The 51071-nt window shown below is 74.0% G+C and carries 48 protein-coding genes and 1 pseudogene; 35 read left to right on the top strand and 14 right to left on the bottom strand.

Going from position 1 to position 51071, the window contains the following annotated elements:
• Window positions 1–98 precede the first annotated feature (98 nt).
• From FVA95_RS14495 to FVA95_RS14485, 3 genes are read left to right on the top strand one after another with little or no spacing between them, the layout of a single operon-like run.
• Window positions 99–1586 carry an FAD-binding oxidoreductase gene (locus FVA95_RS14495; protein ID WP_240051488.1) on the top strand — a complete coding sequence of 496 codons (1488 nt, stop codon included), beginning with the start codon at window positions 99–101 and terminating at the stop codon, window positions 1584–1586.
• A 59-nt stretch (window positions 1587–1645) separates the two neighbouring features.
• Entirely contained in the window at window positions 1646–3229 is a 1584-nt protein-coding gene (locus tag FVA95_RS14490; protein WP_149664699.1) for a CHAD domain-containing protein, read from the top strand.
• A 10-nt stretch (window positions 3230–3239) separates the two neighbouring features.
• Window positions 3240–4274, top strand: a complete 1035-nt coding sequence (locus FVA95_RS14485) for a PHP domain-containing protein (protein WP_149664698.1) — start codon at window positions 3240–3242, stop codon at window positions 4272–4274.
• 10 nt (window positions 4275–4284) lie between these two features.
• Here FVA95_RS14485 and FVA95_RS14480 read toward each other — a convergent pair whose 3' ends face one another.
• Window positions 4285–4686 (bottom strand): cupin domain-containing protein, encoded by a 402-nt coding sequence (locus tag FVA95_RS14480; protein WP_149664697.1) that lies wholly within the window; start codon window positions 4684–4686, stop codon window positions 4285–4287.
• A 293-nt stretch (window positions 4687–4979) separates the two neighbouring features.
• Between FVA95_RS14480 and FVA95_RS14475 the strand changes: the two genes are divergently transcribed.
• Complete coding sequence (locus tag FVA95_RS14475; RefSeq protein WP_240051490.1) at window positions 4980–5897, top strand: glycoside hydrolase family 16 protein; 918 nt, start codon at window positions 4980–4982, stop codon at window positions 5895–5897.
• Window positions 5898–5912: 15 nt separating this feature from the next.
• Here the strand turns inward: FVA95_RS14475 and FVA95_RS14470 are convergent, their stop codons facing one another.
• Entirely contained in the window at window positions 5913–6923 is a 1011-nt protein-coding gene (locus FVA95_RS14470) for a carbohydrate kinase (protein WP_240051487.1), read from the bottom strand.
• A 98-nt stretch (window positions 6924–7021) separates the two neighbouring features.
• Between FVA95_RS14470 and FVA95_RS14465 the strand changes: the two genes are divergently transcribed.
• A complete protein-coding gene (locus FVA95_RS14465; RefSeq protein ID WP_060711046.1) occupies window positions 7022–8023 on the top strand; it encodes a GTP-binding protein in 1002 nt (333 codons plus the stop codon).
• A 16-nt stretch (window positions 8024–8039) separates the two neighbouring features.
• On the opposite strand, the gene FVA95_RS14460 is transcribed toward FVA95_RS14465, so the two are convergent.
• The 4 genes from FVA95_RS14460 to FVA95_RS14445 form a co-directional block, all read right to left on the bottom strand.
• On the bottom strand, window positions 8040–8612 hold the full coding sequence (locus FVA95_RS14460; protein ID WP_149664695.1) for a hypothetical protein: 573 nt from the start codon (window positions 8610–8612) through the stop codon (window positions 8040–8042).
• 164 nt (window positions 8613–8776) lie between these two features.
• Window positions 8777–9784 (bottom strand): small ribosomal subunit Rsm22 family protein, encoded by a 1008-nt coding sequence (locus tag FVA95_RS14455; RefSeq protein WP_240051486.1) that lies wholly within the window; start codon window positions 9782–9784, stop codon window positions 8777–8779.
• 24 nt (window positions 9785–9808) lie between these two features.
• Window positions 9809–10348 (bottom strand): isopentenyl-diphosphate Delta-isomerase, encoded by a 540-nt coding sequence (gene idi / locus FVA95_RS14450; RefSeq protein ID WP_043281743.1) that lies wholly within the window; start codon window positions 10346–10348, stop codon window positions 9809–9811.
• A gap of 52 nt (window positions 10349–10400) precedes the next feature.
• Entirely contained in the window at window positions 10401–11567 is a 1167-nt protein-coding gene (locus tag FVA95_RS14445; RefSeq protein WP_149664694.1) for an NAD(P)/FAD-dependent oxidoreductase, read from the bottom strand.
• Window positions 11568–11731: 164 nt separating this feature from the next.
• Between FVA95_RS14445 and FVA95_RS14440 the strand changes: the two genes are divergently transcribed.
• Entirely contained in the window at window positions 11732–13183 is a 1452-nt protein-coding gene (locus FVA95_RS14440) for a DHA2 family efflux MFS transporter permease subunit (protein WP_149664693.1), read from the top strand.
• Between the two features lie 35 nt (window positions 13184–13218).
• Here the strand turns inward: FVA95_RS14440 and FVA95_RS14435 are convergent, their stop codons facing one another.
• Entirely contained in the window at window positions 13219–14550 is a 1332-nt protein-coding gene (locus tag FVA95_RS14435) for an MFS transporter (RefSeq protein WP_149664692.1), read from the bottom strand.
• Between the two features lie 85 nt (window positions 14551–14635).
• Between FVA95_RS14435 and FVA95_RS14430 the strand changes: the two genes are divergently transcribed.
• From FVA95_RS14430 to FVA95_RS14380, 11 genes are all read left to right on the top strand, one after another.
• Complete coding sequence (locus FVA95_RS14430) at window positions 14636–15115, top strand: MarR family winged helix-turn-helix transcriptional regulator (RefSeq protein WP_226353383.1); 480 nt, start codon at window positions 14636–14638, stop codon at window positions 15113–15115.
• Between the two features lie 57 nt (window positions 15116–15172).
• Window positions 15173–16681: a long-chain fatty acid--CoA ligase gene (locus FVA95_RS14425; RefSeq protein ID WP_149664691.1), complete on the top strand. Its 1509-nt coding sequence runs from the start codon at window positions 15173–15175 to the stop codon at window positions 16679–16681.
• Complete coding sequence (locus FVA95_RS14420; RefSeq protein WP_149664690.1) at window positions 16681–17454, top strand: crotonase/enoyl-CoA hydratase family protein; 774 nt, start codon at window positions 16681–16683, stop codon at window positions 17452–17454. Before FVA95_RS14425 ends, FVA95_RS14420 begins: the two co-directional genes overlap by 1 nt.
• The gene (locus tag FVA95_RS14415) at window positions 17451–19397 is read left to right on the top strand and encodes an acetoacetate--CoA ligase (RefSeq protein ID WP_149664689.1); all 1947 of its coding nucleotides are present in this window, start codon (window positions 17451–17453) and stop codon (window positions 19395–19397) included. The genes FVA95_RS14420 and FVA95_RS14415 overlap by 4 nt, the downstream gene beginning before the upstream one ends.
• The gene (locus FVA95_RS14410; protein ID WP_240051485.1) at window positions 19394–20383 is read left to right on the top strand and encodes a 3-hydroxyacyl-CoA dehydrogenase NAD-binding domain-containing protein; all 990 of its coding nucleotides are present in this window, start codon (window positions 19394–19396) and stop codon (window positions 20381–20383) included. Before FVA95_RS14415 ends, FVA95_RS14410 begins: the two co-directional genes overlap by 4 nt.
• Window positions 20384–20397: 14 nt before the next feature.
• Window positions 20398–21270, top strand: a complete 873-nt coding sequence (gene couO, locus FVA95_RS14405) for a 4-hydroxyphenyl-beta-ketoacyl-CoA hydrolase (RefSeq protein ID WP_164514865.1) — start codon at window positions 20398–20400, stop codon at window positions 21268–21270.
• A gap of 771 nt (window positions 21271–22041) precedes the next feature.
• Window positions 22042–22392 carry a hypothetical protein gene (locus tag FVA95_RS14400; protein WP_149664688.1) on the top strand — a complete coding sequence of 117 codons (351 nt, stop codon included), beginning with the start codon at window positions 22042–22044 and terminating at the stop codon, window positions 22390–22392.
• Window positions 22389–24221: a hypothetical protein gene (locus FVA95_RS14395; protein ID WP_149664687.1), complete on the top strand. Its 1833-nt coding sequence runs from the start codon at window positions 22389–22391 to the stop codon at window positions 24219–24221. Before FVA95_RS14400 ends, FVA95_RS14395 begins: the two co-directional genes overlap by 4 nt.
• Window positions 24221–26224: a hypothetical protein gene (locus tag FVA95_RS14390; RefSeq protein WP_149664686.1), complete on the top strand. Its 2004-nt coding sequence runs from the start codon at window positions 24221–24223 to the stop codon at window positions 26222–26224. Before FVA95_RS14395 ends, FVA95_RS14390 begins: the two co-directional genes overlap by 1 nt.
• A 23-nt stretch (window positions 26225–26247) precedes the next feature.
• On the top strand, window positions 26248–27543 hold the full coding sequence (locus FVA95_RS14385) for a YeeE/YedE family protein (RefSeq protein WP_240051484.1): 1296 nt from the start codon (window positions 26248–26250) through the stop codon (window positions 27541–27543).
• Window positions 27544–27581: 38 nt separating this feature from the next.
• The gene (locus FVA95_RS14380; RefSeq protein WP_149664685.1) at window positions 27582–27911 is read left to right on the top strand and encodes a hypothetical protein; all 330 of its coding nucleotides are present in this window, start codon (window positions 27582–27584) and stop codon (window positions 27909–27911) included.
• A gap of 106 nt (window positions 27912–28017) precedes the next feature.
• Here FVA95_RS14380 and FVA95_RS14375 read toward each other — a convergent pair whose 3' ends face one another.
• A complete protein-coding gene (locus FVA95_RS14375; RefSeq protein ID WP_149664684.1) occupies window positions 28018–28830 on the bottom strand; it encodes a YceI family protein in 813 nt (270 codons plus the stop codon).
• Window positions 28823–29584, bottom strand: a complete 762-nt coding sequence (locus tag FVA95_RS14370) for a collagen binding domain-containing protein (RefSeq protein WP_149664683.1) — start codon at window positions 29582–29584, stop codon at window positions 28823–28825. The genes FVA95_RS14375 and FVA95_RS14370 overlap by 8 nt, the downstream gene beginning before the upstream one ends.
• Window positions 29585–29834: 250 nt before the next feature.
• Between FVA95_RS14370 and FVA95_RS14365 the strand changes: the two genes are divergently transcribed.
• On the top strand, window positions 29835–30764 hold the full coding sequence (locus tag FVA95_RS14365; protein ID WP_020627538.1) for a diiron oxygenase: 930 nt from the start codon (window positions 29835–29837) through the stop codon (window positions 30762–30764).
• A 13-nt stretch (window positions 30765–30777) separates the two neighbouring features.
• Window positions 30778–32277 carry an FAD-dependent oxidoreductase gene (locus FVA95_RS14360; RefSeq protein ID WP_149664682.1) on the top strand — a complete coding sequence of 500 codons (1500 nt, stop codon included), beginning with the start codon at window positions 30778–30780 and terminating at the stop codon, window positions 32275–32277.
• A 135-nt stretch (window positions 32278–32412) separates the two neighbouring features.
• On the opposite strand, the gene FVA95_RS14355 is transcribed toward FVA95_RS14360, so the two are convergent.
• On the bottom strand, window positions 32413–33225 hold the full coding sequence (locus FVA95_RS14355; protein ID WP_149664681.1) for a hypothetical protein: 813 nt from the start codon (window positions 33223–33225) through the stop codon (window positions 32413–32415).
• A 354-nt stretch (window positions 33226–33579) separates the two neighbouring features.
• Here FVA95_RS14355 and FVA95_RS14350 point away from each other — a divergent pair, with 354 nt between their 5' ends.
• The 4 genes from FVA95_RS14350 (at window position 33580) to FVA95_RS33500 (ending at window position 36111) form a co-directional block, all read left to right on the top strand.
• Window positions 33580–34428, top strand: a complete 849-nt coding sequence (locus tag FVA95_RS14350) for a serine/threonine-protein kinase (RefSeq protein WP_161992305.1) — start codon at window positions 33580–33582, stop codon at window positions 34426–34428.
• Between the two features lie 9 nt (window positions 34429–34437).
• Window positions 34438–35010, top strand: a complete 573-nt coding sequence (locus FVA95_RS14345) for a hemerythrin domain-containing protein (protein WP_149664678.1) — start codon at window positions 34438–34440, stop codon at window positions 35008–35010.
• Between the two features lie 2 nt (window positions 35011–35012).
• Window positions 35013–35834 (top strand): family 1 encapsulin nanocompartment shell protein, encoded by an 822-nt coding sequence (locus FVA95_RS14340; RefSeq protein WP_060711063.1) that lies wholly within the window; start codon window positions 35013–35015, stop codon window positions 35832–35834.
• A 154-nt stretch (window positions 35835–35988) separates the two neighbouring features.
• The gene (locus FVA95_RS33500; protein ID WP_255474648.1) at window positions 35989–36111 is read left to right on the top strand and encodes a hypothetical protein; all 123 of its coding nucleotides are present in this window, start codon (window positions 35989–35991) and stop codon (window positions 36109–36111) included.
• Window positions 36112–36467: 356 nt separating this feature from the next.
• On the opposite strand, the gene FVA95_RS14335 is transcribed toward FVA95_RS33500, so the two are convergent.
• The 3 genes from FVA95_RS14335 to FVA95_RS14325 form a co-directional block, all read right to left on the bottom strand.
• Entirely contained in the window at window positions 36468–38618 is a 2151-nt protein-coding gene (locus tag FVA95_RS14335) for a cation-translocating P-type ATPase (RefSeq protein WP_149664676.1), read from the bottom strand.
• Entirely contained in the window at window positions 38611–38991 is a 381-nt protein-coding gene (locus FVA95_RS14330; protein ID WP_149664674.1) for a metalloregulator ArsR/SmtB family transcription factor, read from the bottom strand. Before FVA95_RS14330 ends, FVA95_RS14335 begins: the two co-directional genes overlap by 8 nt.
• A gap of 389 nt (window positions 38992–39380) precedes the next feature.
• On the bottom strand, window positions 39381–39905 hold the full coding sequence (locus FVA95_RS14325) for a L,D-transpeptidase (RefSeq protein WP_240051483.1): 525 nt from the start codon (window positions 39903–39905) through the stop codon (window positions 39381–39383).
• Between the two features lie 663 nt (window positions 39906–40568).
• Between FVA95_RS14325 and FVA95_RS14320 the strand changes: the two genes are divergently transcribed.
• The 4 genes from FVA95_RS14320 to FVA95_RS14310 all read left to right on the top strand — a co-directional run bounded on the left by FVA95_RS14320 (window position 40569) and on the right by FVA95_RS14310 (window position 43984).
• The gene (locus FVA95_RS14320; RefSeq protein ID WP_149664670.1) at window positions 40569–41345 is read left to right on the top strand and encodes a M23 family metallopeptidase; all 777 of its coding nucleotides are present in this window, start codon (window positions 40569–40571) and stop codon (window positions 41343–41345) included.
• Between the two features lie 171 nt (window positions 41346–41516).
• On the top strand, window positions 41517–41939 hold the full coding sequence (locus FVA95_RS30845; RefSeq protein WP_161992304.1) for a hypothetical protein: 423 nt from the start codon (window positions 41517–41519) through the stop codon (window positions 41937–41939).
• Window positions 41940–42069: 130 nt separating this feature from the next.
• The gene (locus FVA95_RS14315; protein WP_149664669.1) at window positions 42070–42774 is read left to right on the top strand and encodes a thioredoxin domain-containing protein; all 705 of its coding nucleotides are present in this window, start codon (window positions 42070–42072) and stop codon (window positions 42772–42774) included.
• A gap of 286 nt (window positions 42775–43060) precedes the next feature.
• The gene (locus tag FVA95_RS14310) at window positions 43061–43984 is read left to right on the top strand and encodes a phosphotransferase enzyme family protein (RefSeq protein WP_149664666.1); all 924 of its coding nucleotides are present in this window, start codon (window positions 43061–43063) and stop codon (window positions 43982–43984) included.
• On the opposite strand, the gene FVA95_RS14305 is transcribed toward FVA95_RS14310, so the two are convergent.
• Entirely contained in the window at window positions 43978–45369 is a 1392-nt protein-coding gene (locus tag FVA95_RS14305) for an XRE family transcriptional regulator (protein ID WP_149664664.1), read from the bottom strand. The two genes, FVA95_RS14310 and FVA95_RS14305, sit on opposite strands and share 7 nt — an antisense overlap.
• 133 nt (window positions 45370–45502) lie before the next feature.
• Between FVA95_RS14305 and FVA95_RS14300 the strand changes: the two genes are divergently transcribed.
• The 8 genes and pseudogenes from FVA95_RS14300 to FVA95_RS14265 all read left to right on the top strand — a co-directional run bounded on the left by FVA95_RS14300 (window position 45503) and on the right by FVA95_RS14265 (window position 50928).
• Window positions 45503–45808 carry a helix-turn-helix domain-containing protein gene (locus FVA95_RS14300; RefSeq protein ID WP_149664663.1) on the top strand — a complete coding sequence of 102 codons (306 nt, stop codon included), beginning with the start codon at window positions 45503–45505 and terminating at the stop codon, window positions 45806–45808.
• Window positions 45808–46041: a hypothetical protein gene (locus FVA95_RS14295; RefSeq protein WP_149664661.1), complete on the top strand. Its 234-nt coding sequence runs from the start codon at window positions 45808–45810 to the stop codon at window positions 46039–46041. The genes FVA95_RS14300 and FVA95_RS14295 overlap by 1 nt, the downstream gene beginning before the upstream one ends.
• A gap of 293 nt (window positions 46042–46334) precedes the next feature.
• On the top strand, window positions 46335–46637 hold the full coding sequence (locus FVA95_RS14290) for a hypothetical protein (RefSeq protein WP_149664659.1): 303 nt from the start codon (window positions 46335–46337) through the stop codon (window positions 46635–46637).
• Window positions 46634–47017, top strand: a complete 384-nt coding sequence (locus tag FVA95_RS14285; protein ID WP_149664657.1) for a hypothetical protein — start codon at window positions 46634–46636, stop codon at window positions 47015–47017. The genes FVA95_RS14290 and FVA95_RS14285 overlap by 4 nt, the downstream gene beginning before the upstream one ends.
• 137 nt (window positions 47018–47154) lie before the next feature.
• Window positions 47155–47397, top strand: a pseudogene (locus tag FVA95_RS32910) (WhiB family transcriptional regulator); the annotation flags it as partial.
• 188 nt (window positions 47398–47585) lie between these two features.
• Window positions 47586–48122, top strand: coding sequence for a hypothetical protein (locus tag FVA95_RS14275; RefSeq protein ID WP_149664656.1), 537 nt, complete (start codon window positions 47586–47588; stop codon window positions 48120–48122).
• Complete coding sequence (locus FVA95_RS14270) at window positions 48122–50053, top strand: type IV secretory system conjugative DNA transfer family protein (RefSeq protein ID WP_149664655.1); 1932 nt, start codon at window positions 48122–48124, stop codon at window positions 50051–50053. The genes FVA95_RS14275 and FVA95_RS14270 overlap by 1 nt, the downstream gene beginning before the upstream one ends.
• Window positions 50050–50928 (top strand): hypothetical protein, encoded by an 879-nt coding sequence (locus FVA95_RS14265; RefSeq protein WP_149664653.1) that lies wholly within the window; start codon window positions 50050–50052, stop codon window positions 50926–50928. Before FVA95_RS14270 ends, FVA95_RS14265 begins: the two co-directional genes overlap by 4 nt.
• Window positions 50929–51071 lie beyond the last annotated feature (143 nt).

The following is a 51071-nucleotide window of genomic DNA, read 5'->3' as shown; positions in this document are numbered from 1 at the left end:
GACGCGGCCAGCGCCTGCCGGCCCTCCGCCGCCCGGCCCCGCCGGGGAGGGCCGGCAGGCGCTGGCCGCGTCGGCGCCGGCGACCTACCGTCGTGGGCATGCCCGACCGCGTCACCGCCGCCGCCCCCGTCGTCGTCGCGCCGGAGGGGCGGCCCTTCGGCGGCTCCGCCGCGCCCGTGGAGCTGGACGCCTCCGGCCCGGACGCCGCGGGGCGCGCGGTGCTCGCCGAGCTGGCGGCCGCGCTCGACGCCGACCGGGTCCTGACCGACCCCGACGTCGTGCGTCCCTACGTGCACGACGAGGCGGAGTGGGCCGAGTACGGCACGCCGTTGTGCGTGGTGCGGGCGCGGACCACCGCCGACGTCGCCGCGACCGTGCGGGCCTGCGCCGCGCACCGGGTGCCGGTCGTCGCGCGGGGTGCGGGCACCGGGCTGTCCGGCGGGGCGAACGCCGTCGACGGCTGCGTGCTGGTCAGCCTGGAACGGATGGCCGCGATCCGGGAGATCTCGGCGGGGGAGCGGCTCGCCGTCGTCGAACCGGGGGTGGTCAACGACGACCTGCGCGCCGCCTGCGCGGAGCAGGGCCTCTGGTACCCGCCGGACCCGGCGTCGGCGCCCTGGTCGACGATCGGCGGCAATGTCGCGACCAACGCGGGCGGGCTGTGCTGCGTCAAGTACGGCGTCACCCGCGACTACGTGCTCGCCCTGGAGGTCGTCACCGCCACCGGTGAGGTCGTGCGGGTCGGGCGGCGCACCGCGAAGGGCGTCGTCGGCTACGACCTCACCGGGCTGATGGTCGGCTCGGAGGGGACGCTCGGGATCATCACCGAGATCACCGTGAAGCTGCGCCCGGCCCGCCCGGCCGCGCCGCGCACCGTCGTCGGGTTCTTCGACTCCCTCGCCGACTGCGGGGCCGCGGTCGCCGCCGTCACCGAGCAGGGGCTGCAGCCCGCGGTGTTCGAGCTGGTCGACCGGGAGTGCCTGGCCGCGGTCAACGCCTGGCGCAACGCCGGGCTGCCCGAGGGGGCCGCCGCGCTGCTGCTCGCCCAGACCGACCTGCCCGAGCCCGCCGCGACCGCCGAGGCCGACGCGATCCTCGCGGCCTTCGAGCAGCACGGCGCGACCGAGGCGATGGCCGCGACCGACGCGACCGAGTCCGAGGCGCTGTTCGCCGCCCGCCGGATGGCCTACCCCGCGCTGGAGCAGCTCGGGATGGGCATGCTGACCGAGGACGTCTGCGTCCCCCGCCCCCGGATGGCGGAGATGCTCGCCCGGATCGAGGACATCGGCCGTCGCCGCGGGGTCCGGATCGCGACCGTCGCGCACGCCGGCGACGGGAACCTGCACCCGCTGATGCTCACCCCGCACGACGACCCGGACGCCCGGGACCGCACCCGCGCCGCGTTCGACGAGATCATCGACGCGGCCGTCGAGCTGGGCGGGACGGTCACCGGGGAGCACGGCGTCGGCCTGCTCAAGCGCGACGGCATGGAACGCGAGCTGGGCCCCGGGGTGCTGGCCCTGCAGCGCTCGGTGAAGGCCGCGCTCGACCCGGACGGCATCCTGAACCCGGGCAAGGCGGTCTGAACCGCGCATGTCGCCCGGATGGCCGCGCGTGGTCGCCGGGGGAGCGGGAACACTCTCGGATGAGCACCACCGACCCGGCCCTCGTCCCCTCCGCCCTCGCGCTGACCTACCGCGGTCCGTCGCACGCCGGTGCGCCGCGCCTGACCGGCGTCGCCGGGGTCGCCGAGGTCGTGCCGGTGGTCGAGGCCGAGGTCCGAGAGGTGGAACGGGTCGACACCGCGGACCTGCGGCTGGTCGCCGCGGGCATCGAGCTCGTCGTCGAGCACACCGTGCCCGACCGCGCGTCGGCGGTGCCGCCGTCCACGACCTGGGTGCTGCGCCTGCCCGACGCCGACGAGCCGCTGCGCGTGCCGCTGCCCGCGAGCGAGGTCGAGGGCGTGACCGGCGAGCGCGCCGTCCCGGACGGTGTCGACGCCCTGGTCCGCGGGGTCCGCGGCGACGCACCACTCGTCCCGGTCGGTCGGGTGCACGTGACCCGCCAGGTCGACCGGCTGCGCGACGCGACCGGGACGGACCTCGCCACGCTGGCCCGCGAGCAGGTCGACGTCGCGCTGCTCGGGGAGGTCGCGACCGTCGAGAGCTGGACCGAGGCCGTCGTGGAGCCGGGGGCGGCCGACACCGCCGGGCTCCGGCAGCTGGACGAGGCGCTGCGCGACACCGGACTCGTGCGTGCCCCGCGCGGCGCGCACGCCCGGCTCGCCGCGCTGCTCGCCGCCGCCGCGCCCGCCGACCCGCCGCGCCGCACCGGCCGGAAGGGCAGCGCCGGGGCACTGCTCCTGCGCTACCTCGGCGACCAGGTCGACACCCTGGCCGCCCGCGAGGCCGACCTGCGCGCCGACCGGCCCGACGCCGTCCACCAGATGCGCATCGCCGCCCGCCGGCTCCGCAGCGCGCTGCGCACCTACGGCACGCTCCTGGAGGGGCCGCGGGTCGGGCACCTCGTCGGCGAGCTGCGCTGGCTCGGCCGGGCCCTGGCCGGGGAGCGCGACGCCGAGGTGCAGGAGGAGCGCCTGACCGCCCGGCTGGCCGCGCTGGAACCGGAGCTGCTGCTGGGCCCGGTGCAGGCCGCGGTCACCCGGCACTTCGCCCGCACCCGCGCCGAGACCGGAGCCGCCGTGCTGGAGGTCGTCGACGGCGAGCGCTACGCCGCGCTGCAGGGCGCCCTGCGCCGGCTGCTCGCCGACCCGCCGCTGTCGCGCCGGGCCCGCAGGCCCGCCGCGACGGTCGTCCCGGCGATGGTGGGACGCACCGCCCGCAAGCTGGAGCGGCGGATGGAGCGGGCGCTGGCCGACCTCGACGCCGGCCACGTCGCCCCCGAGTCGCTGCACGACGCCCGCAAGACCGGCAAGCAGCTCCGCTACGCCACCGAGGTCGCCCGGCCCAGCGTCGGGAAGGAGGCGCGGGCGTTCGCGAAGCGGCTCAAGAAGGTCTCCGACGTGCTCGGCGAGCACCAGGACGCCGTCGTCTCCCGCGAGACCCTGCGGACCCTCGGGGCCCGCGCCGGCGCGGAGCACGGCAACGGGTTCACCTTCGGTGTACTGCACGGCCGGGACACCGCGACCATGCTCGACCTCGAGCGCAGGCTGCCCACGGTGTGGGAGACGGCGTGGACGCGGCGCGCCCGCCGGTGGATGCGCCGCTAGCCTGCGCGGGGTGAGAGACGCCGTCGCCGCCCTGCGCCGGATCGCGTTCCTGCTCGAACGCGCCCAGGAGTCGACCTACCGGGTCCGCGCGTTCCGCACCGCGGCCGCCGCCCTGCGCGGCCGCAGCGCCGAGGAGCTGGCCCGGCTGCACGCCGCGGGCGGCCTGACCGACCTCAAGGGCGTGGGCGAGGTGACCGCGCGCTGCGTGGGGGAGTCGGTCGCCGGGGAGGAGCCGGTCTACCTGCGACGGCTGGAGGACGCCGTCGCCCGCGCCGACGCCACCGGGATCCCCCTGGCCGAGGCGGCGCTGCGGCTGCGCGAGTCCCTGCGCGGGGACTGCCACAGCCACACCGACGCCTCCGACGGCGGCTCCCCGCTCGCCGAGATGGCCGAGACCGCGATCGGGCTGGGCCACGACTACCTCGTGGTCACCGACCACTCGCCGCGGCTGACCGTCGCCAACGGGCTGTCGGCGGACCGGCTGCGCCGCCAGGTCGAGCAGATCGCGGAGCTCGACGAGCGGATCGCCGCGTCCGGGTCGGACTTCCGGGTGCTCACCGGCATCGAGGTGGACATCCTCGACGACGGCGCCCTCGACCAGTCCGAGGACCTGCTCGCCTCGCTCGACGTGGTGGTGGCCAGCGTGCACTCGAAGCTGCGGATGCCCCGCGACGAGATGACCGAGCGGATGCTCACCGCCGTCGCGAACCCGCACGTCGACGTCCTCGGGCACTGCACCGGGCGGATGGTCACCGGCCGCCGGAAGCGCCCGGAGTCGGAGTTCGACGCGCCCGCGGTGTTCGCCGTCTGCGCCGCGAACGGGGTCGCGGTCGAGATCAACTCCCGGCCGGAACGCCTGGACCCGCCGAAGCGGCTGCTGCGCCTGGCCGTCGAGGCGGGGTGCGAGTTCACGATCGACACCGACGCGCACGCCCCCGGGCAGCTCGACTGGCTCGACCACGGCTGCGCCCGCGCCGTCGCCTGCGGGGTGGACCCGGAGCGGATCCGCAACACCCGCGACCGGGCAGGCCTGCTGCGCCGCTGAGCCCGTCCCCTCAGCGCAGCTCGAAGTCGGCGACGTCGAAGCCCGGGGAGACGACGCAGCTGACCAGGACCGGGCCCGGCCCGACCGGCTCCGCCCGCTGCCACACCCCGGCCGGGACCTCCTGCTGCGGGCTTCCCGGCCCGAGCCGCAACCGGGCCGCGGGGACGGGGTCCGGCCCGTCGCCACCGAGGACCAGGTCGGCTTCCGGGCCCGAGTGCCGACACCACAGCTCGGTGGACCGGACGCGGTGCCAGCGGCCGGGGGCGTCGACGAGGTAGAGGATCGCCGTCGCCGAGGGGCGTGGACCGTACGGGGTCGCGACGACGACCGGCGAGGTCCAGGTCCGCCGGTACCAGCCACCCTCCGGGTGCGGGGCGAGGTCCAGCGCGACGGCGAGGTCGGGACGTGTCACGCCGCCACTCTGGCAGGCGGGCGCGCGGGGTCGCCGGCCCTGCCCTGCTCCGCTGCTCCCGCGGTCCCCTGCGCAGCGCCCGCGGCCGTGCGCCGCCACGGTCACCCGACGTCACCGGTGGCGGCGGTGTGATCACTGTCGGTCCACCTGTGACCGCATCCCACTCGTCCGCGCACTCCCCGTACGGGTGGTTCGACTGGTGCTCCTCACTCAGCGCACGTGAGATGGGGCTGCAGGTGACCGAGTGACAGGAGTGATCCACGGTGCGGACCAGGACCAGGGCGACGGTGGCTATGCTGGCCGCGACGCTCGCGCTGTCGGCGGTCACCACGGCCGGGGCGTCGACGGCGTCGGCAGCACCCGCCGGTTCGGCGGGCGTCGTGACCCGGACGGCCGCCGACCCCGCGGCACCCCCGGCGTCATCGCACTGCACCGAGACCGCGGCACAGAAGCTCGGCTGGGGCGCCCCCACCCGGGAGTCCGACTTCGACGGCACCACGGTCCCGCCGGACTGGCATCCCTACGGCCCCGAGCCCGGCCACAACAAGAAGGGCACCCGCACCCCGGAGGCGGTCACCGTCGCCGACGGGGCGATGAGCATCTCCGCCGACGCCGACGGCAACACCGGCGCCGTCAGCTGGCACCCCGGCCAGCGCTACGGCCGGTGGGAGGCCTGCGTGAAGTCGGACGAGGGGCAGGGCGGGATCAACGCGCTGCTGCTGCTCTGGCCGGTCGCCGAGGACTTCCCGGTCGGCGGCGAGATCGACTGGATGGAGATCATGGACGACTCCCGCCAGAAGACGAGCTTCTTCCTGCACTACGGACCCGACAACGACCAGGACCACGGGTCGGTGAAGCACGACTCGACGCAGTGGTCGGCCTACGCGCTGGAGTGGACCCCGGAGAAGATCACCGGGTACGTGAACGGGAAGGAGTGGTACTCCAACACCGACACCGACCAGTTCCCGCCGCGCCCGATGAACATGACCATGCAGCTCGACTACTTCGGCAACGCCGGCGGCCCGACCGCCATGCACATGGACTGGGCCCGGCAGTGGGCGCTGCCGCAGAGTAGCGCGGCCACGCTGAGCCTGCCGCCCGGCTCGGCCGCGACCGGGCAGCCCCGCGACTTCCCGGGCCGGAAGCCGCGCGAGCTGTCCGGGCCCGAACAGCAGGCGCAGACCGCGATGCTCGCCCACGAGCAGCGCTGAGGCCGGACTGCGGCGTCAGATTGCGGCGTCGAGCTCCGCCCGGGTGGGCGGGTTCGCGCCGTGCCGCGAACAGGTGATCGCCGACGCCGCGACGGCCTCGGTCAGCACGGCCTCCAGCGTCGGCCGGTCGATGCGGTAGAGGTCGTCGCGGGCGGTCGCGCCGAGCAGCCCACGTCGGTGCAGTCCGGCGAGCAGCGCGGCGGAGAAGCTGTCCCCGGCCCCCACCGTGTCGACGACCTCGACGGTGCGGCCGGGCAGCGCCAGGTGCAGCCCCGACGACGTCCCGGCCAGCACCCCGTCCGCCCCCAGGGTGACCACGACGACCGCCGGGCCCAGCTCGAGCCACTCGCCGACGACGTCGCCGGGCTTGCGGCCCGGGTGCAGCCAGCCCAGGTCCTCCTCGCTGACCTTCACCACGTCGGCCACGCCCAGCAGCTCGTGCACGCCGGGCAGGACCTCCTCCGGTGAGCCCATCAGCAACGGCCGGACGTTCGGGTCGTAGCTGACCGTCGCGGTGTCCACGGCGGAGGCGAGCAGCTCGCGCAGCGCATCGTGGCCGGGCGCGGTGGTCAGCGCCAGCGATCCCGAGTGGACGGCGACGACCGGGCCGGTCGGGCCGTCGTCGAGGGCGCCGGTGAGCTCGTCGTCGGTCCACTGCCAGTCCGCGGTGCCCGCGATCCGGAAGTCGTAGGACGCCTGCCCGTCGGCGGCCAGCTCCACCAGCGCCAGCGACGACGGCTCGGCCGCCTCGACCGAGTGCGACAGGTCGACCCCGTTGTCGGCGAGGTGGGCGCGCAGCTTGCGCCCCAGCAGGTCGTCGGCGAGGCGGGCCAGCATCCGGGTCGGCACGTCGAGGCGGGACAGTCCGACCGCGACGTTCGCCGGGCTGCCGCCGGGCGCGAGCTGCCAGTACTGCTCGGTGGACGTGCGGTCCGCCTGCGTCGGCGCGGGGACGATGTCGACGAGTGCTTCTCCGGCGACGGCGATCACTCCGCGTTGCGGGCGTCCGGCGGCTGTGTCGGGCATGGCGGCACTGTAGTGGTCCGATCGGGGGTCCCGGTGGGGTCCGTGACGGGTCACGCCCGCGTCACGGTGTGTGGACACGCTCGTGGTAGGCATGACGGATGCCCCGGAAGATCCCGGTCGTGGTGCTGGCCGGATTCCTCGGAGCCGGCAAGACGACGCTGCTGAACCACCTCCTCGCCGCGGGCGGGGACGCGCGGATCGGCGTGGTCGTCAACGACTTCGGGTCGGTCGGCATCGACGCGATGCGCGTGGCCGGACAGGCCGGCGACGTCGTCGGGCTCGGCAACGGCTGTCTGTGCTGCGAGGTCGGCGAGGGCGGTGTCTCCTCGGTGCTGGAGACGCTGACCCGCCGCCGCGACGAGATCGACGTCGTCGTCATCGAGGCCAGCGGCATCGCCGAGCCCGGAACCCTGGTCCAGCTCGTGCTCGACGCACTCGGCCAGCACCTGAGCTTCGGCGGGCTCGTCGTGGTCGTCGACGCCGCGGAGTTCGAGACCTCGCGGCGCCGTCACCCCCAGCTCGACAAGCATGTCGCGATGGCCGACCTCGTCGTCCTGAACAAGATCGACAGGGTGGGGCCGGGGCCGCTCTGGCGGGTCCGCAGGCTGTGCCGTGAGGCCAACCCGCGGGCGCCGATCGTCCCGGTCCGCGACGGTGCGGTGGACCCGGCGCTGCTGTTCGACATCGAGATCGTGCCGGGACGGCAGTTGATGCTCGGCGAGCGCGTCGACGAGCCGCACGCCCAGCACCTGCACGCCGGCTACCAGAGCCTGACGTTCCTCAGCGACGAGCCGCTCGACGCCGCCCGCCTGCAGGACCTGCTCGACGCCCGGCCGTCCGGGCTGTACCGGATCAAGGGCTCGGTGCGCTTCGCCGCCGCCCCGGCCCGGGAACGCTGGGACCTCCACACCGTCGGCCGGTACGTGCGGTTCCACCGGACCCGGTGGGACGTCGACGAGCCCCGCCGTACCACCCTGGTCCTGATCGGCACCGGTCTCGACTCCGACGCGCTGCACCGGTCACTGCGGGCCTGCGTCGCGACCGACGCCGACCGTCGCGACGCCGACGCCCTGCTCCCGGTCGCCCGCTACGCGGTCTGACGGGCCCGCGGAGGGCTCAGACCGAGGTGAGGTCCGGGCCCGTCGCCGGCTCGGCCAGCTGGGTCAGTGCCTCGGCGGCCCAGGCCTCCCCACCGGCGACGGCGGTCCACAGCAGGACACCGAGGCTGCGGGACGGGTCGATCCGGCCCGCCTGCCACGACGGCGTCGCCGCGAGCCGCTCGGCACGCGCGCACAGCTGCCAGGAAGCCGTGTCGGACTCGGTGATCTCGCGGGCGAAGCGGGTGTGCCCGGTGCGAGCGCGGTAGGCCCGGACCGGGTCGGTGACCGCGTGGATGATCGACAGCACCCCGATCACCAGCCCGAGCGCGAGGGGCAGGCAGACGAGGAACGCGAGTGCCGACCGGGACCAGCTGTTCTCGCCCACGGTGAGGGCCACCACGACGGCCGCGACGACGGCGGTGCCGGTCAGCGCGCCGGCCGGGAGCCGGGTGTAGACGAGGTCGCCCGCGTCGTCGACGACGTAGTCGGTGCCGGCGATCAGGGCCGGGTCGTACACGCGGTACCCGGTACGTGTGCGGACGAGGGTGGGCAGGCGGTCGGCGGGAGCGCCGGCGACGAAGTCGTTCATGGTCGTGCTCGATCTGTGAGAATGCTGCTGCTCGCGGCCCACCTGATGGCCGTCTCGCCCGGTCAGTCGCCCACGATGCCGGTCCGTGTTACGGATTCACAACGTTCCTCGGCGCGTTCCGTCTGTGACGTTCGCCTCCACCACTTGCGAGCAACCTGCGAGGCTCACTCGGGTGGCCAGGCGTCGCCCCACACCGTGTCACGGGCGTGCCGGAACAGCTCCCGACGACTGCGCGGGACGGGGGTGTCCCGCAGCGTCCCGTCCGCCTCGCAGACACGCAGCGTCACCAGCCCCTTGCGGGTCTGCGGGTGCCGGACCACGCGGCCCGGGGCCCGTCCGACGCTCCCGTCGTCGTCACGCACGCCGACGACGTAGGAGAACTTCTCGTCCTCGTGCCCCAGCGAGCCGGCCTTCAGCACCCGGTGCCGCGAGCTGCGACCGACGCGGACGGCGAAGTGGCACCAGTCGTCGCCGGTCACCGGGCAGGCCCCGTCGTGCGGGCAGGGTGCGGCGACGGTGAGGCCCGCGGCGAGCAGGCGGGTGCGGGCGTCGAGGATGCGCGCGTGCCCGGCCGGCGTCCCCGGTTCGACGAGCACGACGACCCGCGCGGCCCGGGCGGCGGCGTCGACGACGGCGTCGCGCACCGGTGCCGGCAGCTCACCGAGCAGGTAGCAGGCGGTCAGCAGGTCGGTCTCCGGCAGCACCGGGGCGGTGCCGAGCACCGCGGCCTCCCAGCGGGCCGCCCGCAGCAGCGCCGACGGCGCACCGGAGGCGAGCCTGCGGCCCAGCGCCCGGGCCGGCGTGGCGGCCTCCAGCACCGTGGCCCGTTCCAGCGACGGCCACACCTGCGCCGTCGCCCACACCGCGGCGCCGGTCCCGCCGCCGAGGTCGAGCAGCGACGCCGGCTCGGGCACCCGCGCGGCCGCCCGCTCCAGCACGTCGAGGACCGCCGCGTGCGTGGCGGGCATCCGGTACGCGGCGTAGGCGGCCGCGTCGTCGTCGGTGCGCAGGATCGGCGCGGTGGGCACCGTGCCGCTGCGGTAGTCGCGGATCAGCCGCTCGACCACCGGCGCGAGCCGGGCGGCGGGGACGCGGTCGAGTGCGTCGTCGAGGGCGGCGGCCAGCGCGTCGGACAGGTCGTGGGACAGCGCGGAGGACGGCTCGGGGACCACCTGCCCATTCCACCAGCCCCGGGCTCAGCCCCGGGCGCCGACCAGCAGCGGGTCGGCCAGCGCGTCGAGCAGCGGGGCCTGCAGCCGGGCCCACGGCGACAGCCCGGAGTCCGGGTCGTCGGCGGCGGCGCGGAAGCGCGACCAGCTCCACCAGGCCAGGTCCTCGACCTCGTCGGGGCGCGGCTCGGGCTCACCGGTGATCCGGGCGACGAACACCGGGCAGAGCTCGTTCTCCTCGATCCCGTCCTGCGACGCGCGGTAGCTGAAGTCCGGCAGCACCATCCGCAGCTCGGTCGCGCGGACGCCCAGCTCGTCGGCGAGCCTGCGGTGCACCGCGTCGGCCATGTCCTCACCGGGTGCGGGATGGCCGCAGCAGGTGTTGGTCCAGACCAGGGGGAAGGCGGTCTTGGTGCGGGCGCGCCGGGTCACCAGCAGCCGCCCGGCGTCGTCGACGCCGTAGCAGGAGAACGCCAGGTGCCGCGGGGTGCTCGCACCGTGCACGGTGGCCTTGTCCGCGACGCCGACCGGGTTGCCGTCGTCGTCCAGCAGCACAACCTGTTCCATGCCGTCCTGTCTACCGGAGCCCGGCCGTGGCGGCTCCTGGGACGGGACCGGCTCACACGCCCGAGCGGGCGGCTGCCCGCCGCCGGGCCACGGCGCCGAGCGCGGCGGCCGGCAGGTGCGCGGCGACGACCGCGAGCGCGGCGGGGGACACCGTGCCCCGCGCCAGCCCCAGCCCCACCGCGCAGTCGAACACCCGCTGGTGCCGTGCGGCGGCGCCGATCGCGGCGTCGAGGAACGCGGGGCGGGCCGCCAGCCGGGCGAGCGCACCGACGTGGCGGTGGTGCCGGGCGAAGGTCTGCTCCATGGCGGCGCGGTGGGCGGCGCCCGCGTCGTCACCGCGCAGCGCGCTGCGCCCGGCGAGGATCCCGGAGGCGACGGCGTCGAAGATCCCCTCGCCGGTCAGCGGGTTCACCTTCGCCGCGGCGTCACCGGCCAGCAGCACCCGTCCGTCGGGCTGGAACCGGGGCGCGGTCGACAGCGGGAGGTGGTGTGCGCGCAGCGTGGCCGGGTCGGGCTCCTGGCCGGGCAGCAGGGCGGCCAGCCGCTCCAGCAGCGCCGCCCGGTTCCCGGCGCCGCGCTCGTCGAACACGCCGTAGCCGACGTTGGCGCCGCCGCCCGCGATCGGGAACGACCAGGCGTAGGCCGGGACGGCGCCGCCGGCGTACTCGATCGACAGCGTCCCCGGCTCGGCGGCCACCGGGGCGTACCCGCGGATCGCCACCGCCGTCGACCACGGCGGCACGGCCGGCGCGCCGAGTGCGCGGCGGACCACCGGGTTCGCCCCGTCGGCGCCGATCACGACCCGGGCGGCGATGTCGTCGACCAGCACCCGGTCCCCGCGGGGGACGACGGTGCGGACCCGGTGGCGGCGCAGCTGCGCCCCGGCGGCGACGGCCGCGTCGACCAGCGCCGCGTCCAGCTCCCGGCGCGGGACCACCCGGTTCGGCCGGCGCGCGGTGCGGTGCACGACCCGGCCTGCCGGGGTGCGCAGGCGCAGTCGCGGCGCCGCGACGCCGAGCGTGCGCACCCCGGTGGCGCCCAGCTCGTCGAGCAGGTCGAACACCTCGGCCGCGACGCCGTCGCCGCAGGTCTTGTCGCGGGGGAAGGACGCGGCGTCGAGCAGGAGCACCGACGCCGACGGCCGCAGCCGCAGCACGTTGAGCGCCGCGGCGCAGCCGGCGGGACCCGCCCCGACCACGACGACGTCGTAGGTGGACATGGCGCCATTGTCCCCCCGGCGCCGGGGGAGAAACGGTTCGCCATCGCCCGCCCGGCCGTGGTCCACTCCCACACCGCCACCCCGTCGCCCGGCCGCGACGTGTGCCGGCGCCGTGCCGTCGGTGTCGTGGGTGGCGCGTCCGTCACGTCCACGAGGAGCACGTTGTGACCACCGAGCCGGCCCCCGACCGCGACACCGAGCGGCTGCCCGCCGGAGCCCTGCTGATCATCGGGCTGCTCGTCGGCTCGGCGTTCGTGATGATCCTGAACGAGACGATCATGAGCGTGGCGCTGCCGGCCCTGATCGCCGACCTGCGGGTCACCCCGGCGACCGCGCAGTGGCTGACCAGCGGGTTCCTGCTGACGATGGCGGTGGTCATCCCGATCACGGGGTACCTGCTCGGGCGGTTCCCGCCGCGGTCGGTCTACCTCGCCTCGATGGGTCTGTTCAGCGTCGGGACCCTGCTCTGCGCGGTCGCGCCCGCGTTCGGGTTCCTGCTGGCCGGGCGGGTCGTGCAGGCCACCGGCACCGCGGTGATGGTCCCGCTGCTCATGACGACGATCCTGCGCCTGGTCCCGGCGAGCCACCGCGGGCAGACGATGGGCACGATCTCGATCGTCATCGCGGTGGCGCCCGCGGTCGGCCCGACGCTGTCCGGGGTGATCCTCTCCGCGCTGGGCTGGCGCTGGATGTTCTGGATCGTGCTGCCGATCGCACTGGTCGCACTGGTCGCGGGTGCGCTGCGGCTGCGGGTCGAGGCGGAGACGACGCGGGCCCCGCTCGACGGCGCCTCGGTCCTGATCTCGGCCGTCGCGTTCGCCGGGATCGTCTACGGGCTGTCCGCGATCGGCGAGTCCGCCGCCGGGGGCGCGCACACCGCGGTGCCGCCGTGGGTGCCGCTGGTGCTCGGCGCGGTGGCGCTCGCGGTGTTCGTGCACCGCCAGGTCCGGCTGCAGCGCGGCACCGGCACGGCCCCGCTGCTGGACCTGCGCCCGTTCGCGGTCCGCCGGTACACGTTGTCGCTGGTGCTCGTCGCGACCGGGTTCATGTCGCTGTTCGGCGCGATCATCCTGCTGCCGCTCTACATCCAGGACGTGCTGGGTGACAGCGCGTTCGTCGCGGGCCTGGTGGTGCTGCCGGGCGGACTGGTGATGGGGCTGCTGGGGCCGTTCGTCGGCCGCGCCTACGACCGGTTCGGCGCCCGTCCGCTGGTGCTGCCCGGCGCGGTGCTGCTCGCGGTCGTGATGTGGGGGTTCACCACCCTCGCCGCGACGACGCCGCTCTGGCTGGTCGTGGTGCTGCACGTGGGCCTGTCCGCGGCGCTGGCGCTGATGTTCACGCCGCTGATGACCGACTCGCTGGGCTCGCTGCCGGGCGAGCTGTACTCGCACGGCAGCGCCATCCTCACCACGCTCCAGCAGGTCGCGGGCGCGGCGGGGACGGCGCTGTTCATCACCGTGATGACGCTGGCCTCGGCCGGCGCCGGTGTCGACGCGGCCGGGGTGCACGCGGCCTTCCTGGTCGCGGCGGTCGTGTCCCTGATGACGGTGGTCGTCGCGGTGGTCGCGTCCCGGCTGCCCGCCCCGGCGTCGGACCTGCAGGACGCCCGGGTCTGAGGCGGCCGGCCGCCGCGCCGCGACGGGCGGGGCGGTCAGCGGGTGGCGGCGCCCTCGGTGGTCCCCGCGGGTGCGGGGACGTCCGGGCCGGTCAGGCCGTCGCGGGCGGTCTCGCGCAGCGCGAGCACCGACCCGACCGAGACCAGCGCGAGCAGCCCGATCACCGCCGACAGCACCCCGGTGCCGAATCCGGCGGCCTGCAGCGACGCGAACAGCACCGGCGACAGCCCCGCGCCCATCCCGGAGATCTGGTAGCCCAGCGAGGCCCCGGTGTAGCGCGAGCCGGTGGAGAACATCTCCGAGTACAGGGCCGCGGACGGCCCGAACCAGGCCGCGTGCGTCACGCCCTGACCGACCACCACGGCCAGCGTGAGCAGCACCGCCGAGCCGGTGTCGATCATGGGGAAGATCGCGACGCACCACAGCCCGGTCGCGACCGCCCCACCCAGGACGACCGGTCGGCGCCCGACCCGGTCCGACAGTGCGGAGAACCCGATGATGCCGACGATCGCGACGACCGAGGACAGGGTGAGCGCGTTGAGCACGGTCTGACGCTCGAACCCGGCGCGCACGGCGTAGGAGATGAGGAAGGTGGTCAGCGTCCCCTGTGCGACGAAGGCCCCGAACCCCACGCCGACGGCGAGCAGCAGGTTGCGCGGGCGGGACAGCACCTCCAGCAGCGGCGCCCGGCGCGGCGCCGTCGGCCGGGCGGCGGCGGACGCGGCGAACACCGGGGTCTCGGTGACCGACAGGCGCACGAACAGCCCGATGCCCAGCAGCACCACGCTCAACAGGAACGGGATCCGCCAGCCCCAGGTGAGGAACGCGTCCCCGGTCAGCGACGCCGACAGCGCCAGCACCAGCGTCGAGAGCACCATGCCGCTCGGCGCACCGGCGTTGGTGAAGCTGGCCCACAGCCCCCGCCGCGACGACGCGTGCTCGGCCGACATCAGGACCGCGCCGCCCCACTCCCCGCCGACCGCGACGCCCTGCACGACCCGCAGCACGATCAGCAGCACCGGGGCCAGCGCGCCGACCTGCGCGTACGTGGGCAGCACCCCGATCAGGGTGCTCGCCACACCCATCAGCACCATGCTGATGACCAGCATCTTCTTGCGCCCGACGCGGTCGCCGAAGTGGCCGAACACGATCCCGCCCAGCGGGCGGGCCAGGTAGCCGGTGGCGAGCGTCCCGAACGCGGCGACGGTGCCGACGAGCGGGTCGAGATCGGGGAAGAAGACCTGGTTGAACACCACGGCCGAGGCCGTCGCGTACAGCAGGAAGTCGTAGTACTCGATCAGGCTGCCGAGGTAGCTCGACAGGACCGCGCGTCGGCGCTGGGTCGGGGAGAACCGGGGGTGCGTCATCGCAGCTCCCTGCCTTCGGTGAGATGGAAAGCAGCTTTATAGCAAGCAGCTTGTCATTCATGCCAGGGTCGTTAGGATCGCGCACGTGACGGATGCGGTGCCGGTACCGACGGGGACGCGCGGGCAGCGACTGACCTACCTGGTCAAACGCCTGGAGATGGCCGAGCGGGCGCGGATGGAGGAGGCGCTGCGCCCGCTGCGGGTCACGCTGGCCCAGTACACGGCGCTCAGCGTGCTGGAGCGTCGCGGCGGGCTCTCCTCGGCCCAGCTCGCCCGGCGGCACTTCGTGACCCCGCAGGCGATGCAGCAGCTCGTGGCCGCGATGGAGCGCGACGGGCTCGTCGAGCGCCGCGCGGCGCCGGACAACCGCCGGGTCCTGCAGGTCTGGCTCACTGCCCACGGTGACGAGGTGCTGGCCGACTGCCACTCCGCGGCCGGGGTCGTCGAGCGCCGGATGCTCGGCGCGCTGGAGCCCGACCAGGCCGAGGTGTTCGCCGACGCCCTCGAACGGTGTCTGGCCGCCCTGGTCGGTCGCGACCCGATCCCGCCGGACGGCGACGCTTGACCTCATGGCAAGGACCTTGCTATCAACTTAGTTGATATCAAGGAGCGAGGGAGCCCCATGAGCCCGATCACCGGTCCCGGCCTCGGGCTGGGCACCTGGCCCGCCCGCCGGGCGCGGATCAGCCCGCACGCCCCGGCCCTGTCCGACGGGCACCGGTCGGTCGACCACGCCGAGCTGGCCGAGCGCGCCGCCCGGATCGCGGGCGGCCTGGCGGAGCGGGGGGTCGGCCGGGGGGACCGGGTCGCCTGGCTCGGGGTGAACGCCGTCGCCACCCTGGAGACCTGCTTCGCCGCCTGGCGGCTCGGCGCGGTCGCGGTCCCGCTGAACTTCCGCCTGGCCCCCGCCGAGATCGGCTACATGCTCGACGACTGCGGCGCGACGCTGCTCGTGCACGGCCCCGACGCCGACGACCTCGTCGCCACGACCGCCCCGCGGATCCCGGTCGCCCGCGGCGTCGAGGACCTGGCCCGCGGGCCCGCCCGCGACGACGCCGGTGCCGGTCTCGACGACCCGGCCGTGCTGCTCTACACCTCCGGCACCACCGGCCGTCCGAAGGCGGCGGTGCTGACCCACGGCAATCTGACCTGGAACACGGTCAACCAGCTCGCCCACGTCGACGTCTGCTCCGACGAGCGCACGCTGTGCATCTCGCCGCTGTTCCACTGCGTCGGGCTCTCGCAGGTCACGCTGCCCACGCTGTTCAAGGGCGGCAGCGTCGAGCTCGTCGCCCGGTTCGACCCGGTGGCGGTCCTCGACCGGATCACCGACGCCCGGATCACCAGCTTCGCCGCCGTCCCGACGATGCTGCAGATGCTGTGCGAGTCCCCGGCGTGGGAGCGGACCGACCTGTCGTCGCTGCGCACGGTGGTCTACGGCGGCTCCCCGGTCCAGGAGCGGGTCGCGCGGGCCTGGCTGGACCGCGGCGTCGCGCTGCAGCAGGGCTACGGGATGACCGAGGCCTCGCCCGGGGTGCACATGGCGACCCGCGACGGCACGGCCGCGCACCCACCGACCTCGGTCGGGGTGCCGCACTTCTTCACCGACGTCGCCGTCGAGCGCGACGGCGAGCTCGTCCCCCTCGACGAGGAGCCCGGCGAGCTGCTGGTCCGCGGGCCGCACGTCAGCCCCGGCTACTGGAACCGTCCGGCCGAGACCGCGGCGTCGCGGCGGGGGGAGTGGTTCCGCACCGGCGACGTGCTCCGGGCCGGCGACGACGGCTGGGCGTTCGCCGTCGACCGGGTCAAGGACATGATCATCTCCGGCGGGGAGAACGTGTACCCGGCCGAGGTCGAGGCCGTCGCCGTCACCCACCCCGACATCGCCGACTGCGCTGTCGTCGGGGTCCCCGACCAGCGCTGGGGCGAGGTCGGCGCGGCCTGGGTGCAGCTGCGCCCCGGCGCCGACCTCGACGCCGACGCCGTGCGCGCACTGCTCGCCGGGCGGCTGGCCCGGTACAAGGTCCCGAAGTACGTGCGGTTCGTCGAGGAGCTGCCCCGCAACGCGTCCGGCAAGGTCCGGCGCGTCGACCTGCGTGCGGCCGCGGCCGCCGGGGAAGAGGTGTCGTGATGGGACTCCCGGAGTCGCTGACGGTGGAGCGGCACGACGAGGTCGCCGTGCTGCGCCTGTCCCGGCCGCGCAAGCGCAACGCCCTCGACGATGCGACCGTGCTCGGCATCGAGGACTTCTTCGCCCGCCCGCCCGAGGGGGTGCGCGCCGTCGTCCTCGACGCCGAGGGCGACCACTTCTGCGCCGGGCTGGACCTGTCCGAGCTCGGCGACCGCGACGTCGACGCGGCGATGGAGCACTCCCGGATGTGGCACCGCGCGTTCGCCCGGCTCGCCGAGGGGCGGCTGCCGGTGGTCTCGGTGCTCAAGGGGGCCGTCGTCGGCGGCGGGCTGGAGCTGGCATCGGCCACCCACCTGCGGGTCGCCGAGGACTCCACGTTCTACGCACTGCCCGAGGGCCAGCACGGGCTGTTCGTCGGCGGCGGCGGGTCGGTCCGGGTGCCGCGGCTCATCGGTGTGCACCGGATGACCGACATGATGCTGACCGGCCGTGTCCTCGACGCCGAGGAGGGGCACGCGCTGGGCCTGTCGCACTACCGCGCCGGGCCGGGGGAGGGGCTGGCCCGCGCCTGCGAGCTGGCCCGCACCGTCGCCGGGAACTCCGCGATCACCAACGTCGCGGTGCTCCAGGCGCTGCCGCGGATCGCCGAGGCCTCCCCGGACCACGGCTTCATGATGGAGTCGCTGGTCGCCGCGGTCGCCTCGTCCAGTGCCGAGGCCCAGGAGCGGATGCGGGCCTTCCTCGACGGCCGCGGTGGGAAGGTGCGCCGGTGAGCGAGCTGCTGCGCCCCGTCGCCGACGACGTCCGGGAGACCACGCAGATCGGCCGGTTCGTCACCGCGGTCGAGCGCGAGCACGGCCTGACCCTGCCCGACTACGCCGCACTGCACTGCTGGTCGGTGGCCGAGCCCGAGGCGTTCTGGTCGGCGGTCGCGACCCACCTCGGGGTGCGGTTCGACACCCCGCCCCGGGCGGTGCTCGGGCGTCGGGAGATGCCGGGGGCCGAGTGGTTCCCCGGCGCGACCCTGAACTACGCCGCGCACGCCCTGGACGGGCCCGACGACCACACCGCCGTCGTCGCGTACTCCCAGACCCGCGACCGGGTCGAGCTGACCTGGGCGGAGCTGCGCGAGCAGGTCGCCCGCGCCCGCGCCGGGCTGCGCAGGCTCGGTGTCGGCCGCGGCGACCGGGTCGCCGCCTACCTGCCGAACCTGCCCGAGACGGTCGTCGCGTTCCTCGCGACGGCCTCGCTCGGGGCGGTCTGGACCAGCTGCGCACCCGAGTTCGGCGCGCGCAGCGTCCTCGACCGGTTCGGCCAGGTCGACCCGATCGTGCTGCTCACCGTCGGCGGCTACGGCTGGGCCGGACGCGACGTCGACCGCCGCGACGAGGTCGCCGCCCTGCGCGCCGGGCTGCCCGGGGTGCGCCACGTCGTCGCCGTGCCCTACGGGCCGCACACCGTGCCCGACGCCATGACCTGGGACGCACTGCTGGCCACCGACCCGGAGCCGGGCGCGGACCCCGTCCCGTTCGACCACCCGCTGTGCGTGCTGTTCTCCTCCGGCACCACCGGGCTGCCCAAGGCGATCGTGCACGGCCACGGCGGCATCCTGCTGGAGCACCTCAAGAACCACGCCCTGAGCTGGGACCTCGGGCCCGGCGACCGGATCCTCTGGTACTCCACGACCGCCTGGATGATGTGGAACGCGCTGGTCTCCGGGCTGCTGCGGCAGGCATCGATCGTGCTGATCGACGGCAACCCCGCCCACCCCGACCTCGGCTGGCAGTGGCGCCTGGCCGCCGAGACCGGCGCGACGCTGCTGGGCGCGAGCCCCGGGTTCCTCATGGCCTCGCGCGCCGCGGGGCTGCGGCCGGCCGTCGAGCACGACCTGTCCGCGGTCCGTCAGATCGGCGCCGCCGGGAGCCCGCTGCCGCCGGAGGGCTACCGCTGGGTGACCGAGCAGTTCGGGCCGGACGTGCTGCTCAACGTGGGCAGCGGTGGGACCGACGTCTGCTCCGGCATCGTGCAGGGGAGCCCGTTCCAGCCGGTGCGCTCCGGCGAGATCTCCGGGCCCTGCCTCGGGGTCGACGCCGCCGCGTTCGACGACGCGGGCCGCCCGGTCGTCGGCGAGCTCGGCGAGCTGGTCATCCGCGCCCCCATGCCGTCGATGCCGGTCGGCTTCTGGGGCGACGACGACGGCAGCCGCTACCGCGACACCTACTTCGCCACCTGGCCCGGGGTGTGGCGGCACGGCGACTGGGTCCGCTTCTCCGCCGACGGGTCCGCGGTCGTCGCCGGCCGCTCCGACGCCACCCTCAACCGGGGCGGCGTCCGGCTGGGGACGGCCGAGTTCTACCGCGTCGTGGAGGAGCTGCCCGAGGTCGAGGACTCGCTCGTCGTGCACCTGGAGGACCCCGCCGGCGGCAACGGCGAGCTGCTGCTGTTCGTGCAGCCCGCCGGCGACACCCCCCTCGACGACGCCCTGGTCGCCCGCATCCGCACCGCGCTGCGCAGCGAGCTCACCCCGCGCCACGTCCCGGACCGGGTCGAGGTGGTGCCGGTCGTGCCGCGCAACCGCACCGGCAAGAAGCTGGAGGTCCCCGTGAAGCGGATCCTGCTCGGCGCGGCCGTCGACGATGTCGCCTCCCGCGACGTGCTCGCCGACCCCACCGCGCTCGACGCGTTCGTCCACCTCGCCTCCGGGACGCCGGCGTGAGCGCGCCCGGGGCCCCCGCCGGGACCGGCGACGACACCGGCGAGGGCACCGGCGGGGCGGCCGGGATCGGGACCGTCGCCGTCGTCGGGACGGGGGTGATCGGCGTCGGCTGGACGGCACTGTTCCTGTCCCGCGGCCTGCACGTGCGTGCCTTCGACCCCGCCCCGGGCGCCGAGGACCGGCTGCGCGCCGACCTCGCCGCGCTCGGCCCGTTCCCCGGCCACGACGGCCCGCTCCCGGTCGGGAACCTGACATTCGCCGACAGCGCCGGTGCCGCCGCCGGGGCGGCCGGGTTCGTGCAGGAGAACGGCCCCGAACGCGAGGATCTCAAGCACACCCTGTTCGGCGAGCTCGACGAGGCCGCCGCACCCGGTGTCGTGCTCGCCTCCAGCTCCTCGGGCCTGCTGCCGACGACGATCGCCCGCGGCGCGGCCCGGCACCCCGAGCGGGTGCTCGTCGGGCACCCGTTCCACCCGCCCCAGGTCATCCCGCTGGTCGAGGTCGTCCCGGGCCAACGGACCGCGGAGGCCGCCGTGGACACCGCGACAGCCTTCTACACCGCGCTCGGCAAGCGTCCGGTCCGGCTGCGGGCCGAGGTGCCGGGTCACCTGGCCAACCGGCTGCAGGCCGCGCTGTGGCAGGAGGCGTACTCGCTGGTCGAGCGGGGTGTCGCGACCGTCGCCGACGTCGACGCCGCCATCTCCCACGGCCCCGGCCTGCGCTGGGCGGTGCTCGGCCCGTTCGCCAACCAGCACCTGTCCGGCGGCCCCGGCGGCCTGGCGCACATCCTGGAGCACCTCGGTCCGCCCACCGAGCGGTGGTGGCGCGACCTCGGACAGGTCACGCTCACTCCCGAGCTGGCCACGACCCTGGTCGACGGCGTCCACGCCGAGCTGGGCGACCTCGACGGCCCCGCGCTCGCCGCCCGCCGCGACGCCGTCCTCGCCGCGCTGCTCGAGGTCAAGTCCCGTACCGAGCTCCCCTGACGGAGGTACCCCGCATGCCCATCGACCCCGCCGGCGTCGTCGCGATCGACGTGCACGTCCACGTCGAGCAGGACGGCCACGGCTGTCTGGCCCTCGACCAGGAGCTGCTCGACGCGTCGGCCGCGTACTTCAAGGCCGACCAGGACCGCACTCCGACGATCGACGCGATCGCCGAGCACTACCGGGCGCGCCGGATCGCCGCGGTCGTGTTCACCGTCGACGCGCCGTCGGGCACCGGGCACCCGCCGCTGTCCAGTGAGGAGATCGCCGACGCGGCCGCCGCGCACGCCGACGTCCTGATCCCGTTCGGCTCGGTGGACCCGCACACCGGCAAGGCCGCCGTCGCCCGCGCCCGCCGCCTGGTCACCGAGCACGGGGTCCGCGGCTTCAAGTTCCACCCCAGCCTGCAGGCGTTCGAGCCGAACGACATGCGCTTCTACCCGCTCTACGACGCCATCGCCGAGCTCGGCGTTCCCGCGCTGTTCCACACCGGGCAGACCGGGATCGGCGCCGGGCTGCCGGGCGGGCGTGGGATCAAGCTGCGCTACTCGAACCCGATGCTGCTCGACGACGTCGCCGCCGACCACCCCGACCTCACCGTGGTGCTCGCCCACCCGTCGGTGCCCTGGCAGGACGAGGCGATCTCGATCGCCACCCACAAGTCCAACGTGTACATCGACCTGTCGGGATGGTCGCCGAAGTACTTCCCGCCGCAGCTGGTGCGCGCGGCGAACACGATGCTGCGCCGCAAGGTGCTGTTCGGCTCGGACTACCCGGTCATCACCCCGGACCGGTGGCTCGCGGACTTCGAGACCCTCGAGATGAAACCCGAGGTCCGGCCGATGATCCTCAAGGACAACGCCGTGCGGGTGCTCGGCCTGGGGTGATCGGCCCCGGTGAGGAGATCGGCGCCGCATCCGGCACCGGCCCCCTCACCCGGCGCGACCATCGTCGCGGCCGCGGCAGGACGCCGGATCCGGCTCGCCACGGTCCCCACCGATGACCAGGTGTCCGGACTTCTTCCCGGAAAGATCATCAGCGGTGACGTCGTCGCAGGTCAGCGGCGTGGAGCGATCCGGTTCCCGGCGTCGTTGACACGATCGGGTGATCTGTTCTGTCGCGTTCCGATGCTCTGGAGTGGGTCGTCCCGGTCCGTCCGGAGTAGTCCAGGTCACCCCCCGCGCCCGTTTCGGGGGCTCTGCAGGCCCGATCTCACGATGTGGACCGGTCCGGTGTGGGGTTACTCCGAACGGGTCTGTTTACTGGTCCGCATGCACCTCGTCTCCCGGTTCGCGGTTCGGCGTCACGTCGACCTGCGCCGCCAGGCGAGCGCGCTCTGTTCCGGCGCCTGACCGCGCCCGGCTCCCGGGGCGCGCCCGCGCTCCGCCGCTCGCCGTCCCCGCCACGGGGACCGCGGCCGCGGTAGCCACGGGACCGCCCCAGTACCCCGATTTCCCGGTCGACCACCGCGCCCCCGCGCGGACCCTCCCGCCCCGCCGTCCGGCGGCCCGGGAGGTCGGAGTCCGACGCCCACCGCACGTCCCCGCCTGCCCGCGCCCCGCGACGCCGTCCACACCGGACGGTGCTGCGGTCCGCCGCTCGACGGACGTCCACATCGGCCCCGAACCGCTCCCCGTCACGAAAGAAGGAGACACGTCGTGCCTCAGCACCGCGCACGGTCCGCGTCCCGGATCCGGCTGATCGCCGGTGGCGCCGCACTCGCCGGCACTGCCCTGATCGGCCTCTCCGGCGCGGCCCAGGCGGCCACCCCGGACCTGGTCCCCGACCTCGGTCCGATCCTCAGTGCCCCCGACGACGACCAGCCCGACCCGGCGCCGACGGCGCCCCCGGTCGAGTCGTCGTACGAGGCGTTCGACTCCGACCAGCCGATCCAGCAGCTGCGCGACTTCGCCCCCGCGGGCGTCCCCGCCGCCGGGCTGGTCGACGTCGTGTCGAAGGCGCCGAAGCAGATCACCCCGACGTTCCTGAGCGGCGGGGCCGGCGAATGAGCCTGCTCCCGCAGTCCCGCTGGGCGCAGCGGGGGCTGATCGCCCTCGCGAGCGCCGCCGTCGTCGCCGGGGTCGTCGCGATCCCCGCGTCGGCCCAGGGAACGATCGACAAGGTCAGGTCCGAGGTCACCGGCGCCGACGGCAAGAACTACTGGGTCGAGAACAACCTCACGCCGGAGGCCCGTCAGCAGTCCGCCGACGGGCCCAAGAAGGAGTACGCCCTGGTCTGGGCCGGCGACGAGAACATCGCCGACACCGCCGTGGCGGACGTGCGCAACCTGCCCGGGTCGCTGCTCGACCCGGTCGACAAGGTCCGCGACGCCCTGCCGGGTCTGGACTTCCTGGCCGTCGTCGACGTCACCAAGGGCACCCCGGACTACGGCAAGGTCGTCAACACCGCAACCGTCGGCCCGCTCGTGGAGAACGAGCCGCACCACATGCAGTACTCGTGGCGCAAGGGCGACAAGATCTACGCGGGCGGCCTGTTCACCGCGGCGACCTACGTCTTCGACGTCGCCGCGCTGCCGGAGATCAAGCTCTCGGGCATCTCGCTGCCGTCGCAGACGCTGTGCGGGTCGGTCCCGGACGCCTACTGGGTCCTCAAGGACGGCACCGCGTACGGCACCTACATGGGCGGCCCCGTCGCCCCGGGTCCGTGCCGCTACTCGGGCGGCGAGGTCCGCACCGGCAACGGCTTCGCGGGCTCCCCGGGCTCGGTCATCCGGTTCGACCAGGAGGGCCGCAACCTCGTCGAGGCCCCGGCCGCGACGGAGACGCCCGAGGACCCGACCCAGTGCCTCAACATGCCGGCCCTGGGCAACCCCACCTGCGCGAACCCGCACGGGATCCAGGTCCGCGAGGACCTGAACACCATGATCACCAGTGACTACGCCGAGCCGCGGACGATCATCCTCGACCCGGTGAAGAACCCGTCGCCGTACCTGCGGCGGCCCACGGTGCGCACCTGGGACATCTCCGACCTGAACAAGCCGAAGGTCAAGTCGGTGCAGTACCTGCCGACCGGCCCGCGGAGCAACGGCGTCGACCCGCTGCGCAACGAGAACCGCGCCGTCATGGAGACCACGGTCACCAACCGGCCGGAGCACGAGGGCGCCTTCGCCCAGACGATGCAGGGCGGCGCGATCTTCTACACGCCCGACATCACCGCCGACAACCCGGAGTGGAAGGAGGTCTTCGACCTGGGGACCGCCGCGCCGCACCTGGGCGTCGGGGGCGAGAACGGTGGCCCGAGCGCGAACGGTGGCTGGATCCAGACCAGCGCCGACGACACGATGCTCTACCACGCCACGATCGGCCGCAAGGCCGGCACGCTGGGCCCGGACGACAAGGGCACCGCGGGCGGCGTCATCGCGCTCGACATCGAGAAGCTGCTGGCTTCGGGACCGAACCCGAGCTGCTCGATCGACACGATCTCCGAGACCACCGCCGGTGGCGCCGAGGCCGACTGCCCGACCATCAAGGGCACCGTCGGCATCAACTCCGACCAGACCGGCGCCGGACCGCACTGGGGCGCGCTGGACAACCTGGAGCTCGGTGACGACGGCTACTACCACCACACCGACCAGCCCAAGCGCCTCGCGACCGCGAACTACTTCGTGGCCCGCACCGGGCTGGACGGCGACCACCGCCTCTGCATGACCGACATCGCCCCGGACGGCTCGCTGTCCCTGGACGAGTCGTTCACCGACGAGGACACCGGTGAGACCTGCGTCAACTTCAACCGCGAGAACTGGCCGCACGGTGCGTTCGGCAATGCCAAGCCGCACTCGATGCTGTTCGTCGCCGCGGACGAGGACATCAAGGACTGATGACGTCCGTGTCGTTCTCGACGTCGTTCGCGACACTCGTGCCGGCCGGCGGGCTCCTGCCCGCCGGCCCGGCCGGGGACGCCCCCGCCCTGCTCCGTGCAGTGGCGGGGGCCGCCCCGGCGGTCCTCGCCGCAGGACCCTCCGACGGCGTGCCGTTCGTGGACACGGCCCTGCGCCTGGTCCTGCTCACCGCGCTCGCCGTGGTGGCAGGGTCCGGCCTGGTGCGTGTCCTCGCCGACGCCCCCGGACGTGCCGAGCGGGTCGTCGCGGGAGTCGCGGCGCTCGTCGCCGTCTCCGCCGCGGTTGCCGCGGTGACCCGGTCCGGTGCCGGGATCTCCGGCTGGACCCTGCTGCTCCTGCTGGCGACGGTGGCGGTGCCCGCGCTGCTCGCCGGCCCGCGGCCGGTGCTCGCCATCGCCCCCGCTCTGGTGGTGACCGGGCTGCTGGCGATCCAGCTGGCCGGGACCCCGTCGGCGCCGTGGTTCGCCCTCGACGCGGGGTACGCGGTCGCGGGTGCCCTGGCCGCCGGTGCCGCGCTGCACCTGGCCACTGCGACCGACCCGGCGCCGCGGGCCGCCCGGGTGCGGATCGTCGGCATCGCGGCGGGCGCGGTCGGGGTGGTGCTCGCCGCGGTCCGGGTCGCCCTCGCCGGACCGTTCTCGCTCACCGACCTGCACGGCACCGGCTACGGCCGGGCGGTGCTGGTCACCGTGCTGGCCCCGGCCGCGGTGGCGGCCCTGCTCGCCGTGCAGGCGTGGGTGACCCGCCGCGCGACGGCCGGGACCCGCTCCGACGCGGTGCGGGCCGCCGAGCTGCGCGACCGTCTCCGCACCCCGGTCGTGCTGGCCGCCCTCGCCGCGGTCGGTGCGGCGACGCTGCCGGCCGCACTGCCCGCCCCGGCCCCGGGGGCCACCCCCGGCCGGGCGCTGCTGCGCTCGGTCGACCTGGGTGCGGGCCCGCTGACCCTGGCGGTGTCCCCGATGCGCCCCGGACCCAACCTGGTACAGCTCACCGGGGGCGGGGTCGAGGTGACCGGCCCGGACGCACGGATGCCCGCCGGGCACGGTGACCCGGGCGCCCCCGCCGGGTACGCGGTGCGGGTGGGGGACCGGGTCGTCCCGTTCACCGCCCGCACGGAGGTCCGCGGCGGCTGGGCCCTCGTCGACCTGCCCGCGGGGACCTCGTCGATCACCCTCACCGCGGGTGGCCTGACCCGCTCGGTGCCGGTCGACGTCGGCACCGAGCGCACCGCCCCGGCGGGCGCGACCGGGCCCGATGCCCCGGAGTGCCTGTCGGCCACGGTCGGGCGGATCGTCACCGGTGGCGACGCCACCGTCGGGAACTGCCCGTCCGAGGCGCTCGACCCCGCCGACGCCGGTGCCCTGCGTGGCATCGTGCGTGCGCTCGGGGGCCAGGGCGCGCCGGGCCTCGCGATCGCCGGCGACGCGTCGCCGCGCTCGCGGGCCGCCGCCGACGTCGTGCGGGCCGAGGCCGCGGCCGCCGGACTGCCCGTCCGCCCGGCCGCGGGCCCCCAGGACGCGCTGCTGGTCGTCTCGGGCTGGCAGCTCGCCGCCACCACGGTGCGCGACACCGCCCGCGCAGCGCTCACCACACCCACCGCGCTCGGCGGGACCTACCTGGCACCCTGGCTGCTGACCGGCGGCGTGCTCGGCCAGAGCCCGGGCACCCTGCTCCCGCTGGACTTCGGTCCGCAGGAGCCGGCCCCGCAGCGCTACGTGCGGCTGCTGGCCGCCGTCGCCCCGGGCTCGGCGCCGTCGTTGTCCGGGCTGCGCGCCTGGGCCGCCACGTCCGGTGAGACCTACGCCGACCCGGTGCCGTCGCTGTACGCCGCCGCACCGGTCGACGTGCCCATGACCGCCGACACCGACGGCGGCCACCACGGGTCGCCCAACGAGGCGGCGTGGTTCCCGGGCGGCGCGGTCGTCCGGATCGGCTCTGCACTCGACACCGGTCCCGGCACCCCCGCCGGCCCGACCCCCTGACCGCCACCCACGAGGAGAGTCCCGTGTCGATCACGAAGGATCCGCCCGGCCGGTCGCCGGGCTCCCTGGTCCGCGCCCTGCGCGAGCTGCCCGCCTCCGGACGCACCGCCTACGGCCCGCAGGACCGCGAGGCCGCCCCGCCGCAGTGGCCGGTGGTCGCGCTCGGCCTGGTCCTGGCGGTGCTGTTCCTCGTCGGGGTGGGTGCCGTCGCCCCGGCGACGATGGTCGGCACCGCTGCGCTCGGCCTGGCCCTGGGCTTCACGTTGTTCCACTCCCGGTTCGGCTTCACATCCGGCTGGCGGCAGCTCGTCGCCGTCGGGCAGGGCGCCGCGATCCGCGCGCACATGCTCATGCTGGCGACGGCGTCGGTGCTGTTCGCGGTGATCCTCTCGTCCGGGTTCGCGCTCGCCGGGGACCCGCGGGGCTTCACCAACCCGATCGGCATCGGGCTCGTCGTCGGCGCCTTCCTGTTCGGCGTCGGCATGCAGGTCGGTGGGTCGTGCGCGTCGGGGACGCTGTTCGCCGTCGGCAGCGGGCAGTCCGCGATCGTGCTGACGCTGTTCGGGTTCATCGTCGGGTCGATGTTCGCGGTGTTCACCCACACCTTCTGGACGCAGACCGTCCCGCAGGGCCCGAGCATCAACCTGGCCCAGCTGCTCGGCTACCCGGGTGCGGTCGCGGTGACGCTGCTGGTCACGGCGGGGATCACCGTGCTGACCTGGGTCGTCGCCCGGCGCCGCACCCCGCCCCCGGTCGAGCGGCCGCCGTCGGCCCGCGGTGCGGCGCGCGTGCTGCGCGGTTCGTGGCCGATGTGGGTCGGCGCACTCGTGCTCGCGGTGCTCAACGCGGCCGTCCTGTTCGTCTCCGCCGCCCCCTGGGGTGTGACCTCGGCGTTCGCGCTGTGGGGCTCGAAGGTCCTGCAGGCGGTCGGGTTCGACATGGCGGGGCTGGCCTACTGGCAGGTCCCGGCGAACGCCCGGTCGCTGGCCGCGCCGGTGCTCGCCGACCGCATCTCCAACCTCGACGTCGGCATCATGATCGGCGCGCTGGTGGCCTCCGCGGTGGGCGGCGCGTTCGTGCTGCACAAGCGCATCCCCTGGAAGCTCGGCCTCGGCGCCGTCCTCGGCGGCATCGCGATGGGCTACGGCGCGCGCCTCGCGGGCGGCTGCAACATCGGTGCCTACTTCTCCGGCATCGCCTCGTTCAGCCTGCACGGCTGGATCTGGGCCGTCGTCGCACTCGGCGGCACCTGGGTCGGGCTGCGGCTGCGGCCGCTGTTCGGCCTGACCAACCCCAAGCCGGTCGACTCGCTCTGCTGAGCAGGCCGGACGCTCCCCCCACCAGAGAGGTTCACACCATGACCGCACGCACCACCGCCCGCGCACTGGCCGCCGTCGCCGGCGCCGGGGCGCTGGCCACCCTGGCCGGCGGGCTCGCACACGCCGACGAGGGCCACCAGGGCCACGGCCACGGCGACGCCCACTACGACGGCTCCGTCTGGCACTACGACGGCGAGGCGACCCCGAGCGATTCGGCCGAGCTCAACCCGTCCGCCGGTGACCGGCCGGGTGGGAACACCCCCGTGTACCTGCTCAGGGACGTCCCGGCGGCGCCGCTGCCGAAGGACCTGCTGACCCCGGTCGACCTGACCGCGCCCGTGTTCGGGGCGCTCGACGGCCTGAGCTGACCGGTCCGCCCCGGACGGTCGCGCACAGGGCCGCCCGGGGTGCAACCGGCTCGCACGGGGCAGGCGGGCCGGGATCGCCCCGTCCGGGATCTCCCGGGCGGGGCGATCACGCGTGCGGGGCCTCCTGCAGGACGGCCTGCACGTCGAGGTCGATCCGCAGCGTCCGCCCGACGGCGAGCACGCCGGCCAGCACCGACTGGTTCCAGTCGATCGCGAACTCGTCGCGGGAGATCTCGGTGGTGGCGGTGAACGCCGCCCGGGTTCCGCCCCACAGATCGGGGCCGGTGCCGCCGTAGGTCATGTGCAGGTCGACCGGCGCCTTGACACCCTTGAGCGAGAGCATCCCGTGCACCGTCCAGCGGGTGGCGTCGACCCGGGTCAGGCCGTCGCCCTCGTAGCCGATGGCCGGGTGGGTCTCGACGTCGAGGAAGTCCGCGGTCCGCAGGTGGGAGTCGCGGTCGGGGTCGTCGGAGTCCACCGAGCCCGCGTCGATCGACACACTGACCGAGCTGGCCTCGAACGGGTCGGCCACCCACAGGTCGCCGGAGAACCGGCGCAGCCTGCCGTGGATGCGGCTCATGCCCAGGTGCAGCGCGGTGGCCCGGATGCTGGAGTGCTGCGGGTCGATCCGCCACAGCCCCGGGGTGGGCAGCACCGCGCCGCCGGCCCTGGCGAGCTCGACGCGGCCCAGGTCGACGCCGTCGCCGGCGAGGGAGACCGCCCGCGCGGAGGGCTCGTACCCCGCCGCGGCGACGACGACCGTGTGCGGCCCCGGCGCCAGCTCCGCCACCGCGAACCCGCCGTCGGCCCGGCTGGCCGCCCGGCCCCGCTGCACGCCGGTGGCGTCCATGACGGTGACCGTCGCGCCGGTCACCGGCCAGCCGTCGGGGGTGCTCAGCCGTCCGTAGAGCTCAGCCATGTCCCTGCTCCGTCCGCGTCGGGGCGCCGATCCGGTCGTCGTCGGTCGGGTCCGGGGCGCCGAAGCGCACCTCGACCGGCGTGGTCGCCCCCCGCGCCACCTGCACCGCGACGACGACCGGCGCCCAGCCGCTCGCGGTCAGCTCGTGCCGTCCGGGCGGGAGCCCGTGCAGCTCGTAGCTGCCGTCCCGGCCGGTGGTGGTCTCGGCGACGGTGCGGCCGTCGCTGTCGCCGATCACGATCCGAGCCCCGGGCACCGGGCGGCCGTCGCCGCTGCGGGCGACGCCGGCGATCCCGGCCAGGGCGGGGAACCGCAGCTCCACCGGCGGCGCGGCCGGGTCGGCGTCGACGGTGCGGGCCAGCGGCCCGTGCCCGGGTGCGGTCGCGGTGAGGGTGTGCGGGCCGGTGCCGGGGGTCTCGACCAGGAACCGGCCGGCCGGGTCGGTCGGCGTGTGCGCGACGACCTCGCCCGCGGTGTCGATCAGTGTGACGGCGGCGGCACCGACCGGGTGGCCCGTCGCGTCGGTCAGGGTGCCCCGCACCGTGCCCCCGCCGGCGACGGTCACGTCGTGGCGGGCGGGGGACGCACCGACGGCGACCAGCCCGGCGTCGGGCCCGGCAGCGTCGGTGCGGGTCACCACCAGGTACGTCCCGCCGGTGCCCAGGGGCACGGCGTAGGTGCCGTCGTCGCCGCTGACGGTCCGTCCGTGCTGGCGGCCGTCGAGGTCGGTGACGGTGACGGTCGCGCCCGGCACGGGGGTGCCGGACCGCCCCCCGCACGGTGCCGACGACCGCAGGTCCGTCCCGTTCCGGTGTCACGTCGCGACCTCCCAGTTAGTTGCGCATCGCAACGATAACCCTCCCGGGTGGGCGGTGTGTCACCCGCACCGGTGTCGTCGGCCGGTGATCGGGTCGACGTGCGCTTCGGGGGCTTGCGTCACATGTAACCGGTGGTAACGTTACCGGTGGTTACAGCATTGACGTCGTTGTCTGCGAGGAGTCGACATGACCGCCACCGTTCCGGAGCACGGGCTCGAGGCCGGGAACGACCGGCACGCAGAGGATCGGCACGACACCGCCGAGCGCCTCCTGCGGTCCTCCGAGGAGCTCTCGTTCGACCCGGCCACCCAGGTCGACTGGGACACGCCGCTGGACCGCGACTACCACGGCATGAGCCCGGAGTGGAGCAGCCTCTACGGCACCGCCTACTGGGCCGAGCTCACCGAGGAGCAGCGCAAGGAGCTGACCCGCCAGGAGTCGGCGTCGGTCGCCTCGACCGGCATCTGGTTCGAGATGATCCTGCAGCAGCTGATCCTGCGGGACTTCTACGCCAAGGACCCGACCGACCCGGCGTTCCAGTGGGCACTGACCGAGATCGCCGACGAGTGCCGCCACTCGATCATGTTCGCCCGCGGTTCGGCCAAGCTCGGCGCCCCGGCCTACATCCCGAAGAAGCGCGTCGTCGCGATGGGCCGGCTCTGCGCTGCCGTCTACTCCGGTGAGGCCGCCTACGCCTCCATCCTCGTCGCGGAAGAGGTCCTCGACGTGATGCAGCGGGACTGGATGCGCGACGAGCGCGTCGTCCCGTTCGTCCGGACGATCAACAACATCCACGTGGTCGAGGAGTCGCGGCACATGAAGTTCGCCCGCGAGGAGACGCGTGACCGTCTCCGCGGGGCGGGCCCGCTGCGCCGCCAGGTCCAGGCCCTGTTCGTGGCCCTGGCCGCCTACGAGATCGTCACCGCCATGTGGAACGAGGACCTGTACGAGAACGCGGGCCTCGACCGGAAGCGCGCGCTGCGCGAGGCGCGGAACAACGAGCACCACAAGGCACTGCTGCGGTCCTCCTGCGCCGGGCTCATGGAGTTCCTGTCCTCCTGCGGCCTGCTCACCAAGCCGGCGCTGGCCCTCTACCGTCGCGCCAACCTGATCTGATCCGGAGCCGGCCGTGCCCTTCGCGATCACCCAGACCTGCTGCACCGACGCGTCGTGCGTCGCCGCCTGCCCGGTCAACTGCATCCACCCCACGCCGGACGAGGCCGACTTCGCCACGACCGACATGCTCTACATCGACCCGCGGGCGTGCATCGACTGCGGGGCCTGCGCCGACGTCTGCCCGGTGGACGCGATCTTCCCGGTGGAGCGGCTGAGCGCATCGCTCGCCGGGTACGCCGAGGTCAACGCGGACTACTTCGAGGGCAAGCCGGTCGCCGGCAAGCTGGAGGGCGACTCCCCGCTGTTCCACGAGTGGTACCCGCTGCAGTTCACGCGGTCGCTGCCCGCGGACATGGCTCCGCTCGACGTCGCCGTCGTCGGGACCGGGCCCGCCGGGATGTACGCCGCACAGGACCTGCTGCTGCACACCTCGTCGACGGTCACGCTCTACGACCGGCTCGACGTCGCGGGCGGGCTGGTGCGGTTCGGGGTCGCGCCCGACCACCCGTCGACGAAGGGGATCGGGGAGTCCTTCGCCCGGTTCCACTCCCACCCGCGGGTGCGGATGCGGCTGGGCACCGAGGTCGGCCGGGACGTCTCGGCCGAGGAGCTGGCCGCCCGGCACGACGCCGTGGTCTGGGCCGTCGGTGCGCCCGCGCCGCGCGACCTGGGCCTGCCGGGGGAGGGGTTGCCCGGCAGCATCGCCGCCGACACCGTCGTGGGCTGGTACAACGGCCACCCCGACGTGCCGCGTGACGCCGTCGACACCTCGGTGGAGCGCGTCGTCGTGGTCGGCACCGGCAACGTCGCGATCGACGTCGCCCGGGTCCTCACCGCGTCGGCCGCCGACCTGGAGGGCACGCCGATCGACCCGGACGCGCTCGCCGCGCTGCGCACCGGTGCGATCACCGAGGTCGTGCTGCTCGCCCGCCGTGGCCCCGAGGCCGTCGCCGCGACCGCACCGGAGCTGCGCGAGCTGCTCGGCCGCAGCGGCGTCGAGGTCGTGGTCGACGAGCACGACCCGCGCATCGCCGAGTCCCTCGACGGCCCCGCCGCGTCCCCGTCGCACGCGCTGCTGCGCGGCGCCCGCCGGGAGAAGATCGACTGGTCGGTGCCGGCCGAGCGCCCACGGGTGGTGTTCCGGTTCCACTCGGCGCCCGAGCGGATCGACGGCACCGTCCGGGCCCAGGGGGTGCCCACCGCGGACGGGACCGACATCCCGGCAGGTCTGGTCGTGCGCGCCGTGGGGCACCGCGGCCGCCCGGTCGCCGGCCTGCCGTTCGACGACGACCGCGGCGTCGTCCCGCACGAGGCGGGCCGCGTCGAGGGCCGTCCCGGCCACTACGTCGTCGGCTGGATCAAGCGGGGCCCGTCCGGGGGGATCGGCACCAACCGCACCTGCGCGGCCGAGACGATCGGGTCCCTGCTCGACGACGCCGTCGCCAACCTGCTCCCGTCGCGCCGCCCGACCTCGCGCCTGGGCGCCATCACCCGGCGGCTCCGCCAGAGCTGACAGCCCACCCTCTGTGCCGATCGGTACCTCAGCGCTGTCCCGCCGTCCGATGACGACGCTCAGGTACTGATCGACGTCCGGGCGGCCGGGCCGGTCGGGCACGGGCAGCCGGGCGGCACGGGCAGCTGTCCCGGGTCAGCGGCTCAGGTCCAGCAGGGACAGCGCGCCACGCAGCACGTCGTCGATCCGCGCGACCGGGACGCTGCGGCGCCACCCGTCGAGTGTGCCGCGCACCAGGATCCTTCCGGGTGCGAGGTCCAGTCCGTGCAGCCGCAGCGCCCCGGGCAGCCCGGCCAGCTCGGCCCGGCCCGAGCGGATCGCCGCCAGTGGGCTGCGGTCGACCATCGCCCGCACCGAGCGACGGGTGTCCGCCGAGCGGGGTGGACCCATCCACCGCCCGGCGACGGTCAGACCGGTGACCTTCCAGGACAGGGTGTGCCCGTCCACCGACACCGCGAGGTCGGCGGCCCCGAGCCCGGGACGGCGACGCAGCCGGGCCCGGGCGACGCCGTCGTCGTCGACACCCACCTCGACCTGCGGGAGGTGCTCCCGTAGCCGCCCGGCGACCCAGGCCGGGTCGAGCTCGGCCTCGACCTCCACCGGGCCGGTCACCAGCTCCGGCGCGAGGCCGGGACGCAGTCGCACGTCCGCGGCGGTCACGGTGAGTCCGCGCAGCGTGAGACCGGGCCGGACGACGTCGCGCGCGGCGAGGGTGACCGTGGCGAACCGCCCGGTCGTCAGCGCCCGGGCACCCAGCCCCGACGACGCGACGGCCGTCGGCACCAGCCGCACCTGGGCCCCGCGGGAGCGCAGCGTGGTCGGGCGTCCGACGTAGCGCAGCCGCGCGGCCTCCAGCAGCGCGCGCAGGAGCAACGCCGATCCTGGCGCGGTCCCCGCGTCGAGCAGGGCCGTCGCCGCGGAGGGGCCGGCCGGCGTCTCGACTGCCATGACGCTGCTGGCTCCCTCGAACGGTGGACGCGGTCGGTTCGAGCGTCGCAGGCCGGGCGCTCCTCCGCGCGGCCGCGTCGGGGATGTGCGACGACCCGCACGCCGTCGTCGGCCGGTGGCACGACGGCGGTCGGTCGGCACCGGCGCACGGCACGGCCCGCCGTCGACGGTCGCCCGGTCGCGTGCCGCGGTCGACACCGCCCGGGGGCGGGCACCTCGTCGTCGGCCGGTGTCCCACAAGGCATCCGGTCCGGGAACAGCCTCATCGGGGCGTTTAGGGCCACCCGGGAGAGTGATGGACGGGCTCCGGCCTGGACACGGGCCCGGGTGGTGGCGGCACCGTCTGTCATGGCAGTGACGCGCTCTGCGGTCCCGGAGACCGACGTGATCGCCGGCCGCTACATCCTCGCGACCCATGTCGGCATCGGGTCGACCGCGACGGTCTACCGGGCGTGGGATCCGCACGAGGACCGGGCGGTCGCGGTCAAGCTGTTCCTCGACCGCTGCGAGGACGGCAACCTGGACCGGCTGTGCCGCGAGCTGCGGACCATGGCGCACCTGGACCACCGGAGCCTGGTGCCGCTGCTGGGAGGGGGCGTCGACCGCGGTCGCCCGTTCTTGGTGTCCGAGCTCGTCGTCGGCGGGACGCTCGCGGCTCGGCTGGCCCATGGTCCGCTGCCGGTCGAGCAGGTCGCAGGGATCGGTGCCGACATCGCGTCCGGCCTCGCGCACCTGCACGCCCGTGGGGTGGTGCACCGCGACGTCAAGCCCGCCAACATCCTGCTCTGCGCCGAGACCGGCCGGGCACGTCTCACCGACTTCGGCGTCGCCCGTGTGCTGAGCTGCTCGGCGCTGACCCGGACCGACGCCGTCCTGGGCACCGCGGCCTACCTCGCACCCGAGCAGGTCGCCGGTGAGACGGTCGGCCCCGCCGCGGACGTGTACGCCCTGGGCCTGGTCCTGCTCGAAGCGCTCAGCGGGGAGCGGGAGTACCCGGGGACCACGGTGGAGTCCGCCGTCGCCCGGCTGCACCGGCCTCCGCGCGTCCCCGGGGAACTGCCGCCCCGGCTGCGCCGGGCCTTGTCCGCCGCGACCTGCCGGCACCCGGACGAGCGGTCGGCCGCCGACGACCTCGCCCTGCTCCTCCGGCACCACCGGCGACCGATGGATCTCCGGCGAGCCGGCGGCCGCGGACCGTCGTAGCCTGCGCGGGTGCCGGACATCACCACCTTGATCCTCGACGACCACGCCTGGTTCCGCCGACAGTTCGCAGCCCTGGACGAGCTCCAGGCGCGCGACGCCGACCCCCGTGAGCTCGCCCGCCTCTGGGAGCCGCTCGCTGCTCGCCTCGACGTGCACGCCCTGGCCGAGGAGAAGATCTTCTACCCGCAGCTGCTCGCCCACGGGGAGGACCCGGAGGACGAGACGCTCGACGCCATCGGGGACCACAACGAGATCCGTGACGGTGTGGCGCAGGCCGAGCGCAGCCCCGTCGGCAGCGGCCAGTGGTGGGAGGGGGTCTGGGCGGCCCGCCGTGCGAACGACGAGCACATGGGGGAGGAGGAGAACGAGGGCCTCGCCGACTTCCGCCTGAACGCCACCACCGGCCTGCGCGACGCCCTCGGACAGCAGTTCGCGGAGTTCCTCGACGCCCACCCCACCACCGCGGGCCTCGACAACTCCGACAAGGACCCCGAGGACTACGTCGAGTCGATCCAGGCCGAGATCGACCCGTCCGACCCGACCCGCGACGGGCTCGGCATCGGCAGCCTGAAGGGAAAGTAGACATGGCCGTGCACGACCACCTCATGCGGGAGAAGGCGCCGATCCCCACGACGGCCTGGAAGGCCGTCGACGACGAGGCCCGCGAGCGCCTGACGCCGCTGCTGGCCGGACGTCGGCTGGCGGACTGGACCGGGACCGCGGGCTGGCAGACGTCGTCGGTCGACCTCGGCCGTTCGCAGCGGCTCGACGGGCCGCCGCCCGGTGTGGCCGGTGACGGCGTCACCGCCCGCCTGCGCCGGGTGCAGCCGTTCGCCGAGTTCCGGGTCCCGTTCACGGTCTCCCGCGACGAGATCGACGATCTGCAGCGCGGAGCGAAGGACCCGGAGTTCGACGACCTCGCCCGCGCCGCCCGCGCGGCTGCCGCGATCGAGAACCGCGCGATCTTCCACGGCTGGCCCGAGGCCGGCTTCGAGGGCATCGCGGGCGTCTCGCCGTACGACACGGTGGCGCTGGGCGACGACCCCGAGACCTACCCGGGGGCCGTCGCCCGTGCGGTGGACCAGTTGCGCCGCAACGGCATCGAGGGCCCCTACGCGATGGCTATCGCGCCCGAGGGCTACACCCGCATCGTGGAGACCGCCGAGCACGGCGGCTACCCGTTGTTCGAGCACCTGAGCCGGATCCTCGGCGGGCAGATCCTGCGCGCACACGGTCTCGACGGTGCCGTCGTCGTCAGTCAGCGCGGCGGGGACTTCCTGCTCGACGTCGGCCAGGACCTGGCGATCGGCTACTCCGACCACGACGCGCGCGAGGTGCACCTCTACCTGGAGGAGAGCTTCACCTTCCGCGCCGTCGAGCCGGACGCGAGCGTGCGCCTGCGCTGACCCACCGCTCGTGCGCGAGACCGTGCCCCGTCGTCGTCCGGCGGGGCACGGTCGTGTGTCGGGGGACGGGCCCATGCCTCCCTGGCTCCGTGGATCCACGCTCCGTCGCCGCGCACAACCCGGACGGATTCCTTCCCCGACAGGTGCATGGGCGGTGGCTCCGGTCGCTCGCACGATGGGTGTGTCCCTGCGGTCGGTCCGGCAGCGCACCGAGGAACCCGACGAGCACACCCGGGACGAGGTCGCCGCACTTCTCCGCGAGCAGCAGGGCCGGTGAGTGGTCCCCGCCGAGTGACGTGCCCACCCACGTCTGGGGGCGATGTTCGCCGACGACGAGCGCACCCGTGTCAGGAGCAACCGACTCGGTGTGTAGGTGAGTGCCCCCGGCAGGATTCGAACCTGCGACCTAGAGATTAGAAGGTCCTTCTCCTCATAGGGTTTGGTATTCCACCAGGGGCTTCTCTGGCAGGAAGCTCGAACCCACTGGCTCCACGGGCGTCAGTTCGTTCTAGTTCGCGCCACGAATGGCTCCACGAGCGAGGCGAGAAGGGCCCGATCGACGCTGTGGTGACCGGGTCGTAGCTCATCGGTCAGTCCTCCCTCCGCTGTCCGAAGCCGACCATCGGGACTGTGTCAGCGTCGACCCGTCTCCCTCGGCACAGATGCCGGATCACAGCAGGCGCAGGCGTCGTCGGCCGCATTCTCCTCCGAGAGGAGGAGCCGAGCGCGGAGAGCCTGCCCGGTGGCCGCCGGCTCCGCCTTGTCCGCCCGAGGTGCCGGTGCGCAGCACAGGTCCTCCACCTCGGGAGCGTCTGCGCCGCGTATGTGGACTTCGGACGCCTGCGAGGCCGTCGTCAGGCCCGGTAGGGCTCGCGTGCGAGCGGCGCGCACGGCGTTGAGGATGACCAGCACCTCGGCGGCCTCGTGGATGACGACGACGGTCGCCAGACCGAGCACTCCGAAGGCGGCGAGCGGGATGAGCGCGCCGATGATGAGCAGCGACAATCCGACGTTCTGCTGCATGATCACCCGGGCGCGACGGGCGTGGGCGAGGTTCTGTGGCAGGTGGCGCAGGTCCTCGCCCATGAGGGCGACGTCGGCGGTCTCGATGGCGACGTCGGTGCCCATCGCGCCCATGGCGATGCCGACGTTGGCGGTGGCGAGAGCGGGGGCGTCGTTGACGCCGTCGCCGACCATGGCGACGGGGCGGCCGCGGGCGATCTCGGTCAGCAGTGCGGCCTTGTCCTCGGGGCGCAGCTCGGCGTGGACGGTGTCGATCCCGGCCTGCCGGGCGAGGGTGTGGGCGGTGCGCCGGTTGTCGCCGGTGAGCATGGCGACCTCGATGCCGAGGTCGCGGATCCGGCGCACGGCGTCCGGGGCCTCGTCGCGGAGTTCGTCGCGGACCGCGACCGCACCCAGCAGTGTCCCGTCACGTTCGAGCAGGACCACGGTGGCGCCCTCGTCCTGCAGGCGCGTCACGTCGTCGGTGAGGGCGCCGGCCTGGATCCAACCCGGTTTGCCGAGCCTCACGGCTGAGCCGTCGCGGTTGCCGGTGAGACCGTGTCCGGCGACGGCGGTGACGTCCTCGGCGGGGACGACGGTGACGGCCCGTGCGGGGTCGGCGGCGGCGTCGAGGACGGCGCGGGCGAGCGGGTGCTCGCTGCGGGACTCCAGTGCCGCGGCGACCTCCAGGACCTCCTGCGGGTCGTGCCCGGTGGCGGCCAGAACGGCCACGACCTGGGGCCTGTTGCGGGTGAGGGTGCCGGTCTTGTCGAGCGCGATCGCCCGGACGCGACCGAGTTCCTCCAGCGCCGCGCCGCCCTTGACCAGGGCGCCGTGGCGACTCGACGCCCCGATCGCGGCGACGACGGTCAGCGGAACCGAGATCGCGAGCGCGCACGGGGACGCGGCGACGAGCACGACCAGCGCTCGTTCGATCCAGACCCCGGGGTCACCCAGCAGCGATCCGGCCGCGGCGATGAGCGCGGCGAGCACCATGATGGCCGGGACCAGGGGGCGGGCGACGCGGTCGGCGAGGTGCTGTCCGGCTCCCTTGCGTTCCTGAGCCTGTTCGACGATGTGCACGATGCGGGCTAACGAGCTGTCCGAGGCCGGTGCGGTGACCTCGACCTCGATCGCTCCGCCGCCGTTGATCGTGCCCGCGTACAGGGTGTCGCCGGGGCCGGCCTCGACCGGGACGGACTCCCCGGTGATGGCGGAGGTGTCCAGACTGGTCCGTCCGACGCGGATGACGCCGTCGGTCGCGGCGCGCTCGCCCGGACGCAGCACGAGGAGATCCTCGACGACGAGATCGTCGGGGGAGACGGTGAGCTCACGGCCGTCGCGGATGACGGTGGCCGTCGGAGGCACCAGACCGAGCAGCGCCCGCAACCCGCGCCGCGTCTTCGTGACGGCGTAGTGCTCCAGGCCCTCGGCGATGGAGAACAGGATCCCGAGCAGTGCGGCCTCGACGACCTGCCCGAGAGCGACCGCACCGATCGCGGCGATGGTCATCAGGGTGCCGACGCCGATGCGGCCGTGGCGCAGGTTGCGCAGCGCTCCGGGGACGAAGGTCCACGCTGCGATGACGGCCGCGGCCAGTTCGATCCCGCCGACCAGCACCGGCCCGACGTCGAGAGCATCGGTCGTCCAGGCGGTCGCGAGCAGGAGCGCTGCGACGGCGGCGAGTTGCAGCTCCCGGACCTGCCAGATGCGCGCGGGTCCCTCGCCGGCTCCCGATGGCGCGTTCGTCGTGGCCTCGGGGCCGCAGCAGGCGTCAGACACGGTCGGCTCCCTCGGTTGCGACGTCCTGGTCGAGGTCCAGCAGCGCCCCCAGCACCGACGCCCCCCGTCCGGACAGCCGGTACATGACCATCCGACCGTCCTTGCGGGAGGTCACGACCCCCGCACCGCGCAGCTGACGCAGATGGTGGGACACCAGCCCCTGCGAGGCGCCGACGATCCATGCGGTGTCGCAGACACACAGCTCTTCCCCGGCCAGCAGGGCCGCCGCTATCCGCAACCGTGTCGGGTCACCCAGTCCGCGCCCGATGCCGGCCGCCGGTTCGAGGCTCGCCAGTCCCGGCAGCTTCGCGCGGATCAGCTCGGCGTGGGGCAGGTCCAGGCACAGCAGCCCGCACTGGTCGTCGATCGCCATTCGAACATAATAACACTCATTAGTATATTGGGACTCAGGCCGGAGCGGTCGACCTGGCCGTTGGCGCTCGCCGCACCAGGACGTTCATCTCGGCGTCGTCCTAGCAGTCCTGCATGCTCCGCGACTCACGATCACGGCCTCTTCAACCACGAGGGACCCGAAGACGACCCGTCGGCGTCAGCTGAACGGATCGATCGATGCGGAGCGTCGTTCTTCGTCTCTCCCCCTGAGGTCGACCATGTTGCCGCGGACCGGACCGATCGACGTGGCCCGAGGTGTCGCGAGGTGGTCTGTCGTCCGCCCGGCCTCTGTCGGTCCTCGGCCGGTTCTGCCCACGTCGACGCTGATCGGATGCCGATCTCCGATCCGGCACTCGATCATCGCCGGCGTCAGCCCGGTGACGGTGCTCCGCCCCTGGCCTCTCGTTCGGCGGAGGCGTTGACGACCTGCACCTTGTCGCCTTCGACGAGGTCGTTGAAGAAGGTCTCAGCGTCGGGCAGGTCGAGTTTGACGCAGCCGGCGGAGGCGCGTTCGCGGTCTCCGCCGTGGAAGGCGACTCCACCGTCGGCAAAGAAGACCGACCAGGGCATGGGGGCGGGGTTGCCGTCGGGGCCGGTGAACTCGCCGCTCTTGTGGTCCTTGTTCTTGCGGTAGACGCGGAACGAGTGGCCCAACGGGGTCTCCTGTCCGGCGCCGCCCGAGGCGATCGGGACGGGGCCGCGCGTGACCTTGCCGTCGCGGATGAGCCATGCGCGCTGCGACTCGAGGTCGACGCATGCCCGCGTCGAGATCGCGCACGGCGTGCCTGGCGCGATCGGCTCGGCGTGGGCCTGGACGGCGACATCGCTCTGTTCAATCTCGGCGAGAGCGGTCCCGGCCAGCCCAATGCTGCCTGCCGCGACGAGCGTGGCCACGAGGATCCTGCCTCGTCGAACGCGTCGAGGGCTTTGATTGCGCAACAGTTCTCCCTGGTCGTGTGGTGACGGGCTCGCACCCGGTGTAACGACCGGAATGCCCGTCCTGTCACCTACGACGTCCGGGCGACAGACAGGTTGTCACGATGTGCGATGTCGGATCGCGGTGAGTGACCGACTCTGTCGAGCTGTGGGTAGCCCTGGCAGCCTCCGAGGGGCCAGCCGGTGGTCGCTAGCCTGCGAACCATGGGACGGAGGGATGACGTGGGGCGTATCGCGACCTCATCCATGATTGCGGTCGTCATGCTCTGCGTTCTCGGCCTCGGCCTTCTCGCCGGTGGCCTCGACGCCATCGATGCCCCGGCGCCGGTCGCTGGAGGGCATGCGTCGCACAGCTGCCACGGTGCTCCTCTCCAGGACGTGGAGCACCCCACAGCTTCCCCCGCGCGTGGTGCCGTGGGTCCGCTCGACGTGCCTGAGGACCCGACGTACACCGTCGTCGCCGCTACGGCTCCCGTCGCGGCCGATTCTCCGATCGCCCGCCCTACGGATCGGTCACCTCCCACTGCCGGTGCTGCTTCCATCACTGAGTTGCAGGTTTTCCGGATCTAGTCCCGCTGCGTTTTCGCATGTCCGCAGCCTCTGACAGATCCGGATCCTCACATGCCGTCGCACCCGTCTGCCCGATCCACCGTCCCCGTTCGGCCGCCCTCCGGAGCAGGTATCTGGGCCGCAGCCGCATTCGACGCTCTCGTCGCCGGCGCTCAGGCCACCTACGACCAGCTCGACTCGCGCGACGATGCCGAGGGCCACCTCACGGCAGCGTTCACGCCGACGGAACTGGGCGCATCATCGACCGCGTTCGCCTCGACCAGCAGTGGACTGCGGCCGAACCGTTCTTTCGATCCGCCGGCGAGAGCCGACTCCGACCAACTCGCTGCATTGATCAAGGGCGCCAGTATCGGTGAGACGGAGCGACAACGTGCCGGAATGGACACCCGGCTGCGAAGCGCGGGTGCACCGACGATCGTACTCAAAGATGGAGAGGCCACGGTCCAGCCCGTCGCCGGCCGGATCACTTCTACACCCGGGCCGCGATGGGGGACGACCCACTACGGTCTGGACATCGCGAACCGGATCGGCACCCCCATCTTCGCCGTAGCCGATGGAACCGTCGAAAGATCTGGGCCGGCTCGTGGATTCGGGCTCTGGGTGGTGATCCGTCACACCGACGGCTCCCGCTCGGTGTACGGCCACATCAACCGCGCCTTCGTCGCCGCGGGCGAGCGAGTCTCGGCGGGAGAGCGCATAGCGGAGGTCGGAAACCGCGGTCAGTCCACCGGTCCGCACCTCCACCTGGAGATTCGCGAAGGCTCCGTGTCCGGCGCGAAAGTCGATCCGGTCGCTTGGCTGCGCGATCGCGGGCTGACGTTGAGGTGAGCGGTCCCGGTCGCCGCCGACTTTCCGTGCAGCCACGACGAGCTGAAGCGTCCGACGATCGAACAGAGTCGGGTACTTGTGTCCGGAGAGGGACCGATCACAAGGACGAGGCCGACGGTCGCTAGGTTGCGGTCACGACGACGAGGCCGATGAGTCGATCGGGAGGTGGACGTGCGCTCTGCGGTGTCGCTTGCGAAGAGCAGCCTGGCCGTGCTCCTCCTGCTCGGCTTCGTACTGAGTTCCCTGACGGCGTGCCTGTCGCCCGGCGTCGACGGCACGGCGGCAACCGTCGTCGCAGCGGAGTCCACGGCAGCCCCTGCGAAGGCCGAACTGCCGGCCTCGTCGCCGGCCGGACCTGATCCGTGCACCCCTGAGAGGCCCTGCCAGCACGTACCCGAGCAGGCCCGAGGCGTCGAACACGCGCTCGGCCGGACCGGGGCAACCTTCTGTGACGCCGTACAGACGGTCTCGCATCGCGACCTCGGTCCGCATCATCCCCTGGAACGGGTCGCCCCGACGGCCTCGACATCGAGCCCGGTGCCGCCCGTAGCCGTGCGCGCTCCTGTCGCGGCCCTCTGCGTCGACCGGAACTGAGCCACCCGCTGCGTCGACGCCGCACGGGCTGCCCGATCCGGGCAACAGGTGCCGCGTCCGCCGTCGCCACCACCGGTCTCACGCTTCCGATCGTCCGCGGCTCTCAGCCGCCTGCCCGAAGGGCATTCCCATGTCACGCTCCCAGCGCACGTCCCAGTCGTCGACCACTTCGCCACGGCGACGACTGTCGAACACGACCCTGTCGCTGGTCCTCGTCGGCGCCTTCCTGCTCGTCGTCGCCACGATGTACGCCGTCACCCGCGCAGGGTCGGAGTCCCCGGCCAACGGCTCGGAGGCTGCGGCGATCGCGGCGCGCCCCGACAGCCTCAGACTGTCCGTCGCACCCGGTTCCACTGTCGATTTCGTCGAGTTCCTCGACTTCGAATGCGAAGCCTGTGGAGCGGTCTATCCCGCGATCGAACAGCTCCGCCAGCAGTACGGCGAGCGCGTCAACTTCGTCATCCGTCACTTCCCCGGCCCAGGCCACGTCAACGCCGAACGCGCTGCCCGAGCCGTCGAGGCCGCCGCCCAGCAAGGGCAGCTGGAGGGTATGTACGAGCTGATGTTCGAGACCCAGGCCGAGTGGGGCGAGCAGTCGGTTCCGATGGACGACCGCTTCCGCGGCTACGCCGAGCAGCTCGGCCTCGACATGACCCGTTACGACGCGGTCTACGACGACCCCGCCACCCTGGACCGCGTCCGTGCCGACCGCGACGACGGCCTGACCCTCGGCGTGCGCGGGACTCCGACCTTCTTCGTCAACGGGGAGCAGCTCGACCCGCAGTCCTACGACGACCTGACCGGCGCCCTCGACAGAGCACTGTCGGGGAGCTGATTCAGACGCCTTCGTGGTGCAGGTCCTTGCGACTCGTAGTAGCGCAGCGTCGTAGCCGGTATGCGACCCGCTCGGCGAACTCGGAGATGCGGTAGCTGGCCACGACTGGGACGGTAAATCCTCATCCCAGGTCCAGGGTCAAGGCCAGGTGGAGTGGTTCCGGTCTCACGGTGGCGCCATCGCCCGCCGCCCGGAATTACTTCGACCGGTCCCGCCCGGCTAGCCGGTCGTCGAGGCGTACCGTCGGCGCTGAATCGGTACGGACTCCGGAGGGCGACCGCTCGTCATGGTTCACGCAGATGTCGGGGCCGGTGCCGGCGCAGCTCCGTCGTTCACCGAGGACCACCTGCGACCGGTCGTCGGCCGGGCGGCTGACAGGGTCGGCGTGGCTCATCCCGCGGTCGAGCTGATCCGGATCGGCTCGAACGCCGTGTTCCGACTCGGGCGCGACGTCGTCGCGCGTGTCGCGCCCTCGTCCCGTCTGCTCGGAAATGCGCGACGGCAGATCGCTGTGGCCCGCTGGTTGGCCGAGGTCGACTACCCGGCGACACGGGCTCTCGCTGTTGACCAGCCGGTGGAGATCGACGGGGTTGTGGTGACCTTCTGGGAGTCGATCTCTCGCGGCGAGGTCTACGCGCCGCTCGCCGACGTCGGGCGCCTGATCAGGCGGCTGCATGAGCTTTCTCGACCCGAGGGACTCGACCTGCCGGCTCTCGCGCCCTTCGGACACATTGGTGACCCCCTGCCGCCGTTCGAGGGGCTGGACGAGATCGACGCCGCGTATTTGCGATCGCGAATCGAGTGGTCCCGGGAGGCATTCTCCGACATGCCGTTCGCGCTGCCGGCGGGGCACATCCACGGAGACGCGAATGTGGGCAACGTGATCTGCGATGATCTCGGTGCGCCTGTTCTGATCGACCTGGACAGTTTCGCTACCGGCGCCCGTGAGTGGGACCTCATTCAGACCGCACTGTTCTACGATCGTCTCGGGTGGCACGACGGAAGCGAGTACCGTGATTTCGTCGACTCCTACGGATACGATCTCATGCAATGGACTGGTTACGCGACGCTCGCTGATATGCGCGAGATCGCGATGACGTCCTGGATCGCTAAGAAGGCAGCGACGTCGACCGGAGCAGCAGCCGAGGCGACGAAGCGCGTCGCCGCGATTCGGACGGGCGGGAGTCGACGGGACTGGGGAGCCTACTGACTGTTCGTGGTCCACAGGGTGCTCGTTCGGGCTCTCTCCACGAAGTCGAGTACGGCTGCGCTGCGCGCGTGCCTGGTGAGGCGCTGCCGGAACTCCCCGACATAGCCGCGGCACCGCGCCGAGTCCAAGCCTTCGCCGACGGCGAGAGCCTTGGCCGCCACGCGGCACCCCTCCTCGACGTCTCCGGCGTCGAGATGGGCGTCGGCGAGCACCATCGCCACGAAGAAGTCGCTACGCAGGTAGTCGCCCGATGCCGAGGCCAAGGCCGCCGTTGCCTGCACAACGGCTTCCTGCGACCTGCCGAGGTCGCGCTGGCAGTGCCCCAGCTCGGCTGAGAGCTCAGCCGCGTCGAAGTAGCCGATCCAGTCCGGTCCATCTCCGGGGACGTGACTCCCGAAGTTCTCCACCGCGGCGTTCATCGCCCGGTCGCAGGCATCGGCCTCGCCGAGCCGCGCCAGGGCTCGGGCCTCCATGATGTGGAAGTGCGACCGCAGGATCGGGACGCCCACCGACTCGGTTCCGAGACGTGCGGCCCGGGCCAGGTTCGCCGCCTCGCGGTGACGGCCGACGAAGCTCGCCTGGTGGCTCATCGCGTCGAGCAGGCTCGCGGCGAGGAGCCGGTCACCGCCTGCGTCGGCGAACCCGAGAGCCTGGATGAAGTAGCGCTGCGCAAGCCCATGGCTTCCGGCGTCGTACGACATCCACGCGGCGAGCTGGGTCGCCTCGCCCGCTGCGACGAACAGGGCCCGCCGGACGTCCGGCTCGGCGTGGGCCCGGAGTAGACGCGGCAGCTCCCCGCGTAGGTACTGGACCAGAGCGGTCCGCGCGTGCGCGCCGCCGAACGTGCTGTCGAGCCGGTCGAAGGTCCCGCGCATGGTGCGCAGTCGGTCGACGTCGGCCATGCCGACCTTGCGTGGCCCGGCGCCGTCGCTGAGCTGCTTCTGCGCGCCGACGAGCCAGGCCACGGACGCCTCGTTCCACGCCGCCACGCTGGTAGGGGCTTCTGCGACGGCCACCGCCCCGGTCAGGTCGGCCTCCAGCAGCTCGGCGACGTTGCCGACGCCGTCGTCGGGCCGGTCGGGATAGGCGAGACCCAGATCGGGCGATGTCGTGACCACAGTGCGGAACCCGAGTTCGTCGGCATCGACCCGGCGACCCAGACGGGAGCAGAGTGCTTCCCGAATTCCCTCCTTCGTCGCGTCATCGCGCGGTGTGACTCCGGAAAGCCACCGGCTGACGTAGGTGTGGTTGTAGGACCGGCCGGCCGCGCGTGCGGCTCCGGATTCCGAGACGGCACGGGCGAAGCGCTTCCTGCCGATCTCGCCGGCCCTGTCGAGAAAGCCCGCCTCGATCATCAATGCGGCGAGTCGCTCGTTCGCAGCCACCATTCACCACCCCGTCCCGCTGTGCCTGCTGTACCAGTGTGCCCCCTTGTGTGCCCTCCCGGATGTCTTTCCGGAGATCCACGCTCATGTCCATGAAGTCCTCTGGATCCATCACCTCCCACTGGAGCAGCTCATGAGCATCGTGGAACGCGGTCCCGCGCGACCGTCCTTCTACACCGCAGCCGAGACGGCGGAGATCCTCCGCCTCGACGAATCGACGCTGTACCGGCACCTCCGGAGCGGTTCGTTCCCCGGGGTGAAGATCGGCGGCCGGTACGTGGTGCCGAGCGCGGTGATCGACCGGCTGGTCGACGACGTGCTGGTCACGGGCCGGTGTGTCGATCTCGGCGCCTGGACCGAGGAGTGGCGCCGGCAGCAGGCCGCAGCAGCCACGGCCCTTCCGAGCCCTATCGCCCGCCTCGCGGGCGGAGGCGCGTGATGGGGAGCGTCGGTGTGCTCATCCTCGGTGCGGTGCTCGGGGCGTTCATCTGCGCGAAGGCCCGGGTCGCGATCGGTGCGGTCGCGTTCTCGCTGATCGCGCTGGTGCTGTTCATCGCCACACCGGTCGGCTCGGGGCTGCCGGAGGCGATCAGCACGTTCGTCTCGGCGTTCGACCAAGCCGCCACCCCCGCTCTGAACGGCGAGGGTGCGTCGAGCGAGAGCGGGCAGTGAACCCGGCCGCCGGCCCCGGGGCGGGGGACATCGCCCTCGCGGCCGGGCGGGCCGAGAGCCCGGGTGGACCCGCCTGCGGCGGGGCGGAGGGCCGTCCGGCCCGAGTTTGGCCCGGCCTCACTCAGATTCAAGGGCGCTCCGCTGGCGCTACGCGTCGCTGCGCGACCGGCCTGCGGCCGGCCCTTGAGTCCGAGCCTCGGAGGCCGTGCGCGCCTGACGGCGCGGTGGCGGACGGGACGCCGCCACCGGGAGGCCGAACCGGCCGACCCTCCTCAATCTCCTCGGAGGCCAGCATGACCGCGATCTTCCTACCCGGTCCGCCCGTCATCGAGCTGGGCGACGACCCCGTCGACCTGGTCGACCTCGGCGACCTGGTGTGCCCGGGCTGCGCTGGCCCGGTCGTGGACGCCCCACCCTCGGGGTGGCCCGCTCGCGCTGGTCGGTGCCCGGAGTTCTCCCACGCCGACGGCTCGGTGCTGTGCCCCGACGGTTTCGGGCGGGTGCCGGACCCGGTTGAGGTGGCCGGGCTGCGCTACAGCCTCACCGACACCGGGGCCGAGCTGCTGGTGGACGAGGGCCGCAGGTGGTCGGCGTGAACGCCCGCCCGTCGCCGGAGTGGGTGGTGCCGGAGCGGGTGGCCGGGCCGGAGGACCTGGACCCGCGGCTGCTGCGCCCGACTGGGCACACCGACCGGCTGCAGGTCGTGGTCGAGCACTACATCCCCGGTGCGGGGCGGTGCCCGGGATGTGGGTGGCCGGTGCTGCGCCGTCAGGAGTGCCCGTCGCGGCAGGTCGCGGTGTGCCTGCTGGACAACCGGCCCCTGCCGGTGCGGCTCGCGCACCTGTTCGACGTCGTCCCCGGCGCCCGCACCGGTCGCGACAGCGCGGCGGATCGGGACGAGCAGCGCCGGGCCGAGGACGCGTTGCCGGGGTTGTTCGCGGCCCCGGCCCGGGCCCCGGAACGGGGGCAGCCATGAACCAGCAGCAGACGCACGAGTTGGGACGGCCCGGCGACGGGTTCTTGGCGGAAGCGCACCGCCGGGCCGCTCTCACCAACCAACAGGAGGTAGGAGAGATGTTCACCGTAGACCCGGGCCCCGTGCGGGGCGATGGGCTGGACTGGCGGGCCCGCGCGGCCTGCCGCGACACCGAGCCCGACCTGTTCTTCCCCACCGCCGAGCACGGCCCCGCCCTGGAGGCGGCGGAGCAGCGGGCGCTCGCGGTGTGCCGGGTGTGCCCGGTCCTGGCCGCGTGCCGGTCCTGGGCGATCGTCGAGCAGCTGCACGGCATCGCCGGTGGGTTGACCGAGGACGAGCGCCGCCGCGCTCGCCGGACGACGCCCCGCCGGGCTGGTCGCGCCGAGCGCCCGGCCGTCGTGCCCGTGCCGTCGCCGCGTACCGACCGGGCCCCGGTCATCGCCGCGGGCCACGCGGCGCTCACCGCAGGCACCGACCGAGGGGACATCGCCCGCTCGCTGGGCGTGACCCGGCGGACCGTGGACCGCTGGGCCGCCGCCCTGACTGTCGCCGCCGGGGGTGGCCGGTGATGAGCACGTCCGACATGACCCCCACCAGGGCCGCGTCCGGTCGGATCCGGGAACTGGTGCGTCGGATCGCGGTCGAGGTGTTCGACACGACCGAGGTCGAGGTCCCGATCCCCGGGTTCACGGTCTTCACCAACCGCCGCCTCGACGACCCCCTGGCCGGGCTCCGAGCCGCGCTGCTGATGCGCGGCGTCGCCGAGGCCCAGCTCTACGACTACGCCCGCACCGCCTGCGCCGTCGGCCGGTCCTGGGGCGAGATCGGCGCGATCCTGTGCCTGCCGACCGGTAATGCCCCGGTGGGGGAAGTGGCGTTCGACTGGCTGGTCTGCGGCCGCGCCCCGGACCCCGACCGGGAGGGGGCGCGGTCGTTCCGGACGCCGTCGGCGTACTGGCACTGCACCACATGCGCCGCCCAGGTAACCGATGACGGTCCGTTCGAGTCCCACCCAGGCGACAACGAGACCGGCCACACCGACACCTCCACCCGCCACCAGGCCGAGGTCACGGCGTGGGCGCAGCGGACGGGACGGACGGACTGATGAGCATCCTGTTCAGCACCACCGCCCTGGTCCTCGCCGCGTTCGCCGGGGGAGCCCTGCTCACCTGGTCGCGCGGGGCCCGGGGCCTGGCCGCCGGCCTCGCCGCAGTCGCGCTGCTCCCGGCCGCCACGATCGTCACCGCCCTCTCCTGGCCCGCCCTCGTCGCGGTCGCCGGGCTGGCCGCGGTCATCGTCTGGCACCGCTGGACCCGCTCCTCCGCGACCGTGTCCCGGTGGGCCTCGCGCTCGCGCCGCAAGGTCGGCGTCGCCTCTTCGCTGGACATCGTCCGCCACGCCGGGACCCTCGCGGTCCGGCGCCGCACCCGCACCGTCCGCCCGTCCCTGGCCGGACTGCCGAGGATCCAGCGGGCCCGCCTCGCGACCACCGAGGCCGCGGTCGAGCTGTGCCGCATCGGCGTGCTGCGGGTGTGGGCGCTGGTCGAGGACGTCGTGATCGTCGTCGGCGGCCCCCGCACCGGCAAGACCGGGTGGCTCGCCGGACGCGTCCTCGACGCCCCCGGCGCTGCCCTGGTCACCTCCACCCGCACCGACCTGCTCGACCTGTGCGCACCGCTGCGCCGCCAGACCCGCGGGGAGGTGTTCGTGTTCAACCCCGCCGGGCTCGGCTCCCGGGCGAGCACGATCACGTTCGATCCGCTGACCGGTTGCTCGGATCCGGTGACGGCGACGGAGCGGGCGACGGACATGCTCGCCGCGGTCGCGTCTGGGTCGGGTGGGGATCGGGAGTTCTGGGATGGTCAGGCCCGCCGCGTCCTCGCCGCCCTCCTGCACGCTGCCGCGCTCGGGCACAAGCGGATGGCCGACGTGCTCGGCTGGGTCGCCGACCCCGACGCCGCCGGCCGCGAGGTGCCTGCGCTGTTGCGGCGGTCGGGGGTGACGGCGTTCGAGCAGGACGCGATGCAGTTCATCACCACCAACGAGCGCACCCGGTCCTCGATCACCTCAAGTGTCATGCCCGCCCTGGGCTGGCTGACCCACCCCGCCGCCGCAGCGGCGGCGGAGCCGGGCGCCGGGTTCGACGTTGCCCGGCTCCTGGAGGAGCGGGCGACGGTGTTCCTGCTCGGCGCCGAGGAAGCCCAGACCGCGCCCCTGGTGTGTGCGCTGACGGGGCACATCGCCCGCGAGGCCCGCCGCCTTGCGGCCGGGCAGCCGAAGGGGCGGCTGGACCCGCCGCTCGGGCTGTTCCTCGACGAGGCCGCGCTCATCTCGCCCGTCCCGCTGGAGAGCTGGACCGCCGACATGGGCGGCCGGGGTGTGACGATCCTCTGTGCGTTCCAGTCCCGGGCCCAGCTCCTGGCCCGGTGGGGCGAGCACAAGGCCGCGACGATCCTGAACAACACCGCCGCGGTCATGATCTTCGGTGGGACGCGGGACAAGGCCGATCTGGAGTATTGGTCGACCCTGGCCGGGGAGCGCGACGAGCGCGTCTCGACCACCGACGAGCACGGTCGAGTCGCGTCCCGATCGGTGCGCAAGGTGCCGGTGCTCGCGCCGGCGCAGATTGCGAACCTGCCTGCGGGGCGGGTGGTGGTGATCCGGCGGGGGATCGCGCCGGTGATCGGTCGGGCCCGGATGGCGTGGCGTCGCCCCGACGTGCGGCGTCGGGCCCGGCTGATGCGGCGGGTCGCGGCGGAGTCCCGTCGCCACCAGCGCAACGAGGCGGTCCGGGTGTGGGCCGACGCCCAGCTCGAACGCGCCTTGGTCGTGCTCGCGGCCCGCTGGCCTGCCCGGTTCGGGGAGGCGGCGGAGCGGGTGCGGTCGTCGAACGCGATGTTCGCCGAGCTGCGCGCGATCCGCCGCGGCACCGACGCGGACCAGGCCGCCGAGGCGACGGCACTGATCGAACCGCCCGGTGGCGGGCCGGTGGATCGGCCCGACGGTGCTGCGGGTGATGGGCGGTGGCAGCGGTGAGCGGCTACGAGCTGCTGACCCCGGCCCAGGCCGTCGACCGGCTCGCGGCCGAGCTGCCCGGTGGGCGGGCGGACGCCGAGCAGGTCGTCGCTTCCTACCTGCGCGACGCGACCGGTGCCCACGGTCGCCCGGCGTCGGGGTGGCGGTTGGACGAGTTCGACCTCGATGACGCCCGCGCCCGCTTCGGCTGGGTCGACTTCACCGGCGGGGAGACCGTGGCCGCCGCCCGCGTCCGGGCCGACGCGGCTGCGGCCGCCGCGCTGCGCCAGGCGCGCGAGACCTCGGCGGTCACCGAGGGGAAGCGGCTGTTCGGGCTGCACTCCGATGCGGAGATGTGGGGCTACCGCGCCCACACCGTCGGGCTGGACGAGCTGACCAACACCACCGCCAGCGACCCCCAGCCGCGGTTGGTGACCGTCGCGCGGGAGGGCCGGGAGCGGTCGCACCGCGAGGCGTCCGCGGCGCACGACGCCCGGGTCCTGGCCGCCGAGGCCGCGGCGACCGAGGTTGCCCTGACCGAGCACCAGGTGCACGACGGCAGGGACCAGCACGACGACCACGAGGAGGAGGACCGAGTGAACACCCCGGACAACCACACCGATGAGCGCGCCGCCGCGGACACCGACGAGCGCAGCGACCGGGACCGGGTGCCCGACGAGGGCCCGGGGCCGTCCGCGGGTGGGCTGTGGTTCACCCCGGACGACGCCGTCGAGGGCGGGGTCCGGCCGCTGACCGAGGCCGAGATGGTCCGGGTGTGCGAGCTGGTCCGCCAGACCCAGGCCGAGGCCGTCGAGGACGCCGAGGCGGTCGACGAGCCGGGCGCCGGGCGCGCGTCGTCGTCGGTCGACGTGGATGGGGCCGGGTGGGAGCGGTGATGAACATGCCCTCGTCCCCGGAGACTCCCGGCGGTACGCCGACCGAGGTGGTCGTGGCGGGTCTGGTGTCAACGGCGGGTTGGGAGTAACCCCGTAACGACGGATTGGGACTGACCCCCTTGTCGGGTGTTCAGTCGTTGCTG

This window comes from Pseudonocardia sp. EV170527-09 (assembly GCF_008369905.1).
Classification (GTDB): domain Bacteria; phylum Actinomycetota; class Actinomycetes; order Mycobacteriales; family Pseudonocardiaceae; genus Pseudonocardia.
This window is presented reverse-complemented; position numbering and strand designations above follow the sequence as displayed.

Excerpts from the sequence above, each read along its gene's own strand:
- FVA95_RS14495 (WP_240051488.1), top strand. The coding sequence starts at position 99 with ATGCCCGACCGCGTCACCGCCGCCGCCCCCGTCGTCGTCGCGCCGGAG.
- FVA95_RS14490 (WP_149664699.1), top strand. The coding sequence starts at position 1,646 with ATGAGCACCACCGACCCGGCCCTCGTCCCCTCCGCCCTCGCGCTGACC.
- FVA95_RS14475 (WP_240051490.1), top strand. The coding sequence starts at position 4,980 with ATGCTGGCCGCGACGCTCGCGCTGTCGGCGGTCACCACGGCCGGGGCG.
- FVA95_RS14470 (WP_240051487.1), bottom strand. The coding sequence starts at position 6,923 with ATGCCCGACACAGCCGCCGGACGCCCGCAACGCGGAGTGATCGCCGTC.
- FVA95_RS14465 (WP_060711046.1), top strand. The coding sequence starts at position 7,022 with ATGCCCCGGAAGATCCCGGTCGTGGTGCTGGCCGGATTCCTCGGAGCC.
- FVA95_RS14460 (WP_149664695.1), bottom strand. The coding sequence starts at position 8,612 with ATGAACGACTTCGTCGCCGGCGCTCCCGCCGACCGCCTGCCCACCCTC.
- idi (WP_043281743.1), bottom strand. The coding sequence starts at position 10,348 with ATGGAACAGGTTGTGCTGCTGGACGACGACGGCAACCCGGTCGGCGTC.
- FVA95_RS14445 (WP_149664694.1), bottom strand. The coding sequence starts at position 11,567 with ATGTCCACCTACGACGTCGTCGTGGTCGGGGCGGGTCCCGCCGGCTGC.
- FVA95_RS14435 (WP_149664692.1), bottom strand. The coding sequence starts at position 14,550 with ATGACGCACCCCCGGTTCTCCCCGACCCAGCGCCGACGCGCGGTCCTG.
- FVA95_RS14425 (WP_149664691.1), top strand. The coding sequence starts at position 15,173 with ATGAGCCCGATCACCGGTCCCGGCCTCGGGCTGGGCACCTGGCCCGCC.
- FVA95_RS14420 (WP_149664690.1), top strand. The coding sequence starts at position 16,681 with ATGGGACTCCCGGAGTCGCTGACGGTGGAGCGGCACGACGAGGTCGCC.
- couO (WP_164514865.1), top strand. The coding sequence starts at position 20,398 with ATGCCCATCGACCCCGCCGGCGTCGTCGCGATCGACGTGCACGTCCAC.
- FVA95_RS14395 (WP_149664687.1), top strand. The coding sequence starts at position 22,389 with ATGAGCCTGCTCCCGCAGTCCCGCTGGGCGCAGCGGGGGCTGATCGCC.
- FVA95_RS14390 (WP_149664686.1), top strand. The coding sequence starts at position 24,221 with ATGACGTCCGTGTCGTTCTCGACGTCGTTCGCGACACTCGTGCCGGCC.
- FVA95_RS14380 (WP_149664685.1), top strand. The coding sequence starts at position 27,582 with ATGACCGCACGCACCACCGCCCGCGCACTGGCCGCCGTCGCCGGCGCC.
- FVA95_RS14375 (WP_149664684.1), bottom strand. The coding sequence starts at position 28,830 with ATGGCTGAGCTCTACGGACGGCTGAGCACCCCCGACGGCTGGCCGGTG.
- FVA95_RS14365 (WP_020627538.1), top strand. The coding sequence starts at position 29,835 with ATGACCGCCACCGTTCCGGAGCACGGGCTCGAGGCCGGGAACGACCGG.
- FVA95_RS14355 (WP_149664681.1), bottom strand. The coding sequence starts at position 33,225 with ATGGCAGTCGAGACGCCGGCCGGCCCCTCCGCGGCGACGGCCCTGCTC.
- FVA95_RS14340 (WP_060711063.1), top strand. The coding sequence starts at position 35,013 with ATGGCCGTGCACGACCACCTCATGCGGGAGAAGGCGCCGATCCCCACG.
- FVA95_RS14330 (WP_149664674.1), bottom strand. The coding sequence starts at position 38,991 with ATGGCGATCGACGACCAGTGCGGGCTGCTGTGCCTGGACCTGCCCCAC.
- FVA95_RS14320 (WP_149664670.1), top strand. The coding sequence starts at position 40,569 with ATGCCGTCGCACCCGTCTGCCCGATCCACCGTCCCCGTTCGGCCGCCC.
- FVA95_RS14315 (WP_149664669.1), top strand. The coding sequence starts at position 42,070 with ATGTCACGCTCCCAGCGCACGTCCCAGTCGTCGACCACTTCGCCACGG.
- FVA95_RS14310 (WP_149664666.1), top strand. The coding sequence starts at position 43,061 with ATGGTTCACGCAGATGTCGGGGCCGGTGCCGGCGCAGCTCCGTCGTTC.
- FVA95_RS14300 (WP_149664663.1), top strand. The coding sequence starts at position 45,503 with ATGAGCATCGTGGAACGCGGTCCCGCGCGACCGTCCTTCTACACCGCA.
- FVA95_RS14295 (WP_149664661.1), top strand. The coding sequence starts at position 45,808 with ATGGGGAGCGTCGGTGTGCTCATCCTCGGTGCGGTGCTCGGGGCGTTC.
- FVA95_RS14290 (WP_149664659.1), top strand. The coding sequence starts at position 46,335 with ATGACCGCGATCTTCCTACCCGGTCCGCCCGTCATCGAGCTGGGCGAC.
- FVA95_RS14275 (WP_149664656.1), top strand. The coding sequence starts at position 47,586 with ATGAGCACGTCCGACATGACCCCCACCAGGGCCGCGTCCGGTCGGATC.
- FVA95_RS14270 (WP_149664655.1), top strand. The coding sequence starts at position 48,122 with ATGAGCATCCTGTTCAGCACCACCGCCCTGGTCCTCGCCGCGTTCGCC.